The organism is Saccharopolyspora indica (assembly GCF_027853965.1).
GTDB classification, from domain to species: domain Bacteria; phylum Actinomycetota; class Actinomycetes; order Mycobacteriales; family Pseudonocardiaceae; genus Saccharopolyspora; species Saccharopolyspora indica.
This window is the reverse complement of the sequence record NZ_JAQGLB010000008.1, coordinates 170,191-227,200: the sequence shown is the minus strand read 5'-3', so window position 1 is coordinate 227,200 and position 57,010 is coordinate 170,191. Positions and strand designations below refer to the sequence as shown.

Genomic DNA, 57,010 nt, shown 5'->3' with positions numbered 1-57,010 from the left:
GCAGCGAGTAGCCGACCATGAGGCCACCGATGATCGGCCCGGAGACGTTGCCCAGCAGGAAGCTCGTCGCCCACACGCCGGAGGCCTGGCCGCGCAGGTGCGGCGGCGCCAGCCGGACCAGCAGCGCCACCGCCGAGACGGTGAACATGGTCGAGCCGGTGCCGCCCAAGGCTCGGAACACCAGCAGCTGCCAGTAGGAGCCGGCGAACGCGCAGGCCGCAGTGCTCAGCCCGACGATCGTGATGCCCCAGACGTAGATCGAGCGCTCGCCGAAGAAGGACACCAGGCGGCCGCTGACCGGCGCGAAGGCCAGCCGCATCAGGGCGAACGCGCTGATCACGAAGGAGGCCGCGGTGACGCCGACGTCGAAGCTGGTGGCGAAGGTCGGCAGCGCGGGCGCCACGATCCCCATGCCCACCGCGACGATGAAGCTGCCGATGACCAGGATCCAGATCTCCCGCGGCAGGGAGCCGATGCCGGTGCCCTCTGCGCTCTGCTCCGCCGTTGCCGAGCTGCTCGACACCGCTGCCCCTCTCAACATGTTTAGCCGAACTAACCGGAAGGGCCTGGTGCTTCCCGGGCCGATCCGCACAACCGGCTAACCGAACCTGCCCTGCGCTCGGTTTATTCCAGCCGCGGCCAGGATGTGACGAGCCCTGCCGTCTTGATCGCGCCAGAGACCCGTGCGCGGTTCGGGGCGCTATGGCACCCCAAAGCACTCACGGCACCATGGCGCCCCGAACCTCCGTGAAACCGGAGCAACCTCACAGCAGGTCGTCGATGCGGCGGCCGTACGCCGTCACGCCGTAGACCACGTCGAATCCGCAGGCCTCGGCGAAGCGCTCCGCCGTGCCGCCTTCCTCGCTGTAGGCCGCGACCATCAGCGCACCGCGGTCGCGCAGCTCTTCGACGACGTCGGCGACCACTTCGCCGCCGATGCCCCGGCGGCGCCTGCCGGGCCGCACGACCACCTGCTCCACCAGCCCGACGCGGCGCTCGACGAATCCCTGCGCGAAGCCCGCGATGCGGTCGGCGTCCTGGTCGTCGACGACGCGCAGGATGCTGCGCGGTTCGTCGAGGCGGTGCACCAGGTGGCGCAGCAGCCTGCGCTCGCCCTCCTCCGAGAGCCCGGTGTCGTCGCCGATCAGGTCGACGATCCCGGGCAGGTCGCGCTCCTCGGCGGGCCGCGCCCAGCCGCGGACGTCCTGCCTCGTGCGGTGCAGCAGCGCGACGAGCTCCTCCACCGCGCGCCACCCGGCGTCGTCGGCGATGCCCTCGATCTCGGCGACGGTGGTCGGGGAGGCGAACACGAGGGCTTCCGACCGCCCGGCCTCGGCGAAGACCTGCTCCAGATTCAGCAGCGTCCCCGCGACCTCGGCCAGCGTTCCCCACAGCGCGCAGGCGTGGTTCGCGGCGGGCAGCGGGTTGTCCTGGTTGAGCACGACCGTGGCCGCACCGACCCTGGTGCGCAGTCCGTAGCGCACGACGGCGGAGGCTAGTCGCGCGGTCTCGACCAGCCCGGCGAGATCGCGGGCCTGCCGCGGGTCGAGCAGGGCCTCGTCATCAGGGTCGTGCAGTGGGTCCACGCCCTCATTGTCCCCGGCCCGCCGCGGCCGCCCGCCGGGACGGCGATTTCGCGCGAAATCGGCGCGGCGCGATGTCGGCGGCCTGCGGCAGGATGGATCGATGTGAGCACTCCCGCAGAACTCGCCGACGAACTGCTGACCGTCATGTTCGAGTCGGACCCGGTCAGCGCCTCGCTGTACGGCGTCCACGACCGCGACGACGAGCTGCCCGACATCTCCGCGGCGGGCGAGCAGTCGTTCCGGGAGCGGGCCGACGACATCCGGGTGCGCGCGATGGCGGTGGACACCGCGCACGCCGATCTGGAGCAGCGGCTGACCATCGCGGTCGTGATCCAGCACGCGCAGGCGCTGATCGCCCAGTTCGACGCCCGCTCCCCCGAGTACACCGTGGTCGGGTCGCTGTTCGCGCCGGTCGCCGGGCTGCTGTTCCACCTCGGGCAGCTCTCGCCCGCCGATGCCGGGCAGGGCGCGGACTTCGTGCGGCGCCTGCGCCGGATCCCGGAGTTCGCGGCCGCCGCCGGGCAGCGGCACCGGGAGGGCGTCGCGACCGGCATGGTGCCGGTGCGGGTGCTGGTCGACGACGCGATCCGCCACCTCGACGACTACCTGGCCGCGCCGGACGGCGATCCGCTGCTGGCCCCGGAGCTGCACGATCCCGAGCTGGAGCAGGAGCGCAAGCGCCTGCTGGCCGAGTCGGTGCACCCGGCGCTGCGCGAGTACCGGAACGTCCTCGCCACCGAGATCGCCCCGCACGCGCGCCCGGTCCAGCAACCCGGGCTGTGCTGGATCCCCGGCGGCCACGAGATCTACCAGCGGCTGGTGCGCGCGCACACCAGCACCGACCGCACTCCGCAGCAGCTGCACGACATCGGCCTGGCCCGGATCGCGGCGCTGCGCGACGAGCTCACCGAGCTGGGCGCGAGGGTCTGGGGCGAGCACGATCCGGACGCGGTGCTGCACCGGCTGCGCACCGATCCCGCGCTGCGCTGGCGGGACGGCGAAGAGCTGCTGACGTCGGCGCGCGAAGCGGTCACCCGTGCCGAAGCAGCGGCGCCGCAGTGGTTCGAGACGCTGCCCGACCAGCCGTGCGAGGTGCGCCCGATCCCCGGCGCCACCACGGACAGCACGCCGATCGGCCTCTACAACGCACCTCCGCTGGACGGCTCGCGGCCGGGCGTCTACTTCGCCAACACCGACCGCGCCGAGCAGCGGCAGCGCTTCAACTCCGAGGTGATCGCGTTCCACGAGGTCGTGCCCGGCCACCACATGCAGATCAGCCTGGCGCAGCTGCGCACCGAGCTGCCGCTGCTGCGGCGGCTGATCCCGATCACCGCCTACGCCGAGGGCTGGGGTCTCTACACCGAGCGGCTGGCCGACGAGATGGGCCTGTACTCCGACGACGTGGCCCGGATGGGCATGGTCGCGCAGGACCTGCTGCGCGCCGCGCGGCTGGTGGTCGACACCGGGCTGCACGAGTTCGGCTGGAGCCGTCAGCGCGTGGTGGACTACCTGCTGGCGAACACCATCCTGCCGCGGCTGGAGGTCGATTCCGAGACCGACCGCTACATCTCCTTCCCGGCGCAGGCGCTGTCGTACCTGGTGGGAAAGCTGGAGATCGAGCGGGTCCGGCGCATCGCCGAGCAGCGCCTCGGCGGGGAGTTCGACATCCGCGGCTTCCACGACGCGATCCTCCGCCACGGCGCCGTCCCGGTGTCCACATTGGACCTGCTGGTCACCGAGGAGCTCCTCGGCTGAGCCAGCACCGCCGTTCAGGCACCGTGAGTGCTTTGTGGGGCTATAGCACCACAAAACACTCACGGGTTGCCACCTGTCAGCGCATCACTCCGGACGCCAGTCGAACGGGAAGTGCTTGCTGGACCCGCCGCTGTAGGGCTGCGAGAAGTCGAAACCGGTCGCGTGGTCGTCGCTCACCACGCCCCAGGTCGCGACCTGACCCGGCCCCACCTCCGCGCCCGGCGCGTTGACCAGCTGCACCCGCCGGTTCGGATCCGCCGTGGGGCCGGTGAGGGCCCGCGCGCCGACCTTCACCTTCCCGGGGATCTCGGCTCCCCAGTACGCCAGGTCAGCGGCCGCGTCGAACCGGATGGGCGCGTACTCGATCCCGCGCAGCTCACCGATGAGGGAACCGAACTGCCCCGGCCAGCCGCCCTCCTTCCCCGTGAAGAGCCGCTCCAGCGCGTGCCGCTGATCGGAGTCCGCCTTCGCGTCGATGTAGAACATCAGCGTCAACGCGACGTCGGGGTCCCCGACCCACATGTTCCCGGTGAACTCGCCGACGGCCACCACGCCGAGCCCGGACAGATCGGTATCGCCGTAGTACCCCTCGTGCACCTGCCAGACCAGGGTGAACAGGCAGGAGCCGTGGGTCGGCGCCTGCGCGAAGGTGCAGGGGCACGGAAGTCCGCAGCTGCACACGTCGAACCACTCACCGCGCAGGTGCCAGTCGTGCGTCGGCGCGGTGGTCCCGGCCGTCCGCTCCTGCGCGGCCTCGAGAACCGTCCGGACGACGCCGTGCTCGTCCGGTTCGACCGAGTGGTCGCATCCACGATCGCTGCCACACATCTTCACCACTCCTCAGTCCACAGTGCCGAGATCTCATACCCCCTCGGGGTATGAGATCGACCGTACATATACCCCCTAGGGGTAGTCAACACCCGAAACCCGCCGCGCACCAACGCCGAAGCGGCCCGCGCCCGGGGAAGAGCCCGCCTGACCAGCGCCTGCGACATACAGGTGATGCACCACGAGCGCGCTCGAAAGCGACACCCGACGCATTACTGTCGATACCGAGCGTGGTCGGCGCTCGGCCGCCGGCTTCCCAGCGGAGACAGGAGGCGCCGTGACCGGGACTTTCCACCACCGCCAGGAACGACTGCGCCGCGAAGCCGAAGCGGAGCTGCGCGACCGCCTGCTGCCGACCTGGCAGCACCGGGTCCTGCAGCGGTTCGCCGTCGAGCACGGCAGCGGCTGGTACCCGCTGCTCAACCAGTTCGCCCCGCACACCCCGGCGAACCGCCCGGACGCGGTGCTGGTGGGCCCGCAAGGCGTGCTGGTCGTCCTGCTCCGCGACGCCGAACCCGCGTGGGAGGACACCCGAGCGGCCTTCGTCTGGACCGCGGAACTGCTGGCCGGCGCGTCGAGCGACGCGGGCGCGGTGACCGAGGCGGTGGTCCGCGCGGTGGTGGTGCACCCGGCCGACCACCGCGGCCGCAAGGGCCACAGCGGTGAACACCTGGCCATCACCGAGGCCGAGCTGGACCGCGTCCTGCGGCACGGCGAACGGCTGCTGGAACCGGCCGAAGCGCTGAGCATCGCCCGCCACCTGGACAGCAGGACGTTCGACCTGTCCCCGATCATGTGGCACCCGCGGCGCATCCCGCAGCAGCGAACACCGGGCCGGACCACCGGATCCGGCCTGTTCGAGGTGCCCGACCTGCGCCGCGAGCGGGTCGAGAGGGCGCTGGAGCGGCCGTTCCGCGACTGGCGGATCTTCCTGGACGACGCGCAGCTCGGCGCGGTCCGCCGCCGCTACTCCGGCCCGGCGCGCATCACCGGCCCGGCGGGCACCGGGAAGTCGGTGCTGGCGCTGCACCGGCTGGCCTACCTCTCCCGCCGCACCACCGGGAAGCTGCTGTTCACCACGCACCTGCGCACGTTGCCGCGGATCGCCGCCGAGCAGTTCCGCTCGCTGGCCCCGCACCTGGTGCAGCGCATCGAGTTCACCCACCTGCACGCCTGGGCCCGGGACTTCCTGGACCAGCGCGGACGTGCCGCCGACGTGGACGAGCAGCAGGTCGAGCAGGCCTTCGAGGCGGTGTGGCAGCGCGCGGAGCTGACCGCCCCGCTGCGCGGGTTCCGCAATTCCCGCAGCTACTGGAAGGACGAGATCGACCGGGTGATCAAGGGGCGCGGGATCAGCGCGCTGGAGACCTACCAGCACGTCCCGCGCAAGGGCCGCGGCCGCCCGCTGCCCGCCGAACTGCGCGCCCGCGTCTGGCAGTTCTACTGCGAGTACGAGCGGGAGCTGTCCGAACGCGGCGCCTTCGACCACAACGACGTGCTGATGCGCGCGCTGTCCGAGCTGGACCGCAGGCCGCTGCCCCGCCAGTACGCGGCGGTGGTCGTCGACGAGGTCCAGGACCTGACGCTGATCGGCCTGCGCCTGGTGCACGCGATCAGCGGCGACGGCCCCGACCAGCTGCTGCTCGTCGGCGACGGCCAGCAGCAGGTGTACCCGGGCGGCTGGCGGCTGTCCGAGGCCGGGATCTCGTTGCAGGGCAGGGGCGAAGTCCTGCGCCGCAACTACCGCAACCGCGCGGCGATCCTCCAGCAGGCGGGCGAGCTCGACGCGATCAACCGCTTCGACGACCTCGACGGCGGCCCGACGGTGACGCTGCGCTCGGCGTTACCGGTCCTGCGCGGCGGGAACGTGGTGCACTGGCAGGGTGAAGATCAGGAGGAGGCCCTGATCGCCGCGCTCCGCGAACTCGACGAGGACACCGACACGGCGATCCTCACCCGCACCAACGGCGCGGCCCAGCACTGGGACCAGGTGCTCCGCGAAGCGGGCTTCACCGTCCGCGCCCTGGACCGCTGGAACGGCCGCACCTCCGGTCCGATCCACATCGGCACGGTCCACCGCGCCAAGGGCACCGAGTTCCGGGCGATCTTCCTCCCCGACGAGCGCACCCGGTCGCACGAGCACCGGGACGAGGTCGAGGCAGCGAACCGCCACCGCCTGGTGGCCCGGACCAGAGCCCGCGACCACCTCTGGATAGCCACCCTCACCCGGTGACGTCCGCGGCGAAGCCCGCGATCATCGCGTCGAGCGCGAAGTCGAAGCGCGACCGGGCACCGGCCCGGTCGCCGGCCGCGGCTGCCGCTTCGGACAGCAGCGGGAACCGCTCCCGGTCCACACCGGACAGGTGGCGGACCTGTTCGGACGGCTCCGCCCGGCCGTCGGCGCTGACCTCGGTCGCCACCTGCCCGACGACGAAACCGGCCAGCGAGAACAGCACGTCCAGCCCGACCTCCAGCGGGAACCCGGCGTCGCGCAGCGTTCTCAGCACGCCTTCCAGGATCTCCAGGTTGCGCGGGGTCACCGCGGGTCTGGACACCACCAGCGGGATGGCGTTCGGGTGCGCCAGCAGCGCGTCCCGCAGCGCGTGCGCGTAGTCGCGCAGGTCCGCCTGCCAGGTGCCGCTGCCGACCTGCGGCACGGCGGCCTCGGCGAGCAGCTGCTCGACCAGCCCGTCCAGCAGGGCGTCCTTGTTGGCCACGTAGTGGTAGAGGGTCATCGCCTCCACCCCGAGCTCGGCGCCCAGCCGGCGCATCGACAGCGCCTTCAGGCCATCGGCGTCGACGATTGCCAGCGCCGCTCCGAGCACGTCCTGCCTGGTCAGCCCGGCGCGCTGACCACGGGTGCGACTGGTGGGCATGACCGGTCCCGCCTCTCCGCGACTTTCAGCGGTGGTTGCGCGGTGCCATGGGCAGCTCCGCGCGATTGCACTTCTTACAACGTAAGTCTACGGTAGGCGCAGAAACTTACAACGTAAGAATGTTGGAGAGCCGATGTCCACCCCCGCACTCCCCGAAACCGGAAGAGCCGTCCGCGCCATGCACATCGGACTGGCGCTCACGGTGCTCGCCGCACTGGCCCCGCTGATCGACGTCGCGACCGTGGACAGCCTCGGCGACCACGTGCGCAGCGCCTACCCGGACTGGCCCGACGACCTGATCGCCACCGACCGCAACGCGATAGCCGGCTACCTGGCGGTGATCGGCGTGCTCGGCATCGCCGGCTGGCTGTGGTCGATCGTCGGCACCCGGAAGCACGCGCGCTGGGCGCGCGTGGTCAGCACGATCATGTTCGCCCTGGGGGCCTCCGTCGCGCTGCTCAACCTGTCGCTCTCCGGTGGCGCGTACACCAACGTCGTCCCACCGCTCCACAGCGCGCTCGGAACGCTCCCCGCCCTAGCCGGTCTGGCGGCGGTGGTCCTGCTCTGGAAGCGATGACCGCGGGGCCGCAAGCCGCGCGATGGCGCCGAGGTCGGCCGCGTCCAGCGAGCCCCACCGTTCGGCGACCGCTTCGGAGAACGCCGCGCGGACCTGCCCGCCCAGCGCCTCGCCCTCCGCGGTGAGCGAGAGGCGGGCGACCCGGCGGTCGTTGCGATCGGCCGCCCGGGTCAGCAGCTCGCGGCGTTCGAGGCGGTCGACCATGCCGGTCACGTTGGTCTTGTCGCAGCCGAGCATCACCGCGAGCTCGCCCGAGGACGGCGCGCGATCTCCGAGCAGGCACAGCAGCTCGATCTGCTGGGCGGTCAGCCCGAACCGGCGGGCGGTCGCGGCGTAGATCCCGCGCAGCTCCCGGTGCAGGGCCATCAGCGCGCTCGGAAAATCGTCCACCTCGGGAGACTACCTCGATGGTTGACATCATCGACAAATTCAGTTGATGATCTCGACTGACGAGCAACTCAACCACTGGAGTCAGCAGTGCAGCGATCAGCCCTGGTCACCGGGAGTTCGCGCGGCATCGGCCGCGCCATCGCCGAGCGCCTCGGCGCGGACGGCCTGAACGTGGTGGTCAACTACCGGTCGGACCGGGCCGCCGCCGAAGCGCTCGTCGCCACGATCGAAGCGGGCGGCGGCCGAGCCGTCGCGGCGCAGGCCGACGTCACCGACCCGGCGCAGCTGCGCGCCCTGTTCGACTTCGCGGAGGAGCGGTTCGGCGGCCTCGACGTGCTGGTCAACAACGTCGGAACGGCCCGCTTCGCGCCGATCGCCGAATCGACCGACGCGGACTACGACCTGCTGTTCGGCACCAACGCCCGAACCGCCTTCACCGCCCTCCGCGAAGCCGCCAACCGCCTGCGCGACGGCGGCCGCATCGTGGCGATCTCCAGCGGTGTCACCGCGAACCACCGCCCCGGCACGGGCCTGTACGGCGCGGCGAAGGCGGCCGTCGACCAGCTCGTCCGGGTCCTCGCCGGGGAACTCGGGCCGCGCGGCATCACGGTGAACAGCGTGCGCCCCGGCGCCACCCGGACCGACGCCCTGCTGGAACTGCAACCCGAGGAGACGTTGCGGCGGATGGCCGCCGAGACGCCGCTGGGCCGGATCGGCGAACCGGCCGACATCGCCGACCTCACCGCGTTCCTGGTCTCCGACGACGCCCGCTGGATCACCGGCCAGGTCATCAACGCGAGCGGCGGCAACTTCTGACCGGCCGGAGCGCGAACCGGCTCACCCGGTGGGCAGCCGGTTCGCGTAGATCGCGATGCTGCCGGCCAGCAGCAGCACGACCACGGACAGCAGCCCGATCACCGTGCTCCCCGTGGCGTCCTTGACGAAGCCGATGAGCGTCGGGCTCACGAACCCGCCGAGCAGGCCGATGCTGTTGATCAGCGCGATGCCGCCCGCCGCGGCGGTGCCCTTCAGATATGCCGACGGCATCGACCAGAACACCGCGTAGGAGCCCCACATGCACGCCGTCGCGACGACGATGGCGATCAGCGACACCGCGAAGTCGCTCGCGGTGAACGCCGCGACCGCGAGCGCCGCGGCGCTGATCAGCGCGGTCACCGAGCTGTGCAGGCGCCGCTCGCCGGTGCGGTCCGACCGCCGCCCCAGCACGATCATCAGCACGATGGCGAACGCGTACGGCAGCGCCGAGTACAGGCCGATGGTCACGGTGTCGGTGAGACCGTTCTCCTGCAAGATCGTCGGCAACCAGAAGCTCACCGCGTACAGGCCGCTGATCAGGCAGAAGTAGCCGACCGCCAGCAGGTACACGCGCGGGTCGCGCAGCACCTGCCGGAAGGTGTGCTGCCCCTTGTCCCGGTCCACCGCGAGATCCCGCCGCAGCCGCTCCCGCTCCCCCGCGCTGAGCCACTTCGCCTGCTCCGGCGTGTCCGCCAGCGTCTTCCAGACGACGATGCCGAGCACCACGCACGGCAGCCCCTCCAGCAGGAACATCCACTGCCAGCCGTGCAGCCCGGCGACGCCGTCGAAGTTCGTGATCAGCCAGGACGAGACCGGCCCGCCGAGCATCGAACCGATCGGCCCGGGCAGCATCAGCAGCCCCATCGCCGCCGCCATCCGCGCGGGCGGGAACCAGTAGGTGAGGTAGAAGATGATGCCGGGCGCGAAACCCGCCTCGAACACGCCGAGCAGGAAGCGCAGCACGTAGAAGGTCATCGCGTCGCTGACGAACATCATCGCGGCCGAGGTGAGGCCCCAGAGCACCATGATGCGGAAGAGGGTCTTGCGGGTGCCGATCTTGGCCAGCAGCAGGTTGCTGGGCACCTCGAAGATCACGTAGCCGAGGAAGAAGATCCCGGCGGCCAGCCCGTAGACGGCCTCGCTGATCCCGACGTCGGCCTGCATGTGCAGCTTGGCGAACCCGATGTTCACCCGGTCCAGGTACGCGAAGGTGTAGCAGAGGATGAGCAGCGGCAGGATCCGCCAGCTCACCCGCCGGTAGAGGGCATCGGCTGCCGCAGCGGTGTGGGTCATGTCTGGTCCGCCTCTCCGCGATTCTCAGTGGTGGTCGCGCCCGGGATCGATCTCGCGTTGCGCGGTTTCTCGCGGCTGGGTTGCATCACGGTCCCCTGAGGTGCGGTCGGGCAGGACTCGGGTTGACGCATGGGGGTCGTGTCTCCATCAGTCGCGATGGCGGCCGAAGACCGGTTCACCCGGCAGCCGGTCGAGTTGGATCTGCGCATCGCGGACCACGAAGGTTCCGCCCACCAGCACGTGATCGACGCCGGTGGAGGTCCGGATCCGGGTTCCGGTGGCGGGGCTGGCGATGGTGCCGGGGTCGAAGACCACGACGTCGGCGTCGGCACCGACCTGGATGCGGCCCTTGCGGCGCATCGCGGGCGCCGCCGGTTCCAGGATCTGCGCGGGCAACAGCGTGCACCGCCGCACCGCCTCCCCCAGCGACAGCACGCCGAGCTCCCGGACCAGCCAGCCGAACGTGCGGGCGTAGCAGCCGACGCTGCGCGGATGGGTGTGCACGCCGTCGGCGACCGGCCAGGTGTCCCCGTCCTGGCCGACCAGCGGCACCGCGTCCGAAGCGATCGCCGTGCCGGGGAACAGCAGGGACCGTTGCAGCGTCGAGAGATCCGCCGGGTCGGACTCGTCCAGCCAGTCGAAGAGGATCAGCGCGCCGGGGTCCTGCTCGCGCAGCTCGGCGAGCCGCGCGGCGTCGGCGATCCGCTCCCCGGTGGCGACGCGCAGGATGTTGCGCGGCCGCATCCCGAGCCGGTGCAGCTTCTCCGGCGCGAGGAACGCCGCACCGATCACGGTCGACGCCGAGCCGTACGGGTAGGCCTCCGTGGTGACCTGCACGCCGTAGCCCCTGGCCCGGTCCACCGCGGCGGCGACGTCGTCGATCATCCGGTTCGACGTGCTGTTGATGTGGCACATGTGCATGTGCGCGCCGGTCCCCGCGGCTGCCGCGATCACCTCCAGCGCGCCCTCCAGCGAGGTCCCCGGTTCCTCGGTGGAGATGAACCGGGTGTGCGTGAAGGTCGGCACGCCGAGCCGAGCGGCCAGCGACGCGACCGCGAAGTACTCGTCGCGACCGGAGTCCGGGGCGTACCCGACCAGCACCCCGATGCCCAGCGCACCGCCGCGCACCTGCTCCTCCAGCAGGTCCAGCACCCGCGCCCGGTCCCGCGCGCCGATCGGGCGACGCCAGTTCGGCGCGCCCTGGTACTTCGAGAACACCTCGAACGACGCACCCGGTTCGGCGCCGTCGAGCAGCTGCATCCGCGCCAGCGCCCAACCGGCCGAGAAGCCGAAGTTGATGGGCCGCCCTTCGGCAGCGGCCTCGGCGTAGGCGGTCCGCACCGGCAGAGCGCCCGCTTCCAGCTCGAGAGCGGTGGTGACGCCGTCCATGGCCTGCAACCGGAGCCCGGTCACCGTCTGCGCATGGCTGTGCAGGTCGATGAAGCCCGGCGCGAGCACGCGGCCCGAGACGTCGACGACGGTGTCCCCGGCCAGCCGGTCGGCGGTGACCGCACCGATGCGCCCGCCGTCGATGCCGACGTCGCGCACCCCGTCCAGCCCGGTCTCCGGGTCGACGACCCGCGCCCCGGCCAGCACCAGGTCGAAGTGTTGTGGCTCGCACATGCGAAGCAGCGTCGGAGAAACCTCACCACAGGACGGCCAGAACGATGGATTTCCCCGTTCCGGGCGGCTTTGATGTCGGATAACGACACCGGAGGACGCCGTGCTGGACGAAGTGGACCTCGCGCTCGTCGACGCGCTGCAGATCAACCCGCGGGCGAGCTGGACCGCGCTGGCCGAAGTCCTGGAGCTGGCCCCGATCACGCTCGCCCGCCGCTGGCAGCGGCTCACCGCCGCCGGTGCGGCGTGGACGACGGTGGCGCTGGGCAACAGCGCATCGCGCGGCGCGACCGTCGAACTCGCCTGCGCGCCGGGCACCGCGACGCAGGTCGCCGCCCAGCTGGCGGAGCTGCCGCACGTGATCACCGTCGGCATCACCACCGGCGAGTACCAGGTCCTCGCGCTGATCATGGCGCCGTCCCTGACCGCGATCTCCGACGTGCTGCTGCGGACGCTGCCGATGCCCCCGCAGGTCACCGAGGTCCGCAGCCACGTCTTCGGCAGCACCTTCGGCGGCGTCATCTGGCGCCTGGGCGTGATGAACCGCAGCCAGGCCGACCAGGTCCGCGAGCAGATCGGCCCACCACCGCGGGAGATCCGGCCGTTCGGCGCCGAGGACCGCGCCCTGTTCCTGGCCCTCGGCCACGACGGCCGCCGCAGCTACACCGACCTGGCCGCGGAGCTGAACTCCTCGCCGCAAGCCGTCAAGCGCCGCCTGGACCGCCTCCGCCGCCACGGCGACATCGCGTTCCGCTGCGACGTGGCCCGCCCGCTCGCGGGCTGGCACGCCATGGCCCTGCTCTGGCTGGCCGTCCCGGACACCGAGGTCCACCAGATCGGCCGAGCGGTCGGGGCGTGGCCGGAAACCCGCCACTGCGCAGCGGTGATCAGCCCGGCGAACCTGGGCCTGATCGTCGGTCTCCGCTCCCTGAACCACCTCGACGACCTGCTGCTCCGCCTGGCCGAGGAGCACCCGAGCGCGGCGGTCGTGGACCGGAAGCTGATCCTGCAGATGACGAAGGTCCACGGCCGGATCCTCGACGACCGCGGCAGGAGCACCCGGGTGATCCCGGTGGACCCCTGGGCCGCGACACCACCGGCCTGACCCGTCACGCCTTCCGGAAGGCGGCGGCCATGCTCCTGGCGTGCTCCCGCACCTCCGCGTCGCCGTCCTCGACGGACACCGCGTCTAGGAGCTCGACGAACATCGGCCACTCGGCGTACCCCATGGCGGTGATCCCGCTCATCCGCACCTGCGTCGACGGACTCCGCATCGCCTCGAAGAAGGCGTGCACGTACGGTTTCGTCGGATTCTCCGGAGCGCCGAGACCGGCCCGCACGAGAGCCAGCCCCTCGTCCTTCGGCTTCGCCGCACCACCGACCGCGCTCACCAGCTCCTCGGGGTCGAGGAAGTCGATCCCCGCCTCGGATATCCGCGCCGAGTACGGCAACAAGTCCGCCGTCGTCTCGCTCGTCACGACCAGGTAAGCGGTCCGGGCCCGCCGGTCGCTCAGGTAGCTGAGCCGAACACCCGGGGCCATCTCCCAAGCAACGTGCAAAGCCTTCTTCCGGAAACCCTTCCGCACGGTCTCACCGATCTTCGGCCACCCCATGCGGTCGGCGATGTCGAATACGCGGCGGGAGTCGTGCTCGCGCAGCACGAAGCGCCGAGACCGGTGCGCCGGGCCTTGCTCCATCGCCCCTCCTGCCTGAAACGCTGTCGACCGGATGTTGCCGATCACCGGCCGCCTTCGAGCCTCTCCCGCGCGAATGTGACTGAGCGCACAATGTGGAGCGGCTGTTCCAGATCGATCGCTCCACTACGGTCCCGGCTGCGGCTCGGCCTCGACTCCACTTGCTCGGCAACGGTTTCAAGAGCCTGCGGACACCGCGACGCGGCCACTGACCGGAAGGGGAAACGCATGCACACCCTCACCGCCACCCGGACCGTTCCGGCGCCCATCGGCGTCGTCTTCGACGCCTGCGCCGACCACGAGAAGCTCGCCCAAGTGCCCCTCATCCGGTCCTGCGAGCTGACTCGGCACGGCGACGCCGAGAAGAACGGGCTCGGCGCGGTCCGCGAGGTCGACTGCGGCCTACTCCGGTTCCGCGAGGAGATCACCGGCTTCGACCGCCCGCACCGCATGGAGTACCGCATCCGCGAGTCCCGCCCGGCCCTCGATCACACCTTCGGCCGCATCGAGCTCGCCGAGGTCCCCGACGGCACCTTGATCGTCTGGACCACCGTCTTCGGAGTCCGGGTCCCGGTGGTCGGCAAACTCGTCGACGCGGCCTTCGGAATCGCCCTGGAGATCGCCTTCGGGCTGATCCTGCGCAACGTGGCGAAACGAGCGGTGGCTCAAGCGAGGCGCTGAACGACACCGTTCCTCTCCGAATCAACGACGATCTGTCACCGGCACGTGAGAGGCTGGCGGTCGTGAAGCAGGCTGATCTCGGTATTGGCAGCGACTACGCATTCCTGACCTACCAGCCGTACGACGGTGCGCCACTAGCGGCGCGTGTCCGCATTGTTTCCATCGACGGGCAAGGCAAAGTGACCGTGCGAGTCATGGACCCGGGCCCGAAGCTCCCGAAGAACGCATGGGGAGCTCGACCGGTCAAGCAGAACGAACAGCAACAGATCACTACGCGCAAAATCGTCTGCCCGTGGGACGAGTGGGCGGATCGGTCTGCGGCCATCGGCGCCGAGAACGAGCGGAAAATCGCCGAGCGACGAACTCGGTACGACGACTTCGAACGACGTTTGGCCGACCGCTTGGTCCTCGATCCCGAACGCGTGCTGCCGACGGAGTACGACGAAGACTACTTCAGCCCCGACACAGACGCGGAGGAGCGCACGGCGCTGAGCCAGCAGTACATCCCAGCGCGAGGTCTCGGCCCGTACGCGACCTTGGAAGAAATACGCCCGCTGCTGGTGGATCTACCCGTCCCTGTTCTGCGGGACGTCCTCGCTACTGATGCGCGCCGACGCCCAGGAAGAGCCGGCACCGTCGCGGCCACGTTTCTACGCGCGGCCGAGCTGCTAGAAGTCTCGCGCATCGCCTCGATGCGTCATGCCGGGCGCACGAGCCAGGAAATTCCCAGGCCGGAAAGACTGCTTGACGACCGGGACATCGCATTCGTCAACGCCGTCCGCGATCAAATCGCGGCCGCTGGTGGTGAGCTCCTGCTGCCGCCGGTCCCGGTCCTTCCGGATTGGGTCGACGAAGACGACAGAACTACGGCTCCGGTTTTCGGCTGGCTCCGCTTGGCTGTGGCGGACACCAGTGGCCGGTTGCTCCACTCCCCTGGCTGCCGCTCGGTCCGTTCCTACCCAGTGCAGTTGGCGGATCACGTGCCCTGGTGGCTCGTCATGCTGGAGCACCCACGACAGCTGTGCGCCATTTGCGGTGGACCGGCTGTGCGCGACCTCGTCGCAATGGCGGGCTTCGTAGCTGCGGTGGACGTGTGGCACGCCCGTGGTTGCGACAAGATCGAGCGGTGGCAGCAGACAGCACTTCAGCGCTTGCTCTCAGCCACCGCCCTAGCTCGCGCGGAGGCACAAGAGCCGGATATCACTCTTGCCTGGCGGATCGTCGCAGCTCTACGCGAGAACAGCCCCGGCGAACGGGGTTGGGCTGCGTACACTTTGGTAGCTGCGAACGGATGGAATCGCCTGGAGCAGGAGATCGAGAAGCTGCCTCAGGCTCAGCGGGAGGAAGCACGAGTCGTCGCCCGGGATCGCTTGAACGTGCTGGGGGCAGCACTACCGACGTCACACCACACGCCGCCGCTCCCGGAGACCGCAGACGTGCACATGATCCGCCAGCGGTACCAGCACCTCAAGGACCTCCTCCAAGACACCGCACCGCAGCTGGACCGACTCTTGTTCACTTTGCCGGGGGCGCGCTGAGCGCGGGCGAGGCCAGGTCATGAGAAGACGCTCACGTAAAGCTCCGCGAGCTGGTTCAGCGCGTAGAGGACCAGCGCCAGAAGCAGGCAATCGCAAGCGCGATCAGTACGGGCCTTCCTGGTGTGTTGCGCAGGTATCTGCGGTGCAGGGAGCCAGACAACATTCGACGCCGAGGCGCAGGCGCCTTGTTCCCATACCGGGAGCACTGCTCGGACTGGCTGAAGGGGATGAGTTCGTCATGCCGTCCTGGCTCTCCGCAATCCTCGCCGCCGCGCGTAGGCGGCGTGCTGTTGGCCTTTGGCATGCTGTCATCCGAATCCCAACGGTGGATTCTCACTTTGACACTGTCGTCCACATCCCTGGCCCGAATCCGCTCAGGGTTCCAGGCGGAGATCGTCGCCTTCGGTCGACATCGGTCGGTAGGTGGCGATGATGACGCCGGTGGCTGTCGGCGTCACCTCGGCGACGTCGAACGCGGTCGGGACGAAGCCCTCCGGGAACAGCCGACGCCCCGAACCCAGGACGAGCGGGTGGGTGCAGAGCAGGTACTCGTCGATCAGGCCGAGCGGAGCGAGCGAACGGATCAGCGCGCCGCTGCCCATGATGTGCAGGTCGTCGCCCGGCGTCTTCTTGAGCTCGGCGACCGCTGCGGGGATGTCGCCGCTGAGCAGCGTGGAATTGGGCCACGGCAGGGGCTCGGTCAGCGTGTTGGACGCGACGTACTTGGGGGTGTTGTTGAGGGCGTCGCGGAACGGGCCGCCCTGGTCGTTCCAGTGGGCCAGGACGTCCTGGTAAGTGCGGCGTCCCAGGAGGTATCCGCTGCTGGCGCCCAGCCGTTGGCCCCACGCCCGCGTGACGGCGTCGTCGCCGCCCCGTTCAGCCGCCCAGCCGCCGCGGGTGAACCCGTCGCGGGTGTCCTCGTCAGCGCGGCCGGGCCCCTGCACGACGCCGTCCAGGGTGACGTGGTTGATGACGACGATCCTCATGGCACTCCTGTCCGGCGATGAATCACGACTGCGCTGCCGCGATCGGGCTGAACGACCCGTCCCGGCGGCCGCTTCCACGGTGGGCCCGCGTCCGCAGCGCACGTGAGTACGACCGCGGACCGCCCGGAAACTCATCGGCCGCCGGCCTGAGATGACTCTCCGGGCGCGGATCGAATTGCTACCGTCCGGGCAACAGGACGAATGGAGTGGGCGTGTTCGACACCTCCGACGACGTCGGCGCACGACTGTCCGCAGTGGACTACCTGGCCGGGGCGGCCACCGCAACGACGGTGTTCCTGGCCGACCGGCTCGGCAAACCGCTGCTGGTCGAGGGGCCCGCCGGGGTGGGCAAGACCGGGCTGGCGCAGGCGGTCGCCGCGACCACCGGCGCGGAGCTGATCCGGCTGCAGTGCTACGAGGGCCTGGACGAGAGCCGCGCCCTGTACGAGTGGAACTACGCCACGCAGCTGTTGCGGATCCAGGCCGGGCAGGACGCGGACTGGCAGCACACCCGCGCCGACATCTTCACCCCCGAGTTCCTGCTGGAGCGGCCGCTGCTGGCGGCGATCCGCCGCGAGGGGCCGACGGTGCTGCTCATCGACGAGGTGGACAAGGCGGATCTGGAGTTCGAGGCGCTGCTGCTGGAGGTGCTGTCGGACTTCCAGGTCACCGTGCCCGAGCTGGGCACCGTGCGGGCCCGGCACCGACCGTTCGTGGTGCTGACCTCCAACGCCGCCCGCGAGCTCTCCGAAGCGCTCAAGCGGCGCTGCCTGTACCTGCACATGGACTACCCCACCCCGGAGCGGGAGCGCGACATCGTGCTCACCCACGTCCCCGCGCTGGGCGAGCGGCTGGCGGGCAAGCTCACCGAGGTCGTGGCCGCGCTGCGGAACCTGGAGCTGACCAAGGCGCCGTCGATCGCCGAGACCGTCGACTGGGCCCGCTCGCTGCTGGCCCTGGGCATCGACGACCTCAACGACCCGGCGTTGGAGGCGACGCTCGGGGTGGTGCTCAAACACCCCGGCGACCACGAGCGCGCCCTCGCCGCCCTGGAACTGCGCGGCCCGGAAGCGCCGCGACGATGAGCCTGCTGGACCGGCACACCGACTTCCTCGCCGCGCTGCGCGAGCACGGCATCGCGGCGTCCACCGCCGAGGGCATCGACGCCGCCCGCGCTCTGAGCGCCGTCGACCTCCTCGACCGCGAGGCGGTGCGGGTCGCCTACGCGGCCACGCTGGTCAAGCGCCACAACGACATCGCGGTCTTCAACGCCCTGTTCGACCTGTGGTTCCCGCCCGCCGTCGGCGACGGCCGCACGACCGGCACCGACGGCACCGCGGTCGGCCCCGAAGTCGAGGTCACCGGCGCCCACGGCACCTCACCCGAGCTCCACGCCATGCGCACCGAACTCGCCCAAGCGCTGTTCGACGGCGACAACACCGCACTCGTCCAGATCGCCCGCCGCGCCCTCGCCCGCTACGGCACTTCCGCGAACCCCGGCTCGTGGTCACCGCGCGCCACCCTGGAACAGCTGGATCCGACCACGCTGCTGGCCGGTCTGATCCGCACCGCGGAGGGGCGTTCGCGGCCCCGCAACACCACCGGCGCCGCGGCCCGCTCCCGCTTCACCCGCCGCATCGGCCAGTTCGAGCAGCTCGTCACCGCCGAGGCCCACCGGCGCATCGCCGAGCAGAAGGGCGAGCGGTACGTCGCCGACAACCTGACCGGGCCCACGCCGGACCAGGTGCCGTTCCTGGGCGCCTCGCAGGCCGAGCTGGCGGCGATCCGCCGGGCGATCCGCCCGCTGGCCCGGCAGCTCGCCACCCGCATCCACCGCGAGCGCCGCCACGGCGCCCGCAGCGGGACGCTGGACTTCCGCCGCACCCTGCGGGCCGCGCTGAGCACCGGCGGCGTTCCGATCGCGCCCCGCCACCGGCCGCGCCGACCGCGCAAACCGGAACTCGTCGTCCTGTGCGACGTCTCGTCCTCGGTGGCGAACTTCGCGCACTTCGCCCTGCTGCTGGTGCACGCGCTGCACGAGGTCTTCTCCCGAACCCGGGTGTTCGCCTTCGTCCGCGACGTCCACGAGGTGACCGAGCACCTGCGCCGCGGTCGCGACGCCGCCGAGGCCCTGGCCGAAGTCCGCCGCGCCACCCTCCAGTTCCCGGGCACCGGCACCGATCACGGCCGCGTGTTCGCGGACTTCGCCGCCGACCACGCCCACGTGCTCACCTCCCGCACGGTCCTGCTCGTCCTCGGCGACGCCCGCAACAACGACCACGACCCGGCGCTCGACGTCCTGGCCGGTTTGACCGGCCGGTGCCGGCGAACCCTGTGGCTGAACCCGGAGCCCCGCGCGAACTGGGGCACCGGCGACTCCGCCGCGCTCGACTACGCGGACCTGGTCGAGATGGCCGAGTGCCGGAACCTCGCCCAGCTCACCCGCCTCGTGCGCTCCCTGGACCAGCGCTGATTCCACAGAGGACGGTCAGCTCCTCGGCGGGACCTGGCGCTTCTGCCGGAGCAGTCCGACGGTCACGGCGACCGCGGCGACGGAGAGGGTGAGGAGCAGGGAGTGGCGGGTGGTCGGGTCGACGACCATCAGCACGAGGAACGCCACCAGCGCTACGACCACCGCCCAGGACACGTACGGGTAGCCCCACATCCGCACCGGCAGGTGCTGGCCCTCCCGCTCGGCTCGGGCCCGGCTGTGCAGCTGGGTGACCGCGATGGTCAGGTAGAGCAGGACGATCACCGAGCCGCTGGAGTCCACCAGGAAGTCGAAGATCGCCGTGGTGCTGACGAAGTAGTTCGCCGCCACCGTCGTCAGCCCGGCCAGGGCCACCACCAGCACCGCCGGGACCGGCACCCCGGCGGCGTTCGACCGGGCCAGCACCCGCGGGCCCTCGCCGTTGCCCGCGAGCGCGTAGAGCATCCGGGATGCGGTGTAGATCCCGGAGTTCAGGCAGGACAGCACCGCGACGAGGACGACCACGTCCATGATCAGGCCCGCGTTCGGGATGCCCAGGCGGTCGAGGACCGCCGAGTACGGGCTCTCGGTGATCCCGGCGGCGTCGTGGGGCAGCAGCGTGGCGATCACCGCGATGGAACCGATGTAGAAGACCAGGATGCGCACCATCGTGGTGCGGACGGCTCGGCGCACCGCCTCCGCCGGGCGCATCGCCTCGCCGGCCGCGATCGTGACCACCTCGGCGCCGCTGAACGCGAAGGAGACCACGAGCAGCGCGGGCAGCACCGCGTACCAGCCGTTGGGCGCGAAACCGCCGTGCTCGAACAGGTTCGCCCCACCGGGCGCGGGCACTCCGGGCAGCAGGCCGCAGATCGCCAGCAGGCCGAGCCCGATGAACGCGACGATCGCCACCACCTTGATCAGCGCGAACCAGAACTCCACCTCGCCGAAGGCGCGCACCGCGATCAGGTTGGAGCCGGCCAGCACCAGCATGAACACCAGCGCGGCGGCCCAGTCCGGCACCGCCGGCAGCATCCCGTGCAGCAGCGCACCGCCGATGACGGCCTCCACGCCGACGGTGACGCTCCACGAGTACGCGTAGAGCCAGCCGATCGCCAGTCCGGCCCAGCTGCCGAGCTCCCGCGACGCGTAGCTGGCGAAGGAGCCCGTTCTCGGTGCGGCGACGGACAGTTCGGCGAGCATCCGCATGACCAGGACGACCAGCAGCCCGGCGATCGCGTACGCCACCAGCGCCGCGGGACCGGCCTTGTTGATGACCGCGCCGCTGCCGACGAACAGCCCGGCGCCGATCACCCCGCCGATCGCGATCATGCTCATCTGCCGGTCCCGGAGCGCTGGTCGCAGACCGCGCGCACCGGTCGTCCGGGTCTGCTCAACGGATGGCGATTGATCGTTCATCTTGCCTCCAAGATGCCTCAACCGATCGATCGATCGAGAGATCCATGCACGATAGGTGCCGGAAATCGGGAGGTCAATAGGGCTTTGCCCGCCCGAGGTCGATGCAGCCACCTCGTCGCCGGTACGGTTGCGGTCACTCAGATCGATCAGTCGACCGGCATTCCAGGGGAGCGCGAGGCGATGAGCGGGCGAGGACGCTCAGGGGACGACACGCAGCAGCAGGTGTGGGAAGCGGCCGTCCGGCTGTTCGCCGCGCAGGGCTTCCACGGCACCGGCATCCGCGAGCTCGCCGACGCCGCGCAGCTCTCCACCGCGACCCTCTACCACTACATGGGCACCAAGCAGGACCTGCTGTTCTCCATCATGCGGACCTGCCTGGACCGGCTGGTGATGGCGGCCGAACGGGTCTCCGCCGACGCCGCCCAGCCGCAGGCGATCATCGCCAGCCTGGTCCACGTCCACGTGCTCACGCACGCGCTGCACCGCGACGAGACGACCGTGGTGGACAACGAGCTCGGGGTGCTCGACGCCGAGCACCGGAGCACGGTCGTGCAGATCCGCGACCGCTACGAGGAGTTCTGGCGCCGCGCGGTCGCGGACGGCTGCGAGCGCGGCGTCTTCGCGGTTCCGGACCAGCGCTTCGCGCGCATGGCGGTGCTGGAGATGTGCTCCGGCGTGGCCAAGTGGTACTCGCCCGAGGGCGAGGAGGACCTGGACGCGATCGCCACGGCGCACGCGCAGCTGGCGCTCCAGCTGCTCGGCGTCCCGGCCACCCGCCTCGCCTCGACCGCGCTGCCCGAGGCCGCCGACGTCCACGGCCTGGTCGAGGAGATCTGGCACATCCAGCTGCCGTCCATGCGCGCCCGCGCGGCACGCGGCTGACCTGCCTGGTGCGATTTCAATGGAAATCGCACCGGGTCAAGGTGTGCCGGGGTCCCGACGCACGGCGTGGGGCGCAAGTTCCATTGAAATCGGACGTCTGATTTCAATGGAAGTTGCAGGTGGTCCGGTCAGCCGGTCAAGCCGAGCCGGTCGTGCTTGATCTCGCCGCCGACGACGGTGGCCAGCACCTCGACGTCCTTGATCGCGCGGCGGTCGACGCGGGTGAGGTCTTCGGAGAGCACCGTGAAGTCGGCGAGCATGCCGCGCGCGAGCCGGCCCTTCCGGTGCTCTTGGTGGTCGGCGTACGCCGAGCCGCGGGTGTAGGCGCGCAGCGCCTGCAACGGGGTCAGCCGTTCCTCGGCGCCCAGCACCTGCCCGGCCGCGGTTTCCCGGTTCACCAGCGCGTGGATTCCCAGCAGCGGCGCGCCTTCCACCACCGGGCAGTCCGAGCTGCCCGGGACTTCGACGCCCGCGCGCAGGAAGCTGAGCTGCCGGTAGGCGAGCTGCGCGCGTTCCGCACCGAGCGCGGCGATGATCCCGTCCCCGAGCTCGTCCACGAACCGGCCCTGCGGCACCGGGACCACGCCCAGCCGCGCGATCTCGGCGATCTGGGCATCGCTGGTGACGCCGCAGTGCTCGATGCGGTGCCGGGCATCGGCGCGGGGCGTCTGCCGCTGGGCGCGGGCGTAGGCGTCCAGGACCAGCTGCACGGCCGCGTCGCCGATGGCGTGCGCGGCGATCTGCCAGCCCGCCCGGTGCGCCCGGGAGATCTGCTCGCGAAGCCGCTCCGGATCGTCCTGGGTGAACCCGCGATTGCCAGCCGCGTCGGCATAATCGCAGCACATCGAGGCTGTTCGGCCGATCAGCGAACCGTCGGAGAACAGCTTGACGGCGCCGACGCGCAGGGTGTCGTCGCCCAGTCCGGTGCGCAGGCCGAGGTCGAGCCCGAAGCCCGGTTCGGCCCCGTCGACGTCGTGCAGCGCGGACATCTCCGGCATCACGGTGGCGCGCACCCCGAGCGCACCTCGCTCCCGGGCGATCTGGAAGGCGTGCAGGTCGGCCGGGCCGTTGCCGGTGAGACGGCCCGCGATGCCGGGCTCGGTGATGCTGGTCAGCCCTTCGGACAGGGCGGCCTCCGAGCCCAGCTCGATGGCTCGCACGAAGTCCTCGAGCGGTTGCGGCCGGAGCACGCGGTACACCAGGGACTGGGCCTGCTCGGTGAGCAGCCCGGTGGGCGCGCCCGTGACGTCGCGTTCGACCGTGCCGCCGGGAACGTCGGGCAGGGCGCGGGGATCGGCGAAGCCCATCGCCCGGATCGCCGCCGTGTTGACCACGCCCATGTGCGCGGAGTTGTGCGCGAGCCAGGCGGGTCGGCCGCCGGTCAGCGCGTCCAGCTCCGCGCGGGTCGGGTGGGCACCGCCGAGGCGGTTCTGGTCGTAGCCGTGCCCGCGCACCCAGGCACCTTCCGGCAGCCGCTCGGCGTGCTCGCGCACGGCGGTGCGCAACGCGTCCATGCTGGTGACGGCGCTGGGCCGCAGGTCGAGCTGGAGGCTGCGCTGCCCCCGCATGCTCAGGTGGTGGTGCGCGTCGTGGAAGCCCGGGACGACCGGTGCGCCGCCGAGGTCGACGACGGCGGCGGCGGTGCAGCCGTCGAGGTCGTCGTCCAGGCCGACCAGCACGCCGCCGAGCACGCCCATCCGGCGCGCGGCGGGGCGATCGGGATCCAGGGTGGTGATGTCGCCGTTGGTGAACAGGACGTCCAGCTGCATGAATGATCCTTCGACTGCCGGTTCAGGCGCGCACGTCTTGCGCCCTGGACGACGCCGACCCTACTCTGTCGATCGATCGATCGACTAGTTCGGAGGCGGCGTGGCAGAACCGAGCAGCGGACCGCACGTGATCGACTTCTGGTCGCCGGTCCACTTCGACGAGCTGGACCCCAACGGCCACCTGCACAACGCGCGCTTCGCGCTGCACGTCGAACGAGCCCAGACCGCGGCCTTCGCCGCAGCCGGCTTCGACACCGCGACCGTGCTGAACCGGCACCCCGACCTGCGCTACGTCGTGCGCCGGTTCGACGTCCTGTTCCACTCACCCGTCGGCAGCGCCGGAAACCTGCTGGTGGCGCTGCACTTCACGAAGCTCGGCCGGACCAGCGCGACCTGGACGTTCCGCTGCGGCCCGCCCGAAGCCCCCAACGCCACCGGCACCCGCACGATCGTGAAGGTCGACGCCGACGGCCGGCCACTGCCCTGGTCGCCGCGGATGCCGGAGTGGCGGACGACCCTGCTGGCCGGTTGAGACCACGAGGAGACGACAATGCCCGCACCACGCACCGGACCGCTGGTCGAGACCGAGCTCGACGGCGACATCGGCGTGATCCGGCTGAACCGACCGGAATCCCTGAACGCGGTGAACACCGCGCTGGTGGAACAACTGGTCGCCGCGTTCGACTCCGTGCGCACGGCGCGGGCAGTCCTGCTCACCGGCCGCGGCCGCGCCTTCTGCGCCGGTCACGACCTGAAAGCACCACCCGAAGACCCCGCGACCGTGCGAGCCCGGCTGGACCGCATCCAGGACGTCACCCGCCGGATCCGCAGCAACCCGGCCCCGGTGATCGCGGTGGTGCAGGGGCACGCCGTGGGCGCGGGCGCGGAGTTCGCCCTGGGCTGCGACCTGGTGCTGGCCGCTGAGAGCGCGCAGTTCCGCTTCCCCGAGGTCGGTCTGGGGCTCAGCGCCACCGGTGGGCTCTCCGCCCTGCTGCCGATGCTGGTAGGCCCGATCAGGGCAAAGGAACTGGTGATGTTCGGCGAACCGCTCGACGCCGCCACCGCGCACCGCCTCGGCCTGGTCAACGCGGTAACCCCGGACGACGAGCTGCTGCCGACCGCGATGAGCTGGGCGCGACGCCTGGCCGAACTGCCCGCGGCACCGCTGGCGATGGCCAAAGAAGCCATCGACGCAGGCACCGACAGCGCGGTGGAATCGGCCCTGGCACTGGAAATCCAGCACGCAATCCGCACCGACGAGCTGAGGGCCGACCGATGAACAATCCGATGTCAACGTCAGCCCTGCCCAACCGCACCTCAGGGGACCGTGACGCAACCCAGCCACAAGAAACCCCGAAAACGCGAGATCAACCCCGAAACGCAACCACCACTGTGAATCCCGGAGAGGCGGAGCTGTGAGCAACCATTCCCTGGCTGATCTCGTCCGCCGCGCGGCCGAGCGCTGGCCGGAACGGGTGGCGTGGACGTTCGACGCGCTCGGCGAGGAGCTGACCTTCGCCGAGGTCGACCGGCGCAGCGACGCCTTCGCCGCGCTGCTCGCCGAGCACGGTGTCACCGCGTCCGATCGCGTGGCGGTCATGCTGGACAACCGGCCGGAGTTCCCGCTCGCCTGGCTGGGCGCGGCCAAGCTGGGCGCGGCGGTGGTCCCGGTGAACATCCGCTACCAGGACTACGACGCCGCCCACGTGCTCGCGCACTCCGGCGCGCAGGTCGTGCTGACCACGGCGCAGCACGCGGAACTCCTCGCGCGGATCAGGAGTTCCACGTCCCTGCAGCACGTGCTCGACGTCGACGCGATCCCGATCCCCGACGCGGCGGCGCCGAACAGCGCCGCACCGGTGCCCGAGACGGTCGCCAACATCCAGTACACGTCGGGCACCACCGGGGCGCCGAAGGGCTGCGTGCTGCCGCACCGCTACTGGACCTCGCTGGCCGCCGGCCTGGTCGAGGACTTCCCGCGGATCAGCGCGCAGGACACCATCCTGACCGCACAACCCTTCCACTACGTCGATCCGCAGTGGAACACCGCGCTCGGCCTGACCTCCGGAGCCCGGCTCGTGGTGCTGGACCGCTTCCACCCCACGACGTTCTGGTCCAAGGTCCGCGAGCACGAGGTCACCTGGCTCTACTGCCTCGGCCTGATGCCGAAGCTGCTGCTGGACATGCCGCCGTCACCGCACGACCGGGACCACCGGGTGCGCGCGATCAGCGCATCGGCGATTCCGGCCGACCTGCACGCGGCGCTCGAAGAGCGCTGGGGCGTCCCGTGGTTCGAGGCCTTCGGCATGACCGAGACGGGCAGCGACATCCGGATGACGCCCGAGGAGCACGACGACGCGGTGGGAACCGGTTGTCTCGGGCGGGCCATCGCCGGGCGGGAGATCGCGATCCTCGGCGACTCCGGCGAACCGGTGCCGCGAGGCACCACCGGCGAGCTGGCGATCCGCGGCGTCGGCCTGATGCACGGCTACTTCCGCGACCCGGAGGCCACCGACCAGGCGTTCCGCGCGGGCTGGTTCCACACCGGCGATCTGGCCAGGATGGACGACCGGGGCCGCGTCTACTACGCGGGCCGGACCAAGGACATGATCCGCCGCAGCGGCGAGAACATCACCGCGGGCGAGGTGGAGCGCGTGCTCCAGCTGCACCCGGCGGTGGACATCGCCGCCGTCCTGCCGGAACCGGACGAACTGCGGGGCGAGGAGGTCCACGCGGTCCTGGTCCTCCGCGACGAGACCTGCACTCCGGAAGACCTGGCGGCCTTCTGCGGCGAACAACTCGCCTACTTCAAGGTGCCCCGCTACTGGACCTTCCGAGCCGCACTGCCCCTGACGCCCTCGGAACGGGTCTCCAAGGCAGCCCTGCGAACCGAGCTGGCGCAGGACCGATCGCCCAGGTACGACCGGAAGACCCAGCAGTGGGCCTAGGGAATACTCCAAGCGATCACGGCGGTTGATCACGCCATGGCACAAGGACCTGCACCTCGCACGCTCTCCGACGAAGCTCTTTCCAAGCTGCTCGGCGAGCAGCAGTTCGGCACGCTCGCCACCGTCAAGCGCAGCGGACACCCCCACCTGACCACCATGGTGTACAGCTGGGATCCCGAAACCCGAGTGGTGCGGTTCTCGACGACGGCCGACCGCGTCAAGGTCGCGCACCTGCGCCGCAACCCGCGTGCGTCGCTCCACGTGCAGGGCGGCGACGTGTGGTCGTTCGCCGTCGCCGAAGGCGAGGCCGAGACCTCCGAGATCACGACCGTCCCCGGCGACGCGGTCGGGCGGGAACTGCTCTCGATGATCCCGGCGGCGGCGAAGCCGGAGGACGAAGGTGCGTTCCTGGAACAGCTGGTCGCCGAGCGCCGGTTGGTCATCCGGCTGAAGGTGGATCGCCTGTACGGCACGGCTCTCGACGTCTAGGAGCGGACGGGCTCCCATTCCGCCCGGGTGGTGCGCGCTGACAGGGCGGAGTGCTAGGAACCACTCGCTGAGTCGTTTCCCGGACGGAGTGCGCATTCCCATGGTGACCGGACCGAGAACCGCTGACCTGTCAGAGGCTCTGCGCGAGATGTGCGCCCAGATCACCCGGGCCGCCCCGGAGGGCTGGGTGCGGGCGGCGGTGAACGGATTCGTCGACAAGCAAGGTGTCGGCCGCTCCGCCGTGTCCTACCAGCTGGCCACCGGTGCGGAAGAGACCGCGGAAGTGGATCTGCGACGCGCCCTGCGCCAGGCGTACCGCGCGACGGGTGCCTCGGAACAGGGCCTGAGCATCGGGCTGACCGCCGAGGCCTCCGGACGGTTCGACGCCGTCACCGGGCTCGACGTGAGCAGGGTGGAGCACCCCGAGCGCGGCTTCCTGCACGTGATCGCCCCGGACGCACCGCCACCCGACCCCGGCGACGAGCAGGACGGACCGGCAGATCCCGCACCGGCAGGCGATCCGGACGAGGCCGTCCAGCTGCTCCGGGAATACCTCCGCCGCAGAGCCGAGATCCTCGGCGTGGTGCCGGAGAGCCCGTTCGGCGTGCTGCCCTCCCCGCTTCCACCCGAGCAGCTGGAAGCCGTGGAGAACGCGCTGAACGTCGCGCTTCCAGCGGATCTGCGGGCGTTGTACGGCGTGGCCGACGGCGACGGTCAGCTCGGGATCTTCGGGCGGTTGTCGTGGTGGATGGATGCGGCCGGGATGGCCGAGGTGCACCGAGGTGACCGCCACTGGGCACCGCGCACCGGGCGAAACCGCCCGTTCCTGCCCTTCATCCACGACGCCGACCCGCCCGGAACGGTCCGCCGGTCGGTGGACCGACCCGGCTGGATCCCGTTCGTCATCGGCACCGATGGCAACTACCTCGCGGTGGACGCGGACCCGGCGAGCGGAGGACGTCCCGGGCAGGTCATCCGGATCGGCCCCAGCCACCACCAGGGACCCACCTACGTCGCCGACTCGGTGACGAGCCTCCTCCGCCGCTACGTCGACGCGCTGATCCGCGGCGACCACAGCCGCGATGGAGACGGCGGCCTGCGGATCGCCGTGCCGGATCCGCACGTGGGCGCGGGTCCGCACCTCCAGAGGCTGCGGGTCACCGACGGCAACCTCGAACCAGCTCGCCGAGCCCCGTTCCTGCGCGCAGTGGAACTGTCCCGCGCTTCCGCCGACCTGACGGCGCTGCACGACGCCCCGGTGGAAGCACTCGACATCGACTTGAGGGACATCGATCTGACTCCGCTGACCGCCCACCCGACGCTCCGAGCGATCACCCTGACCACTCCCCACCCGGTCGACCTGAGCCCGCTCACCACTCTTCCCCGACTGGAAGTCCTGGATCTGGCCCGAGGCCGCTCCCACGATCTCCGACCGATCGCCGAGCTGAACCTGCGCCACCTGGCGCTGCGCCACGAGCAGTGGCGGGAGCTCTGGGTGCACACCGATCGAATGCCGTCGCTCGAATCAGCGCTGCTGGCGGGAAAGCCGTCCTACGACGAAGTGGCCAGCTGGATCCAGCAGGTGAACACCCGGACCACCGCCCAGCAGCCGACTGCGGACGTCTAGGCCCGAGCTCGGGAATCGCCCTGCGCGCAGGGCGATTCCCGAGTCCTCAGCTCCCGGCCGTCCACAGCTCCTGCAGCACCAGTTCGGCCGCGCTCGGGATGGGTTCCACGATCTCGCAGGTGCGGGCGGCGGCGATCCGGCGGGCCGTCTCGCTGAGCGGCCCACCGGCGATGATCACCGCCTCAGCGCGGTCCGCCCCGGTGCACTGGTCGACCGCCGCGGCCAGCTCGGCGAACTGCTGCTCGGGGTCGGCAGCCAGCGCCAGCGGTTCCGATTCGGTCAACCGGACACCGGTGAAACCCTCGGACATCCCGTGCTCGGCGACCAGCGCGGTGAGGGAATCGACCAGCAGCGGCGTGCTGGTGGCCATGCCGAACCGCCGCCCCTCCCTCCCCGCGGCACCGATGGCCGCCTGCCCGATGCCGACGACCGGCAGGTCGAGCTCCGCGTCCAGCCGACTGCGGCCCGGATCCCCGATCGCGGCGACGATCACGGCGAGGTACTCCCGCTCCGCGGCGTCCAGCGCGCGCAGCACGGCATCGCGGACGTGCTCCTCGGATTCCTTCAGCGCCACCGGGTCGAGGATCATCGACGGGCCGGCTCCCGCCGTGACAGCGTCCACCTCGAGCCCGCTGCCGAGCAGCGATCTCGCGGCGAGCGCGCGCATCATCTCGGTGGTCGCCCGGTTGGTGTTCGGGTTGACCAGGAGCACCGCTGCGGTCTCAGGCGTGGGCACTCTGCTCGTCCTCCTCCATCGGCTTGCCGAAGGTCTCCGGCGGGAACTGGACCGCGATGCCGAGGACCACGAACAGCACGGCCAGCATGGCGAACATGCCGGTCAGCCCGCTGAGGTCGAAGACCAGGCCGGCCACCAGCGGGAACAGCCCGCCGGACAGCGACCCCATCGCCAGGATGATCGAGGTCCCCATGCCGCGGACGCGGGTCGGGTAGAGCTCCGGCGCGAACAGCCAGATCGTGGTGTTCACGATGATCACCGCGAAGTTGAACAGGAAGCCGAAGGCGAGCACCAGGGCCAGCGAATCGGAGAACACGGCGATCGACAGCCCGGCCGCGCAGCCGAGGACGGCGCCGCCGGTGAGCACCTTCTTGCGGGGCAGTCGGCTGGCGCCGAAGGCCGCGGCGATCGCGCCGACCAGCGAACCGGTCTGCATCAGCAGGGTGAAGCTCAGGCTGGAGGTGAGGTCGTGGCCGCTGGCCACCAGGATCGTGGGCATCAGGGTCAGCATCGAGATCTGCGCGGCGTAGGACATGCACACCGCCACGGTGAGCAGCACCGTGCGACGCAGCAGCCGGCCCCGCAGAACACCGCGCCAGTCCGAACGCGGTGGCTTGCCCGGCTCCTGCGCACCGGTGGCGGTCAGGTACTGCTCGGGGTTCTCGATCGGACCGCTCAGCTGACCCTTGGCCAGCCGGTTGATCACCAGGTTGGCTTCGTCGATCCGCCCGCTGGCGGCCAGGAACCGCGGGGTCTCCGGCACGTAGCGGCGGAAGAACATGATCAGGATGCAGGGCAGGAACAGCAGCCCGAACAGCCAGCGCCACTTGTCCGGACCGTCGAAGACCGAGAACACCAGGATGCCGAACAACGGCGCCAGCATGTTCCCGAGACCGGCCGAGGTCACGTTGATCAGGCCGACCGCGGTGCCGCGGTGCTTGGCGGCGAAGAACTCCGCCATCATGATGACCGCGACCGAGATCTCGCCGCCGAGCCCGAACCCGACGATGAAGCGCCCCGCCGCGAGCACGGCGTAGTTCGGCGCCAGGGCGCAGAGCAGCGAACCACCGGCGAAGATGATCAGGTTGATCATCAGCATCTTCCGCCGGCCGAATCGGTCGATGATCACGCCCGTGAGCAGCCGCCCCAGGGCGGTCGCGGTGAAGGTCATCGTGTTGAGGAAGCCGATCTCGGCCCCGCCGAGCCCCCAGGACTCCTGCAGCACGGGGCCGGTGAGCCCGACCGCGTTCTGCTCCAGGGCGTCGAACCAGATGCCGATCAGGACCATGATCAAGATGTGCTTGTGCGCACTGGTGACGCCGATTCGACCGTAGGCGTTCTCGATCTGGTCGGCTAAGGCGACCTTTCCGTCGGACGATCTCCCGGACCGACCGGATGCCGTTTCCACAGCCCTACCTCCGATGCCACGCTGCATGGATAGAGATTCCGCGATGTGAAATATACTTCTCACTTTGCAGAATGATGCGGAAGTGTAGCCCGCAAACCGCCCATCCACCAGACCGAACGGAGCACCTCAAGCCGCGAAGCCGATTGCAACGCAGGACGGTTCGCCACCAGGACGTCCACTCCGGACGATCCACCTGTGCGCGGCAGCGAGCGAGAACTCGGCCCAGCCCTCAAACAGCCCGGAACGGGAAAGCGATGCGCACGACCCAGGCCGTGCCGAAGAAGTTCAGCCGCCGACGATCCGGGCAGCAGTCGCGGTGAAGCGCTCCTGCTCCGCGACCGGCACACCGGCCGCGGTCGCCTCCAGGACCTCGCAGACCGCCTGATGGGTCTGGACAGCGAGCCGCGAACCCTCGCCGGTCAGCTCGATCGAGCAGGCCCGCCGGTCGCGCGAGTCGCGCGCCCGGACGACCAGGCCGCGCCGCTCGGCGCGATCGACCAGGCCGGTCAGGCTCGACTTCTCCAGGTGCAGCCGACGCCCCAGGTCGGCCATGCCGACCGGCCCGTCGATCAACTGGCACAGCAACTGGGCCTGCTGCGGCGTCAACCCGTGCGCGCGGGAGACCTCCCCGAAGTGGTGCTGCACGAGGTGCGCCAACCGCACCATCGCAACGGCCAGCCCCTGCTCCTCGATCGTCTCGGTCACCACCGCACCTCCGGGGGCGAAGTCTAGTTGACATCGGTTCGGAGCACGAACTACTTTGGTTCGTGTTACGAACTGTTCGTATTACCAACTAGGAGAGTCATGTCCGCAACCGTGGTGGTGGTCGGTGGTGGCTACGCCGGAATCGCCGTGGCCCGAGAACTCGACGCGGTGGCCGACGTCGTCCTCGTCGAGCCCCGGGAGTCCTTCTTCCACAACGTCGCCGCCCTGCGCGGCCTGGTCGACCCGGCCTGGACCGATCGCCTGTTCTACCCGTACGACCACCTGCTGACCCGCGGCCGAGTGGTCCGCGACCGCGCCGTGGAGGTGGATCCGACCGGAGTCGCGCTCGCGTCCGGCGACCGGATCGCGGCCGACTACGTCGTCCTGGCGACGGGTTCGACCTACCCGTTCCCGGCGAAATCCGCCGAAACCGGAACAACAGCGGCCAAGGCCCGCATCCGCGCCACCCGCGAAGCGCTGACCGGAGCCGAGCACGTGCTCCTGCTCGGCGCGGGCCCGGTCGGCCTGGAACTGGCAGGCGAGCTGAAAGCGGCCTGGCCGGACAAGCGCGTCACCATCCTGGACCCGGCCGAAGACCTGCTCCCCGACTTCCCACCGGAATTCCGCGCAGAACTCCGAAACCAGCTCGCCGACCTCGAAGTGGACCTGCTCCTCGGCTCCCCGCTGCGGGAGAAGCCGCCGACGACCCCCGGCGAACGCGCGGAGTTCACGGCCATCGCCCACGACGACCGGAAGATCACCGCGGACATCTGGTTCCGCTGCTTCGGAGTGCAGCCGAACAGCGACTACCTCTCCCCCGAACTCGCGAAGCACCGCAACCCCGACGGCGCCATCCAAGTCCAGCCGGACCTGCGCCTACCAGGAGTCGAGAACGTCTTCGCCATCGGCGACGTCACGGCCATCCCAGAACCCAAGATGGCCAGAGCAGCGGGCGACCACGCCACAACAGCGGCCGAGAACATCAAGTCCCTGCTCCAGAACCAACGAACCCAGAACACCTACGCCGCAGCCCCACCAGCCATAGCCCTCCCCCTGGGCCCAACAGGAGGAGCCTCCTACACAGCAGAAACAGGAGTCCTGGACGCAACGACAACATCCCAGATCAAAGGCCAAACCCTGACCACAGAAACCTACGACGCCCTCCTGCTGCACCAGGAAAGCCCGAACTCGTAGAACCAATCACCAACACCCGGCAAGACCAAGGTGAATCGGACACGCAACAAAGCTGGTCCGCCGCGGGGGCTCGGCCCCCGCGAAAAAACCCGGAACGAGAAAAAGCGAAGCGCCCCTGCGCGAGCAGAGGCACCCATCTCGCGAAGCTCGGGGAGCTCACAACTCCACCGGAAGGCTGGTCCGAGAGCAGGCCGGGAACGCCACCCTGCGCAAGGAGCCGACGAGACGCAACCCCCGCACCGTGGGGGCCCGCGGGGGCTCGGCCCCCGCGATGAACACCCGGAAACGAGAAAGGCGAGTGCTCTTCGCGAGCACTCGCCTTTCACTCGGTGGAGGTGCCGGGAATCGAACCCGGGTCCTCCGTCGCTTCACCAAGACTTCTCCGTGCGCAGTCCGCTATGCCTCTGCTTGGCTCCACCGGTCTCGCGAACTAGCCGATGTGACGAGCCCAGTCGCTGTTGGATGTCCCACCAGGTCCCGCGACCGGACCTGGCGGTAAGAGCCTCCTAGCTGATGCCGGATCCCGGGTCGGAGGCAATCCCGGTCCGACAGAGTCGCTCCTCGCTCAGGCGGCGAGGGCGAACTCGCGCTGACTCTTGTCGGCGCTTATAACGTTGCAGCGACGCTCACGGTGGTCTCCTGCCTGCACCGGCACGCTTCCCTTGGATCAACGTACGGAGTCGAAACCGTTCACCCCCTCGCTACCGGCTCGGCTTTCGAACCGGTGTACCCCAGCATAACGCCTCGCGTCCCGGCGATCATTCCCATATCCCTGAAACGATCACGAAGACGCGCCGAGCAGCTTCGCCGGGGTGTCGTGCAGCACCGCGCGCAGGAACTCCGGCCCCAGCCGGTCGTCGGCCTCCGCCCAGCCCGCGATCGCCGCCAGCTGCTCGGCGTACGGGTACGGGATGTTCGGGTAGTCGGTGCCGAGCACGATCCGGTCCGCGTGATCGGCCAGACGCGCCGACCAGTCCGCGGGCAGCGACGCGAACTGCTCGCTGAACGCGACCCCGACCATGGTGGTGTCGAGGTGCACGCCCGGGTACTCGCCCACCAGGTCCAACGCGACGTCGTGATCCGGCATTCCGGCGTGCGCCAGCACCGCGACCAGCGCGGGGTGGCGGCGCAGCACCTGCTCGAACACGTCGAGCCCGGTGTGGGCGCCCGGGCGCGGGCCGTGACCGCAGTGCACGACCACCGGGATCCCGGCCTCCGCGAGCAGCCCCCACGCGGGCTGGAGCAGCTCGTCGCGCGGGTCGAAGGCGCCGACCTGGACGTGCATCTTCACGCACCTCGCGCCGGCGTCGAGCGCCTCGGCGAGGTAGGTGGTGACCTCGGGCTCCGGGAAGATCGTCGCCGTCGGCACCGCGCCGGGCGTGCGGTGCCCGAAGTCCACCGCCCAGCCCGTCAGCCACTCCGCCATGCCCGGCTTGTGCGCGTAGACCAGCGGCGCGAACGTCGTCACGCCGAGTTCGCGCAGGACCCGCAGGCGGGTCTGCTCGGAGTACCGGTAGTGGATCGGCCACTCGACGCCGTAGTGCTCACCGGCCTGGTCGAAGTACGCCCACACCTTGTCCAGCACGCGCTCGGGCAGGAAGTGGGTGTGGATGTCGACCAAGCCGGGCAGCCCCAGCTCGGTCAGCCAGGCCGGGATCTCGGCGTCGCTGCGCGGCGCCGTCAATGCATGCCCTTGCGGGCGCGGCCGATGGCCTTCTGCATCTCCCGCTGGGCGTCGCGCTTGGCCAGGTCCTGCCGCTTGTCGTGCGCCTTCTTGCCGCGCGCGAGCGCGAGCTCGACCTTCGCCTTGCCGTCGCTGAAGTACAGCGACATCGGGATCAGGCTCAGCCCGCTCTCCTTGATCTTGCCGACCAGCCGGAGGATCTCGTGCTTGTGCAGCAGGAGCTTGCGGGAGCGGCGCGGCTCGTGGTTGGTCCACGTCCCCTCGGTGTACTCGGGGATGTGCACGTTGCGCAGCCAGACCTCGCCGTGGTCGACGGTGGCGAAGCCGTCCACCAGCTGGGCCTTGCCCTGCCGGAGGCTCTTCACCTCGGTGCCGGTCAGCGCGATGCCGGCCTCGTAGGTGTCCAGCACCGCCCAGTCGTGCCGCGCCTTGCGGTTCTGCGCGATGACCTTGCGGCCGCGTTCCTTCACCATGCCGACAACTCTAACCGCCGTGTCACCCGAGTTTCGGAGCCGACCGGGAACGCCGGAGGCCCGCGGCTCCGGCTGGAACCGCGGGCCTCCGGCACGTCTCAGAGGCGGACGTAGAGGCGGAGGGTGACGTAGCCCGTGCCCGCCGAGATGATCGCCGCCACCAGCAGCAGGATCGGCGAGATCACCGCGACGTCGCCCCACTCGACGCTGGGGACGATGCCGCCGAACGACGACATGACCCGGTCCAGGAACAGCGCCTTGAAGCCCGACAGGCCGAGGATGCCCAGGATCGCACCGATCAGACCGGAGACCACCGCCTCCAGCAGGAACGGCAGCTGCGTGTACCAGCGGGTGGCACCGACCAGGCGCATGATGCCGGTCTCGGTGCGGCGGGTGAACGCCGAGAGCTGGATGGTGTTGGAGATCAGCAGCAGCGCCGCGAGCGCCTGCACCAGCGCGATGAAGAAGGCGATGTTGCGGATCAGGTTCAGCATGCCGAACACCTGGTCCAGGTAGTCGGCCTGGTTGACCACGTTGTCCACGCCCGGGCGGCCGTTGAACTCCTGCTTGACGGCGCCGAAGCGCTCCGGGTCGCTCAGCTTGACGCGCAGCGAGGCCGGCATCGCCTCGGCGCGGGCGACGTCGCGCAGCTCGGGCTGGGACTCGAAGACCTTGTTGAAGCTCTCGAACGCCTGCTGGCGGTTCTCGTACCGCACCGACTCCACGCCGGACACGCGCTTGAGGTCGGCCATGATGTTCGCGCAGGGCTGCTGGGAGCAGTCGTTGTCGTTGGCGCTCACGTCGTCGGTCATGAACACCACGACCTCGACGCGGTCCTGGTAGGTCTCCTGCATCTTGTCGATCATCCGGACCACGAGGAGACCGCCGCCGAGCAGACCGACCGAAACGGCGGTCGTCAGGATCATCGCGATGGTCATCGTCACGTTGCGCCGAAGGCCGTTGACGACCTCGCTGAATACGAAGCTCGCGCGCATCTTGTGTCAGCTTTCCTAGCCGGTCGGGGGTGGTGTGCTCAGGGCCGCGGGGGCGCGGCTAGCGGCCGACGCCGTACACGCCTCGTGCGTCATCGCGGATGACGCGCCCGAGGCTCAGCTCGACCACGCGGCGTCGCATCGAGTCGACGATCGAGTGATCGTGGGTGGCCATCACGACGGTGGTGCCGGTGCGGTTGATCCGCTCCAGCAGCAGCATGATGTCCTGGCTGGTGTCCGGGTCGAGGTTTCCGGTCGGCTCGTCGCAGAGCAGCACCAGCGGGCGGTTGACGAAGGCCCGGGCGATCGCGACGCGCTGCTGCTCACCACCGGAGAGCTCGTGCGGCATCCGGTCGGCCTTGCCGTCCAGCCCGACCAGCTGCAGCACCTGGGGCACCACGCGGCGGATGTCGTTGCGCGGCTTGCCGATCACTTCCAGCGCGAATGCCACGTTCTCCGCGACGGTCTTCTGGTTCAGCAGCCGGAAGTCCTGGAAGACGCAGCCGATGCGCTGGCGGAGGCGCGGGACGCGGCGGCGCGGCAGCTTGGCGACGTTCCAGTCGGCGACGAAGACCCGACCGCGGCTGGGCACGTCCTCGCGCAGCAGCAAGCGCATGAACGTCGACTTGCCGGACCCCGAGGGCCCGATGAGGAAGACGAACTCGCCCTTCTCGATGCCCACCGAGACATCGTCGAGAGCGGGCCTGGTCGACGTCTTGTACGTCTTGGACACGTGCTCAAGGCGGATCACGGGGCGTGAGTTTACCTGCGTCCATCAGGGGGACATCGACTCACCCGGACCGGCGGTACTACCGGAGATCACCTCGGTGAGGATTCGTTCTTTGAAGCGGCGCAGCCGCTTAGCCCACCCTCGCAGCTCGCACCGCCGCGGGTTCTCAGCGTTCGCCTGGCGAGGACGGCCCGGCCGCCGTGTATTGGTCATACATAAGGCCGGGCACCCGCAGTCCAGGCGGGCGCTGAGGTTCCGCTACCCGCACCGCCACGCAAAACGAGCCTGGAAACCCTCTGTGTCGATCAGGCTGCGCTCTGCTGCTGGCGGCGCCAGCGGATGCCCGCTTCGAGGAAGCCGTCGATGTCACCGTCGAGGACCGCGTCCGGGTTGCCGACCTCGTGGTCGGTGCGGAGGTCCTTGACCATCTGGTACGGGTGCAGGACGTAGGAGCGCATCTGGTTGCCCCAGCTGGAGCCGCTGTCCTTGAGGGCGTCCAGCTCGGCGCGCTCCTCCTCCTTCTTGCGGGCCAGCAGCTTGGCCTGGAGCACGCGCATCGCGGCGGCCTTGTTCTGCAGCTGCGACTTCTCGTTCTGGCAGGAGACCACGATGCCGGTCGGGATGTGCGTGATGCGCACCGCCGAGTCGGTGGTGTTCACGCTCTGCCCACCGGGCCCGGAGGACCGGAAGACGTCGACCCGGATGTCCTTCTCCGCGATCTCGACGTGGTCGGTCTCCTCCACCACCGGCAGCACCTCGACCCCGACGAAGGAGGTCTGGCGGCGCCCCTGGTTGTCGAACGGCGAGATGCGCACCAGCCGGTGCGTGCCCTGCTCGACCGAGAGGTTGCCGTAGGCGTAGGGCGCGTCGATCCGGAAGGTGGCGGACTTCAGGCCCGCCTCTTCGGCGTAGGAGGTGTCGTAGACCTCGGCCGGGTAGGAGTGCCGCTCCGCCCAGCGCAGGTACATCCGCATCAGCATCTCGGCGAAGTCGGCGGCGTCGACGCCACCGGCCTCGGCGCGGATGGTGACCATCGCTCCGCGCGGGTCGTACTCACCGGAGAGCAGGGTGCGCACCTCGAGCGTCTCGAGATCCTTCTTCAGGGACTCGCGCTCGCCGTCGGCCTCGGCCAGCCCGGAGGCGTCGTCCTCGTCCTCGCTGAGCTCGTAGAGGACTTCCAGGTCCTCGAGGCGCTGCCGCAGCTCGGTGACCTTGCGCAGCTCGGCCTGCCGGTGCACCAGCTGGCTGCTGACCCGCTGCGCGTGCTCGACGTCGTCCCAGAGGTCCGGCTTGGCGGCCTCCGCCTCCAGCTCCGCGATATTCGCGCGCAGAGCATCCAGATCCATCACGCTCTCGATGCCCTCGAGGGTGTTGGACAGTTCCTTGAGCGAGGCTGCGACGTCGGGATTCACAGTGCTCAGCGTACTTCACCGGGCACGGGCCGCCCACGAGGACGGCCCGTTGTCCCGTTCTCCCCGGCCACTCGCACCGCAAGGCGGTGCGAGCACCGGCTGCCCCTCAGTCCGGGATGGCGTCGAGGAGCTTGATGATCGCCCGGTTGTAGGCCACCGTGAAGTCCGCGGCCGCCTTCTCGTACGGGTCGCCCGCGGTCTTGGCCGCGTTCTTCGCCTCGTCCATCTTCACCGCGTACTGGCCGCGGGCCGACTCGACCAGGCTGGCGCGCTGCTTGGGCGTCAGCGAGCCGGAGTAGACCAGCCGCAGGATCAGCGGGCTGCGGACGTTGTCCGGCCCGGGCTCGGTGTTCAGCCACGACTTGAAGGCGCGCTTGCCCGCCGCGGTGATCGCGTACTGCTGGCTGGAGCGCGGCCCCTGCTTGCCGAGGCGGAGCAGGCCGGCGTCGGTCAGCGCGGGCAGCTCGCGGTAAACCTGGCTGCGGGTCACGCTGAAGAACCCTCCGAAGCGCTCGGTGGCAGCAGCAACCAGCTGGCCACCGGTCTTCGGACCTTCGTGCAGTAGTCCCAACAGGGCAGCGGATGTCGCATTCAGCTCGGTCACACTGCCACGGTGCCATGCCCGCGCGAAGCTGTCCACAATGGTCGCCAGTTCTGTCCACTGTGGTTGCAGTGGACTGGTCCAAGTGGACGAACGATTGCGCCATCGGCGCAGCGGCCGGACGACTGCCATCCGAGCGGACCGGACACAGTGCGCAGCCGGTTCCGGGCCGCGGCCTGCACGCATTGCGACGGACATGACCGCGATTCGCCTGGATGGGGGTTATTGGCGGCGCAATGAGGTGCTATCGAGCCCTGGAGCTGCCCAACCGCGGCCGACCACCAGCACTGTGGCTCTTGGGCCGACCGGTCGGCGGCCGCCAGCGACCGAGCAGGAGGTGCGGGGAAGTGCATCGCAGTTGGTTGCGAACCAAGGCCAGCGAGAGCAAGACGAGGGTGACCAACAAGGTCGCGGAACGGGCCAAGGCGCTGGTGCCCATGCAGCGCGACGGCGAAGCCGACTCCTGCATGGTCTGCGGCAGGTCGATGCGCCCGACCGGCGCGGTCCAGGGCGATGGCAGGGTCTGCTCCCCCGCCTGCGCCCGCCAGTGGGCCCAAGGCCTCTGACGGAGGAATCGACAACGAGAAAAGCCCCCGACGTCGTCGGGGGCTTTTCTCTGCGGAATAGTAGCGGGGACAGGATTCGAACCTGCGACCTCTGGGTTATGAGCCCAGCGAGCTACCGAGCTGCTCCACCCCGCGCCAGCAGCCTCTAGAACCGGCTGCGTTCTTCTGTTGTGCCGCTAACTCTACACCCCCGAAAAACCCCCGGAACAGGGGGGTCCCCAAACCCCCAAAAACCACCCCCCACCAGCAAAAACACCCCAACCCAAGAACAACCAGAACCCCAACCACCAACCAACCCCAAACCCAACCCAAGCCAGAGCCAGAGCAATCGATCAGCAGCGACCAACCCGCGAACATCCCGGGAAACGATCCACAACAAAACGAAGGGCTGGTCACGAACCCAGGCCGGGAACGAACCCCACCGCAAGGAGCCGACGAAAAGCGACCACCGCACCGCGGGGGTTTACGGGGGCTCGGCCCCCGTATGGAAATAAGGACAACGGGAAAAGGGCCCCAGACGAAGTCTGGGGCCCTTGAACATCCGAATGGTAGCGGGGACAGGATTCGAACCTGCGACCTCTGGGTTATGAGCCCAGCGAGCTACCGAACTGCTCCACCCCGCGTCGTGTGTCCCTAACCTTACGGGCCGCCGAAGCTTAGTGCAAATCGTAAGGGCGGAAAAGTGACGCAGCCCATCTTCCACCCGATCGGAGGCCCGGAAAAGCCGCGGGGCGGGGACCGTTCCCGGTCCCCGCCCCGCGGTGCTCAACGCCTGGTCAGCCGCCGTTGCCCTGCGCCTGCTCGAAGCGCCGGATCGCGTCGTCGAGCTCCTGGTAGGCCGTGCCCAGGTCACCGAAGTTCCCGGACTGCTGGGCCTTGCGGACGTGCTCCAGCGCGGCCCGGATGTCGCCGACCGCCTTGCTCATCTCCGGGCTGGAGGTGTCCTGCCCGGGCGGCGTGGGCTGCTGGCCCGGCGGGCGCTGCGGGTCCTCGGTCTGGGTGGCATCGCCGGCACCCGAGCCGAACACCTGGTCCAGCGCGCCCTGCAGGGTCTCGGAGAAGCCGACCTTGCCGCCGAAGGACACCAGGACCCTGGCGAGCTGCGGGTAGGACTCCTGCTCGTTGCGCTGGATGTAGATCGGCTCGACGTAGAGCAGTCCACCCGCCACCGGCAGCGTCAGCAGGTTGCCGAAGATCGCGTTGACGTTCGGGTTGTTGAACAGGGTGCGGTTCTCGGTGACCTCCGGAGTGGACTCCATCTGGTTCTGCACCTGGTTCGGGCCCGGTGTGAGGGTGTTGGTCGGCAGCCTCAGCACGCTGAGCTTGCCGTAGTCGTCCGGGTCCGAGGACGCCGACACCCACGCCGACATGTTCTGCCGTCGCAGCGCCGTGAGCGCGCTGGTCAGCTGGAACGTCGGTTCCTTCTGCTCACCGATCTGCGCCAGCACGTAGTACGGCGGCTGCTGCCCCTCGCTGCCCGCGACGTTGCCGCGGCTGGTCGGGTCGGACGGCACCTCCCAGAAGGTCTGGGTGGAGAAGAAGTCGCCGGGGTTGTCCACGTGGTACTCGGTGAGCAGCTTGCGCTGCACCTTGAAGATGTCCTCCGGGTACCGGAAGTGGTCGCGCAGCTCGGGGCTGATCTCGCTGGCGGGCTTGACCACGCCGGGGAACACGCCCTCCCAGGCCTTGAGCACCGGGTCCTGCTCGTCGACCGCGTAGAGCTCGACGTTGCCGTCGTAGGCGTCGACGGTGGCCTTGACGGAGTTGCGGATGTAGTTGATCTGCTGGTTCGGCAGCCGCTCGACGCCGGTGAGGGTGTCGTTGGTGGCCTCGCCCAGCTCGGTCAGCTGCGAGTACGGGTAGTTGTTCAGCGTGGTGTAGCCGTCGACGATCCACTTGATGCGACCGTTGATCACTGCCGGGTAGGGGTCGCCGTCCAGCTTCAGCCAGGGCGCCACCTTCTGCACGCGGTCCCGCGGGTTGCGCTCGTAGATGATCTTCGACTCATCGCCGATCGCGCCGCTGAACAGGAAGTTCCGCTCACCGTAGTAAGCACCGAAGACCAGCCGCTGGAACAGGTTGCCGACCGGGACACCGCCCTTGCCGGTGTAGGTGTACTGCTGCTGGTCGGTGTCGTACTCGCGCGGCGCCTCGCCCGCGTTGCCGCCGACGATCACGTAGTCGTTGCGGCCCACCAGCTCGCCGTAGTAGACGCGCGGCTGCTCGACCGGGATGGCGCCCTGGCCGTTGTTGGCCACGTCGCTGATCTGGAAGACCGGGTAACCGCCCTGGGTCTTGCCTTCCTCGAAGGTCGAGTCGACCCGGTCGGCAGGCGCCGCGACGAAACCGTTGCCGTGCGTGTAGACGGTGTGCCGGTTGATCCAGTTCTGCTGGTTGACCGCCAGGCCGTCGGTGTTGAGCTCGCGCAGCGCCACCAGGTAGTCCCGGAGGTTGCCGTCGGCGTCGCGGTACCGGTCGACGTCCAGCTTGTCGGTGAAGCCGTAGAAGTTGTACTGCTGGGTCAGCTGGGTGAACGTCGGGGCCAGCACGTTCGGGTCCAGCAACCGGATGTTGGGGATGGTGCCCTTGTCCGCGGCCACCTCGCTGGGCTGCAGCTGGGTGCGCCCCGGGTAGTCGGTGATCTCCACCTTGTCCGGGCCGATGCCGAACGCCGCCTTGGTGGCCTCCAGGTTGCGCTCGATGGACTGCGCCTCGCGCTGGTTGGCGTTCGGGCGCACCGAGAACTGCTCCAGCAGGGCCGGCCACACCGCGCCGACGACCACGCTGGACAGCACGAGCAGCACCGCCGCCAGCGCCGGGATCTGCACGTTCTTCAGGAAGATCACCGCGAAGAACGCGAGGGCGCAGAACACCGCGATGCACATCAGGATCAGCTTGGCGGGCATCACCGCGTTCAGGTCGGTGTAGCTGGCACCGGTGAACAGCGAGTTGCGCTGGGACAGCAGCAGGTCGTAGCGGTCCAGGAAGTAGTCGACCGCCTTGAACAGCACGAACAGCCCGGCCAGGATCGCCAGCTGGACCCGGGCGGGCATGGACAGCTGCCCGGAGCGGCCGGCCAGCCGGATGCCGCCGAAGATGTAGTGGGTGATCAGCGCCCCGATGAACGACACGGTGACCGCGATGAACGCCCACGACAGCAGGAGCCGCCAGAACGGCAGCTCGAAGGTGTAGAAGCCGATGTCCTTGCCGAACTCCGGGTCGACCTGGCCGAACGGGACGCTGTGCAGGAACAGCTGGAGCGTCTGCCAGTCGGCCTGCGCGGCCAGCCCGCCGATCACGCCGACCACGATCGGGATGCCCAGCCCGAACAGCCGGGACCGCTCGGTGGCCACCGTGCGGTATCGCGCCAGCGGGTCGTCCGGGCCGCTGACCGGCACGAACACCGGCCGGTTGCGGTAGGCGATCCACAGGTTCAGGCCCAGCACGAGACCGAGGAAGACCGCGGCGGCCACCCCGAGCCCGGCGCGGGAGAACAGCTGGGTGGTGAAGACGCCCCGGTAGCCGACCTCCCCGTACCAGAGCCAGTCGACGTAGGTGCCCAGCATTCGCGATCCGGCGATCAGGGCGACCAGCACGATGCCGCCCAGGATCAGCAGTATCCGGCTTCGCCGGGACAGTTTCGGCATTCCGACCGGGGGCCGCATGGCCACAGCGCACGCTCCTGGTGACGATCAGCAGGCAGGTGGGACGGCGCCGGTGTCCACGCCACCGACCGCCCTCGTGATGTTCAACTCTACGACCCCGGTGTGAAGTTCCTGGAAGGGGCTTCGCGAAGTGGATTAATCCGACATCTCGCCGCACCGGGGTGCGCCGTCCGGACCACCTCGGCGGTGCGACCATGGTCGGCATGCCGCAAACCCCCGAGCAGGACCTGACCGCAGCGCTGCCCTCGGCCGCCCGCGAGATCGAGGAGTTCGTCGCCGCCGCCGGGTGGGACCAGCCCACCCAGGTCTTCGCCCTGGTGCCCACCCGTCTCCTGCTGACCGCCGAACCGGGGCTGGCCGATCAGCTCGACCCCGATTCGGCGCTCACCCCGATCGCCCAGGAGTCGCTGCCCGCGGAAGACCTCGCCGAGGCCCTCGCCCGCATCGAGTGGCCCGAGCAGGTCGCCGGGTGCGCACTGGTGCAGGAGATCGTGGTGCTGCCGCCGGAGGCGGAGGCCGAGCTGCCGGACGACGCGGAAGCGGCGCGGCAGGCCGCGGCCGAGCACCCGGAGCGCCACGAGGCGCGACTGGTCGCGGCGGTGCTGCGCGACGGCGGCGAGGCCTGCGTGATGCGCCTTCGCACCGAAGGCGACGAGCAGGGCGAGCGCATCGAGGACCGCTCCCTGGCCCCCAACCTGATCACCGCGCTGCACGCCACCTTCGCGGACTGATCCCCTCAGCAGACGATCAGCGGCCACGTTCGAGTGAACCTTCGCGGCGCTCGAAGTGGCCTGCTGAGCGCAGTTCCTCAGCTGATCAGCGCTGGCTCCGGCTCAGTCAGCAGCTGAGCGGGGCCTTGCCCGCGCGGAGGTCGTCGAGCGCCTTGGTGGCCTCCTGGAGGGTGCCGACCTTGGCCAGCTGCAGGCCGTCCGGGGCCTGGGCCTTCGCCTCCGCGCAGTTGTCGGCGGGCACCAGGAAGGTGGTGGCGCCGGCTTCGCGGGCCTTGACCATCTTGAACGGGATGCCGCCGATCGGGTTGACCTCGCCGTCCGGGGTGATCTCCCCGGTGCCCGCCACGAACTGACCGCCGTTGAGCTCGCCCGGCGTGAGCTTGTCGATGATCGCCAGGGTGAACATCAACCCCGCCGACGGGCCGCCCACGTCGGCCAGGCTGATCTCGATGTCGAAGCCGACGTCCGGCCGCTCGGTCGCCGCCACCCCGAGGAAGCCCTGCTGCTGGCCGTCGGGCCCCTGCGCGAGCTGCACGCTGGCCACCCGCTCCGGCTGGTCGGCGTGCTGGAACCGGATCTCCACCCGATCACCGGGCTTGGTGCCGGTCAGCGCCGCCCGGAGCGACTGCGGATCGGTGACCGGCCGGCCGTTGGCCGCCAGCAGCCGGTCGCCCGGCGCCAGGATGCCGTCCGCCGGGCTGCCCTTGACGATCTGCCCGGCGATCACCTTCATCGGGTAGCCGAGGTAGCGCAGGGCCGCGGTCTCCGCGGTGGTCTGCGAGTCGTTGAACGCCTCGGTGTTCTCCTGCTCGATCTGCTGCTCGCTCTTGTCCGGCGGGAAGTAGAGGTCGCGCGGCGCCAGCGCGTAGCGCCCGCTGGCCCACAGGCTGAGCGCGCCGAACATGGACAGCTGGTCGGTCACCGACACCGTGGTCATGTTCAGGTGACCACCGGTGGGGAAGGTCTGCTGGCCCTCGATGCTGATGACGGGCCGATCGCCGTCGACGCCGAGGGTGTCGTAGGTCGGCCCGGGACCGAGCGCCACGTACGGCACCCGGACGAACGCACCGAGCAAGCCGAAGGCGACAACCAGCACGACGCTCGTCAGCAGCGTCCAGGTACGGCGGTTCACGAGGCGACAGCGTACGTGTTCGCTGTTGGCGATGTGTGCGGTGTTCGCACCCCTCCGAGCCCCGGACGGCTTCTGCCCGGTGGCGCAAGCCGCGTACCGTGGAACTATGACCAACTTGCCGTTCGGGTTCGGTTCGCAGGACCCCGACGACCCTGACAAGGGCGACTCGTCGAAAGGCCGCTCTGAGGGTGGCGCCGGAAACTTCGGGGACACGCCCTTCGGTTTCGCCGGCATGCCCGGTCCGGGCGGCATGCCCAACTTCGACATCGGCCAGCTCGGCCAGATGCTGACCCAGCTCGGGCAGGCGCTCAGCCACTCCGGCGGCAGCGGCGGCAGCGGGCCGGTCAACTACGACCTGGCCAAGCAGCTCGCCGTGCAGCAGCTGCACAACAACCAGCGCACCGAACGCCCCAGCCAGGAGCAGGTCAAGGCGATCGAGGACGCGGTGCGGCTGGCCGAGCTCTGGCTCGACGCCGCCACCTCGCTGCCCGCCGGGGTTCGCTCGGTGCAGACCTGGTCCTCCGTCGACTGGGTGGAGAAGACGCTGCCCACCTGGCAGCGGCTGTGCGACCCGGTGGCGCAGCGGATGTCCAGCGCCTGGCTGGAGGCGATGCCGGAGGAGGCCAAGCAGGCCGCGGGCCCGCTGCTGTCCATGCTCGGCCAGATGGGCGGCATGACCTTCGGTTCGCAGCTCGGCAACGGCCTGGCGCAGCTCGGTGGCGAGGTGCTGACCTCCACCGACGTCGGCCTCCCGCTCGCCCCGGCGGGCACCGCCGCGCTGCTGCCCGCCAACATCCAGCGCTTCGTGGAAGGCCTGGACCGGCCGATCAGCGAGGCCACCGTGTTCCTCGCCGCCCGCGAGGCCGCGCACCACCGGCTGTTCAGCCACGTGCCGTGGCTCGCGCAGCGGCTGCTGGCCACCGTCGAGGAGTACGCGCGCGGGATCAGCATCGACACCTCGGCGCTGGAGGACCTCGCCGGGAAGATCGACCCGTCCAACCCGAGCTCGATGCAGGAGCTGATGGGCTCCGGGATGCTCGAGCCGAAGACCACCCCGGAGCAGGAGGCCGCGCTGAAGCGGCTGGAGACGCTGCTCGCGCTGGTCGAGGGCTGGGTCGACGTGGTCGTCGCGGAGGCGGTCGGCGAACGGCTGCCGGGTGCCGACGCGCTGGGCGAGATGGTCCGGCGGCGCCGCGCCACCGGTGGTCCCGCCGAGCAGACCTTCGCCACGCTGATCGGTCTGGAGCTGCGGCCGCGCCGGATGCGCGACGCGGCGAACCTGTGGCGGTTGATGACCGAGCGGCACGGCACCGAGAGCCGGGACCGGGTGTGGGACCACCCCGACCTGCTGCCGGACAGCTCGGACCTGGACGAGCCGCTGGACTTCGCCGACCGCTGGGGAGCCGCCCCGGCCGAGCTGGACGACCCGATCGCCGCGATCCGCCGCGCCGAGGCCGACGAGGCCGCGAAGTCCGGCGAGGAGGACGGCGGCGAGGAGCCGAAGCGGGACGACCAGTCCTGACCGGCGTTCTCCGGGTTCGTTCCGCCTGGCCGTGCCGAGCGCCGAAGGTGGGCACTGCGCTTCGGGCGGTTCGCGCGGCCGCCTGCGCGCCGACACGTCGGTCGTCTCGTGGTTTCGGCCACCGGAGAACACTCGCTTGAGCTGAGCGGGCGTCCTGGCTCGTGCGCGTGCCTGTGCACGACGTCAGGGCTGCCCGCCTCCGGTGGCTCGCCGCGGCAGACCGCTCCGCGGCACCCGACGCCGCTGCCCGGCGGTGGCTCCCGTCAGTCGCCTGCGGCGTCTTGCGGCTCGGTGTCGCCGTCCATGCCGATGCCCAGCTGCGCGGCCGCCGACAGGCCTTCCAGGAAGCCGATGGCCCGCTCGGTCTTCGGGTAGCGGCGCACCCACTTCCAGAAGTCGGGGCCGTGGCCGGGCACCAGCAGGTGCGCCAGCTCGTGCACGAGCACGTAATCGAGCACCCATCCGGGTACATCTCGGAGGCGTCGACTCACCCGAATGGTGGCCTCGCTCGGCGTGCAGGAGGCCCATCGGGTGCGCATCGGCGGCACCCATCGAACACTGCTCGGTTCGGCCCGGCCGTCGAGGTACCGCGCGGACAGCTCGCGACAGCGCTCGATCAGCGCCTCGTCGGACTCGCGCGCCGGCGAGCGGCGGCGCGTCTCGCTCCGCTGCAGGCGGCTGAGCATGTCCGCCACCCAGCGCTTTTCCTCCGCGCGAGTCATCCGCGCCGGAAGCAGCACCACGATCTTGTCACCGTCGCGATAGGCGCTCACCGTTTGCCGGCGGCGCTTGCTGCGGCGCACCTCGACCTGGGGTTCAGCCACGAATCTGGACCCTAGCGAGAAGAGCCGACAATCGGTTCCCCCGGTGAGCCGCACCACAGCGCCTACGCACTGTGACCCACTGAGGGATTACTCAATTTAGCCGAACATGCCATGCTCTTAATGCATGCATGTCGAATGGCCCACATGTACCGTTCCCCCAGCCGCCCGGAGCAGGGCCGCAGACGATCCAGCCGGCTGGCTGGGTCATGACACGAAGGAGGGGAGCCGTGGCCGAGACGTACAACGGCTACTGCGTCAAGTGCCGGGAGAAGCGGGACTTCTCCGGCGAGGTCTCGGAGACCAACGGTCGCCGGATGGCCAAGGGCACATGCCCGGTCTGCGGCACCAAGATGACCCGCATCCTCGGCAAGGCGTGACCGGGCCCGGGTGGGCCGCCACAGGGCCCACCCGCCTGTCCGCCCGCCGGACACCGCAGCGGTCGCGCGCCGGTGCGCCAGGGGGACACACGTGTCCCGCAGTGGTCCGCACCAGGCGAAATGGGCGGACCACACCGGATGTTCCGCACCGCGCTCGACCGCTTTCCGACTTCTTTCCCCGGCTGCTCCCGGAAAGCCGATTCTCCCCGCTTTCACCGGTTCGGCGGAGCGCTGGAATCCGCCTGCCGACGCAATGTCCGCGCCAAGATGGCTAACGCGTCCCAAGGCGCGCCCGGAAACCTCTAGCATGTGCCTGGGTTCCTCGATTTCGAATGCGTCTTCGGACGCTTCGGACACCGAGAGGGTTTTCCTGCGCGTACCAAGGAGAATTCGTGGCCGACATCCCGCGCCGGGCAGCGCACCGCACCGCCAAGCTCGCCAGCCTCCCGCTCGGCGTCGCCGGTCGGGTGGCCGCCGGCTGGGGCAAGCGGCTCGTCGGTCAGGACGCGGCCCAGATCAACGCCGAGGTGTCGGCCAAGACCGCGGAGCAGCTGTTCTCCGTGCTCGGCCAGCTCAAGGGCGGCGCGATGAAGTTCGGCCAGGCGCTGAGCGTCTTCGAGGCCGCCGTCCCGGACGAGATGGCCGGCCCGTACCGCGAAGCGCTCACCAAGCTGCAGGCCGCAGCCCCGCCGATGGCCGCGAGCAGCGTGCACCGGGTGCTGGACGAGCAGCTCGGCCGCGCGTGGCGCAAGCGGTTCAGCGAGTTCGACGACACTCCCGCCGCCTCGGCCAGCATCGGCCAGGTGCACCGGGCGATCTGGCACGACGGCCGCGAGGTCGCGGTCAAGGTGCAGTACCCCGGCGCGGACGAGGCCCTGCGCTCCGACCTGCGCCAGCTGACGCGGTTCTCCCGGCTGTTCCAGTCGCTGGCGCCCGGCGCCGAGGTCAAACCCCTGCTGGCCGAGCTGCAGGAGCGGATGGTCGAGGAGCTCGACTACCGCACCGAGGCCGACAACCAGCGCGCTTTCGCCAAGGTGTACCGGGACGACGAGGCCGTCCGGGTGCCCGCGGTCGTGGCCAGCGCCCCCAAGGTCGTCGTGACGGAGTGGGTGACCGGCACCCCGTACTCGCGGATCATCGCCGACGGCGACCGCGAGCAGCGCAACACCGCGGGCAGGCTGCTCGCGGAGTTCCACTACTCCGCGCCCTCGCGAGTCGGCATGCTGCACGCCGACCCGCACCCCGGCAACTTCATGCTGCTGCCGGACGGACGTCTCGCCGTGATCGACTTCGGCGCGGTGTCCCGGCTGCCCGACGGCCTGCCCACCACCTTCGGCCGGATGATCCGGCTGGCGCTGGAGGACAAGTCCGCCGAGCTGCTCGACCTGCTGCGCGCCGAGCGGTTCGTGCAGTCCGACCGCGAGCTCCGCGGCGAGGACGTGCTGGCCTACCTGGCACCGTTCGTCGACCCGGTCCGCACCCCGACGTTCCACTTCACCCGGCGCTGGTTGCAGCGGCAGGCCGAGCGGGTCGGCGACCTGCGCAGCCCCGACTTCCGCACCGGCCGGTCGCTGAACCTGCCGCCGGACTACCTGCTGATCCACCGCGTGACGCTGGGCGCGACCGGGATCCTGTGCCAGCTCGACGCGGAGGTCGACGCACTCGACGTCATCGCCAGGTGGCAGCCCGGCTTCACCGACTGATCCCGCACCGCTACGCGGAGCTCCCCCGGGTTTCCTTCGCTCCCACGTGGACCGTGTTGGCGGTGAGGTAGAAGACGTCGTCGCGGTCGCCGACGTAGTGCTCGCCCGTCTCGTCCAGCAGCTGGTCGAGCGCGTCGAGATCGGCCGGGTCCAGGAACTCCTCCGCGTGCCTGCGCAGCAGGTGCAGGCGCCGCAGCACCGCGCTGCGGCCGATCTCGCCCAGCGGTGCCGGGCGGTCGACGAGGTAGCTCCACGAGCGCACGTCGGTCAGCCCCGCCGCCGCCAGCGCCCGGCCCCAGCCCACCGGAAGCCGGGCCGAACCGGTCATCTCGCCGCGCATCTGCCGGAACCACTGCTCGCGCGCCGCGATCAACCGTCCTTCCAGGCCCGGCCCGCCCGGCCCGACGTCGTCGGGCAGCACCTTGGTCTGCAGCCCGAACTCGACGATCGCCAGCCTGCCACCCGGGCGCACCAGCTCCGCGAGCCGGCGCAGCCCGGCCAGCTGGTCCGGCAGGTGGTGCACGACGAACGCGGCGAAGACCAGGTCGGCCTGCGCCGGTGCGCCGGAACGCACCACCGCCTCGACCAGTTCGTCCGAGGCGGCGTCCGCCCGCACCGGGTGCACTGCCACCCGGTCGGCCACCGCCCCGGCGTGGGCGGACGCCGCCGAGAGCAGCTCCGGCGCGGTGTCCACCACGATCACGTCGCCACCGGAACCGGCCAGCGCGGCGGCGAAGGCCGCCGCCGTGCCACCGGCTCCGGAGCCGATCTCCAGCACCGTGCGATCGTTCGGTCGCAGCAGCGCGGCGACCAGCTCCGCGGTCTCCGGCGCGGTCAGCTCGTCGGCCTCCCGCAACCGGTGCAGGTGCGCGTCCCAGTCGATGTTGTCGTGCGAGTGCATAGCCACGAACGACCAGCTTACGGCGCATCGCGCGTTCTGCTCTGCAGTTGTCAAGGTGCGCGGTCCCCGGCCGTGGCCGCCCCTCCCACGACCTCGGCCGGAAACTTGGTGCTGCAAAACCCCTTTCAGCCTGTCGGGCGGCAATACGACCCGCCGTGCCGGGAGCGTCGCGGGTCCACGGACGCCGCCTGGCGAGAACAGCCCATGTTCCGGGCCCGCGGCCAGGCGACGTCCGAGGTTCCGCTGCTCGCGACACCACGCAGCACGAACCTGGAAGCTCGCTCGGTGCAACGTGGTTCAGCGGTGTTCGCTCAGCAACATCGCGAGGTGGCCGCGGCCCGCCGCGTCGCGTAGGCGGCCAACCACCGCCACCAGCGACCGGCGGACAGTTCGTGGGCCACCCGTTGTCGATGCGCTTCCTCGCGCAGTTCGTTGATCCGCAGCAAGGTCATCTCTTCGTACGTCATGTCTCCTACCTCGTTCGTCTGGTGCGTGCCGGAGCACGGGATCGGTGGTGCGCGTTCGGCGTTACGCCGCCTGCTCCTGCCGGCGGCTCGGGGTCGCCGACGGCTGGTCCGCCGGCAGCGGGTGCTTGCGCGGGCGGCCACGCGGCCGCTTGCGGGCGACCACCTCACCGCGCTCGAAGATCTCGCCGCCCCAGACGCCCCACGGCTCGGCGCGGGACAGCGCCCCGGCCAGGCACTCGGCCCGGATCGGGCACTCGGCGCACAAGGTCTTGGCCTGGTCCAGCTCCCGGGGGCTCTCGGCGAACCAGAGGTCCGGGTCCTGGCGGCAGGGCAGCTTGTCGTCCAGGCTGGTCGAGCTGTCGAGCAGCCCGGCGACGGTGTCAGCAGCTGGCTGCAAGTCGGTGCCCGAATTGGTTATCGGCACACTCGCCGTCAACATGCGACGTCCTCCTGTAGTCGATCGGTAACAGGTTGTGGATGTGGGATTTCGGCGACGCCAAAAAGGCCGCGGACCCATTCGCTGGTCCGCGGCCTGTGGCAAGCCTGAGAGGCGCCCCTAGATCAGTTGATCAGGGATTCGCCGACAAACGGACCGACGTGGGGTCTCCGCGCCCACTGGGAGCGCACGGAACCAACGCGGCTGGAACTTTCGGCCATAACCGGCGTGCACGACAGCCGGCGAAGACGCAAAAGTGGTACGGAACAGCGCGATGGCCCAAGCCATGAGGGGGCTCGGGGTGCGGAAGATCAGATTCGTCGACACCAATGCCACCCCCTTCTCCGGGCTCCAGATCGTGATCCTGCCGACCACGACTCGCGCTCTTGCAGGTTATTGGCACCGCCGTGCCGGTCGCAACTTATTTTTCAAAGATTCCGCCCGGAACCTTGAAAACCTTCGCTACCTGGGGTTTTACCGCGAGCCGGGACGCTCGCCCTGGATCAGCGCGAGCACGTCCGAACCGAACTTCTGCACCTTGGACGCGCCGATCCCGGAGATGCCCACCAGGGCTCCCTCGTCCAGCGGTCGCTGCTCGGCGATCGCGGTCAGCGTCGCATCGGTGAACACCACGTAGGCGGGCACCTTCAGCTGGCGGGCCCGCTCGCTGCGCCACGCCTTCAGCTGGGACAGCAGGTCCTCGTCCACATCGGAGGGGCAGTCCGCGCAGCGGCCCAGCTTGATGTCCATCGTGCCCGCCAGCGGGGCGTTGCAGATGCGGCAGCGCGGCTTGGCCGGTTTCGCCAGCCGGGAGAGCTGCTCGCGCTGCTTCCCGCGGCCGGGCAGCGCGGCCGGGTGCTCGTCCGGGACCAGGCTGTACAGGAAGCGGCTGCGCCTGCGGAAGCGCCGCCCACCAGCGCGCGCCAACGCCCACGACAGGCTCAGGTGCTCGCGGGCCCGGGTGACCCCGACGTAGAGCAGGCGGCGTTCCTCCTCTACGGCCGCGTCGGTGTCGGCGTGCTGGATCGGCAGCGTTCCCTCGACCAGCCCGACCAGGAACACCGCGTCCCACTCCAAGCCCTTCGCCGCGTGCAGCGAGGCCAGGGTCACCCCCTCGACCGTCGGCGGGTGCTGGGACTCGGCGCGCGCGTCCAGCTCCGCGACGTAGCGGGCCAGGTCCGCGTCGGGCACGGTGGCCGCGAGCTCCTCGGCGAGCTCCACCAGCGCGATCAGCGACTCCCAGCGCTCGCGGGCCGAGCCACCGGCCGGCGGCTCATCGGTCAGGCCGACCTCGCGCAGCACATCGCGGACGGTGCCCGGCAGGTCCTGCGCGCCGTCGTCGCGGGCGACGGCCGTCCGCAGCGTGACCATCGCCTGCCGCACCTCGGCCCGCGCGAAGAAGCGCTCCCCGCCGCGCACCTGGTACGGGATCTCGGCGTCGGCCAGCGCCTTCTCGTAGACCTCCGACTGGGCGTTGACCCGGAACAGCACCGCGATCTCCGAGAGCGCCACGCCGCGCTTGGCCAGCTGGGCGATCTTGCGCGCGACGGCTTCCGCCTCGTCGGTCTCGTCGTCGTACTCGGCGAAGTCCGGGCGCGGGCCGTCCGGGCGCTGGCCGACCAGCTTCAACCGGGTTCCGGCCGGGCGCTCCCGAGCGGCGCTGATGACCTGGTTCGCCAGCGACACCACCTGCGGGGTGCTGCGGTAGTCGCGCTCCAGCCGGACCACGGTGGCCTCCGGGAAGCGCCGCGGGAACGCGATCAGCCACTTCGGCGAGGCGCCCGCGAAGGAGTAGATCGTCTGGTTCGCATCGCCCACCACGGTGAGGTCGTCGCGGTTGCCCACCCAGGCGTCGAGCACGCGCTGCTGCAGCGGGTTCACGTCCTGGTACTCGTCCACCACGAACGACCGGTAGCGGCTGCGGAACTCCTCGGCGATCTCGGGGCTGTCCTCCAGGATCGCCGCGATGTGCAGCAGCAGGTCGTCGAAGTCGAGGGCCTGCGCGCGGTTCTTGATCTGCTCGTAGGCCGCGAAGGCCTTGCTCAGCTGCTCGGGCAGCACCGGGACGTCGCGACCGGCAGCGGCGGCCGCGGCCGGGTACTGCTCCGGGCCGATCAGCGAGGACTTGGCCCACTCGATCTCGCCGGCCACATCGCGGACGTCCTCCTTCTCGGTGGACAGCCCGACCTTGTTCGCGGCCTGCATCACCAGCCGGAACTTGTTGTCCGTCAGCTGCCACATGTGCGTCTCGTGCACCCGCGGCCAGAAGTAGCGCAGCTGCCGGAACGCCGCGGCGTGGAAGGTCTGGGCCTGCACACCGGCCGCGTCCAGCCCGCGCAACCGGGTGCGCATCTCCCCCGCCGCGCGGGCGGTGAAGGTGACCGCGAGGACCTGCTGCGGTGCGACGAGCCCGCGCTGCACGAGGTAGGCGATGCGGTGGGTGATGGTCCGGGTCTTGCCGGTGCCCGCACCGGCGAGGACGCACACGGGCCCGCGTGGTGCGATGACCGCCTGCCGCTGCTCCGGATCGAGACCTTCCAGGAGTCGCGGTTGTTCGGCCATGCCCGGCATCCTCGCAGACCCGCTCCCCCGATCGGGCCCACACCCCGGACACGGCCCCGCGTGTCGGCCACCCCGCAGGGATGACCAGAACGCACGTTCGAGGCGAGAAGGCCGCCTGACGGGGCCGGCCGGGTGGGTCCGACCGGCCCCTCAGGTCAGCTCTGCCAGGTCGCCCAGCCGCGGATCATGCGGTAGGCGATGGAGACGCCTGGGGGCAGGCGGACGCCGTCGACGGCTCCGTCCGACTCCAGCGCGGCCCGCACCGTGTCCCGGTGCACCCAGCGGGCGTCCTCGATCTCGCCGTCGGCCGGGACCAGCGGCGCCGAGGGGTCCGCGGTCGCCGCGAAGCCCAGCATCAGCGAGCGCGGGAACGGCCACGGCTGGCTGCCCAGGTAGCGGACGTCGGCGACGTCCACCCCCACTTCCTCCGCGATCTCGCGCGCGACGCAGGCCTCCAGCGACTCGCCGACCTCGACGAACCCGGCCAGCACCGAGTACCGCTCCGGCGGCCAGTTCGGCTGGCGGGCCAGCAGCACCTGGTCCCCGCCGTCGTGCACGAGGCAGATCACGGCGGGGTCGGTCCGCGGGTACTCCTCGCGGTCGCACCCCGTGCAGCGCCGCGCCCACCCGGCGCGCACGCGCGTCGTGGCCGCGCCGCACACCGCGCAGTAGCGGGCGTTGTCGTGCCAGCTGAGCAGGCCGACCGCGGTGGTGAACAGCCCCGCGTCGGTGTCGTTGAGCAGCCCACCGCCGTTGCGGAGGTCGAGCCAGCCCTCCTGCGCACCGTCGTGATCGCTGCGCAGCGCCCAGTAGCTGATCTCGTCCTCGAGGCCGAGCAGCACCGCTCCGGGCGCGGGGCGCTCGCCGAAATCGCTGGCCGGGTGGGCCACCAGACCCGAACCGGTGTCGATCCGGGTGCGGCCCTTGGCGTCGACCAGCAACACCTTCCCGGTCGCCCACAGGGCCGCCCCGCCGTCGGCGGCGTCCCGCAGCTGCTCCCGCCGGTCCACGGTCGACCGGGACAGCAGCGGCGCGGAATCCAGCTGGAAACCCGTTCCAGCGAACACATCGGAGGTCATTCGCCCGCCTCACCGAGTAACCGAATCACGGCAGCACCACACCACCGAGCAGCCGCAACTGGTCGGCCAGCACGTCCGCGTCACCGACGACCACACCGGTGAAGGCGGTCGGGGCCAGCCGCTTCGCCGCCTCGGCCACCTGCTCGACGGTCACCTCGCGCAGCCGCTCCGGGTGCTCCACCAGCCATTCCTGCGCCAGCCCTGCCACCGCCAGCGCGACGAGCGTGGAGGCCATCCCGGACTGCGAGGCGGTGGAGGTGAGCAGGCCGCCGATGGCGTACTGGCGGGCGGACTCGACCTCGGACTCGGTCGGCGGCACCAGCGCCAGCCTGGCCAGCTCGTAGCGGGTCTCCAGCAGCGCGGCCGCGGTCACCTCGCTGGCCGTGTCGGCGTCCACCAGCAGCGTGCCGTTGCCCGGGGTGAACTCGAACGAGGAGTGCGCGCCGTAGGTGTAGCCCTTGTCCTCGCGGATGTTCTCCACCAGCCGCGAGGAGAAGTAGCCGCCGAAGGTGAGGTTCGCGATCTGCAGCGCCGGGTACTGCGGGTCGGTGCGCGGCAGCGCCTGCGCGGAGAGCCGCAGCTGCGACTGGACCGCGCCCGGCCGGTGCACCAGCTTCACGTCGCCGCCCTGCACCACCGGCAAGGACGGCAGCGCGGTGGCGCTGCGCTCGGACTGCCAGCCGCCCAGGATCCGCTCGACCGTCGCGACCGTCTGCTCCGGATCGATGTCGCCCACGAGCACCAGCACCGAACCGCGCGGCAGCACCGCCTCGGGGTGCAGGGCGCGGACCTCCTCCGCGGTGACGGCGGCGACGTCCTCGGCCGCCGGCACCTCGCGGACGAACGGGTGGTCGCCGTAGCGGTGGCGCTGCAGCTCCTCCCGGGCGATCACCCGCGGCTGCGAACGCGCGACGGCGATCCGCTCGACCAGGCGACCGCGTTCCCCGGTGATCTCCTCGTCCAGGTAGGCAGCCCCGGTCAGCGCGTCGGCGAGCACGTCGAGCAGCGTGTCGAGGCCGGTGGCCAGCGCGTTGCCGTAGACGCTGAGCCGCTCCGGGTCGACGACCGCGTTCAGGTCGCCGCCGACGGCGGCCAGGTCGGTGTCCATCTGCACGCGGCTGCGGCGCTCGGTGCCGGTCAGCAGCGTCTCGGCCAGCACCTCGGCGCGCGCCGGGTGCTTGGGGTCGTCGCCGGCGAACGGGATCCGCAGGCGCAGCTCGACCATCGGCACCACGCCGTGGCGGGCGGCGATCACGCGCAGCCCGTTGCTCAGCACGGTGTCCGCGGTGGCGGGGAGCCGGCCGGTGCGGGGCTCGCCGAGCGGCGGCAGCGGCCGCGGGCCCAGCTCGGTGCGGCCGATCTCCTCGGCGCTGCGGTGCGTTGCGCGGGTCATGCCCTGTACCGCCTCTCCGCGATTTTCAGTGGTGGTTGCGTTCGGGAGTGATCTTGCGGTGTGGCGGTTTCTCGTGGCTGGGTTGCGTCGCAGTCCCCTGAGGTGCGGTTGAGCAGGGCTGGAGTTGACACAGGGGGTGTCATGCCGCGCCTCCGTGCTCGTCGCCAGCGGGTTCGATCTCCAGGACCGCGCGGGCATCGGACCGCAGCGCCTTCGCCGCCGCGGCGACGTCCTCGGCGCTGACCTCGCCGATCCGCTTCGGCAGCTCGGAGATCAGCTCCGCCCGGCCGTGCAGCAGCTCGGCGCTGCCCAGGTCGAGGGTCCGGGAGATCACCCGGTCGTGCTCCCGGTAGAGGCTGGCGGCCCAGCGGGCGGTGACCCGGGACAGCTCGTCGGCGCTCGGGCCGTCGGTGGCCAGCTTCTCCAGCTCGTCGTCGATCGCGCCGACCACCCGGTCCAGCCCGACCTCCGGGGTGTGGATCGCGGTGATGGTGAAGGTGTCGGGGTCGCGGGCGTCCAGCGGCGCGCCCATCAGACCGCAACCGGCGTGCACGTCGACGACCAGCGAGTCCTGGTGCAGCAGGCGCTGCTGCAGCCGGGAGGCGTCGCCGTCGCTCAGGATCGCGGCCAGCACCACGTCGGCCAGGTAGGCGTCCAGCTCGCCGACCGGGTCGGGCAGCCGGTAGCCGAGGGCCACCGCGGGCAGCGGCGCGTGCGGGTCGACCTGCTTGCCGCGCAGCTCACCGGCCGGGAACGGCTCGCCGAACGACGGCCGCGGCGCGACCTCGCGGGCCGGGACGTCGCCGAAGTGCTTGTGCACCAGCTCGGTGGTGCGCTCGACGTCGATGTCCCCGGCCACGGTGAGCACCGCGTTGCCGGGCGCGTAGTAGGTGTCGAAGAAGGCGGCGCAGTCGTCGACCGTCGCCTGCTCCAGGTCGGTGAAGTCGCCGTAGCCGTTGTGCGCGTTGGCGAAGGTCGAGTACAGCACCGGGGGCAGCAGGATCCACGGGAACCCGCCGTAGGGCCGGTTGAGGACGTTGAGCCGGATCTCCTCCTTGACCACGTCCACCTGGTTGCGCAGGTTCTCCTCGGTGATCTTCGGCGCCCGCATCCGGTCCGCTTCGAGGAACAGCGCCCGCTCCAGCGCGGCCGAGGGCAGCACCTGGTAGTAGTCGGTGTAGTCCTGGTGCGTCGAACCGTTGAAGGTGCCGCCGGAACCCTGCACGTGGCGGAAGTGCGCGAGCTTCTCCAGGCTCTCGCTGCCCTGGAACATCAGGTGCTCGAAGAGGTGCGCGAAACCGGTGCGCCCCTCCGGTTCGGAACGGAAGCCCACGTCGTAGTGCACGCTGACACCGACCACAGGAGCCTGCCCTGACGCTTGGCCCGCTGCCGAGTCCGGTGCCAGCACCACGCGCAGCCCGTTGGGCAACGTAACGCGATGCAGCTGGGGTTCGACCATGCCATGCAGCCTAC

51 protein-coding genes, 2 tRNA genes and 1 other RNA gene (1 of these 54 cut by a window edge) are annotated in these 57,010 nt (G+C 70.4%); 21 read left to right on the top strand and 33 right to left on the bottom strand.

What is annotated here, in order from left to right:
• Together OU416_RS19690 and OU416_RS19685 are read right to left on the bottom strand one after the other, a co-directional pair.
• A protein-coding gene (locus tag OU416_RS19690) for an MFS transporter (RefSeq protein WP_270928450.1) crosses the window boundary here: on the bottom strand, positions 1-523 show its beginning. Its footprint begins 707 nt before the window's first position; the window shows 523 of its 1,230 coding nt (coding positions 1-523); it begins with the start codon at positions 521-523; its stop codon lies off the left edge, out of view.
• Positions 524-764: 241 nt separating this feature from the next.
• Entirely contained in the window at positions 765-1,586 is an 822-nt protein-coding gene (locus tag OU416_RS19685) for a GNAT family N-acetyltransferase (protein ID WP_270928449.1), read from the bottom strand.
• Positions 1,587-1,688: 102 nt separating this feature from the next.
• Between OU416_RS19685 and OU416_RS19680 the strand changes: the two genes are divergently transcribed.
• Positions 1,689-3,341 carry a DUF885 domain-containing protein gene (locus OU416_RS19680; protein ID WP_270928448.1) on the top strand — a complete coding sequence of 551 codons (1,653 nt, stop codon included), beginning with the start codon at positions 1,689-1,691 and terminating at the stop codon, positions 3,339-3,341.
• Positions 3,342-3,425: 84 nt separating this feature from the next.
• Here the strand turns inward: OU416_RS19680 and OU416_RS19675 are convergent, their stop codons facing one another.
• Positions 3,426-4,169, bottom strand: a complete 744-nt coding sequence (locus OU416_RS19675; protein ID WP_270928447.1) for a DUF1326 domain-containing protein — start codon at positions 4,167-4,169, stop codon at positions 3,426-3,428.
• Between the two features lie 277 nt (positions 4,170-4,446).
• On the opposite strand from OU416_RS19675, the gene OU416_RS19670 reads away from it, so the two are divergent.
• Positions 4,447-6,402, top strand: a complete 1,956-nt coding sequence (locus OU416_RS19670) for a UvrD-helicase domain-containing protein (RefSeq protein ID WP_270928446.1) — start codon at positions 4,447-4,449, stop codon at positions 6,400-6,402.
• Here OU416_RS19670 and OU416_RS19665 read toward each other — a convergent pair.
• Entirely contained in the window at positions 6,392-7,045 is a 654-nt protein-coding gene (locus OU416_RS19665; RefSeq protein WP_270928445.1) for a TetR/AcrR family transcriptional regulator C-terminal domain-containing protein, read from the bottom strand. The genes OU416_RS19670 and OU416_RS19665 overlap by 11 nt on opposite strands.
• 133 nt (positions 7,046-7,178) lie before the next feature.
• On the opposite strand from OU416_RS19665, the gene OU416_RS19660 reads away from it, so the two are divergent.
• Positions 7,179-7,622 (top strand): hypothetical protein, encoded by a 444-nt coding sequence (locus OU416_RS19660; RefSeq protein WP_270928444.1) that lies wholly within the window; start codon positions 7,179-7,181, stop codon positions 7,620-7,622.
• On the opposite strand, the gene OU416_RS19655 is transcribed toward OU416_RS19660, so the two are convergent.
• Positions 7,581-8,012: a MarR family winged helix-turn-helix transcriptional regulator gene (locus OU416_RS19655; RefSeq protein ID WP_270928443.1), complete on the bottom strand. Its 432-nt coding sequence runs from the start codon at positions 8,010-8,012 to the stop codon at positions 7,581-7,583. The two genes, OU416_RS19660 and OU416_RS19655, sit on opposite strands and share 42 nt — an antisense overlap.
• A gap of 87 nt (positions 8,013-8,099) precedes the next feature.
• On the opposite strand from OU416_RS19655, the gene OU416_RS19650 reads away from it, so the two are divergent.
• On the top strand, positions 8,100-8,828 hold the full coding sequence (locus OU416_RS19650) for an SDR family oxidoreductase (RefSeq protein ID WP_270928442.1): 729 nt from the start codon (positions 8,100-8,102) through the stop codon (positions 8,826-8,828).
• Positions 8,829-8,849: 21 nt separating this feature from the next.
• Here OU416_RS19650 and OU416_RS19645 read toward each other — a convergent pair whose 3' ends face one another.
• Positions 8,850-10,121: an MFS transporter gene (locus OU416_RS19645; protein ID WP_270928441.1), complete on the bottom strand. Its 1,272-nt coding sequence runs from the start codon at positions 10,119-10,121 to the stop codon at positions 8,850-8,852.
• Between the two features lie 147 nt (positions 10,122-10,268).
• Complete coding sequence (locus OU416_RS19640) at positions 10,269-11,744, bottom strand: amidohydrolase family protein (protein ID WP_270928440.1); 1,476 nt, start codon at positions 11,742-11,744, stop codon at positions 10,269-10,271.
• Between the two features lie 100 nt (positions 11,745-11,844).
• Here OU416_RS19640 and OU416_RS19635 point away from each other — a divergent pair, with 100 nt between their 5' ends.
• The gene (locus tag OU416_RS19635; RefSeq protein WP_270928439.1) at positions 11,845-12,846 is read left to right on the top strand and encodes an Lrp/AsnC family transcriptional regulator; all 1,002 of its coding nucleotides are present in this window, start codon (positions 11,845-11,847) and stop codon (positions 12,844-12,846) included.
• A gap of 4 nt (positions 12,847-12,850) precedes the next feature.
• On the opposite strand, the gene OU416_RS19630 is transcribed toward OU416_RS19635, so the two are convergent.
• The gene (locus OU416_RS19630) at positions 12,851-13,438 is read right to left on the bottom strand and encodes a hypothetical protein (RefSeq protein ID WP_270928438.1); all 588 of its coding nucleotides are present in this window, start codon (positions 13,436-13,438) and stop codon (positions 12,851-12,853) included.
• Positions 13,439-13,663: 225 nt separating this feature from the next.
• Here OU416_RS19630 and OU416_RS19625 point away from each other — a divergent pair, with 225 nt between their 5' ends.
• Positions 13,664-14,116: an SRPBCC family protein gene (locus OU416_RS19625; protein WP_270928437.1), complete on the top strand. Its 453-nt coding sequence runs from the start codon at positions 13,664-13,666 to the stop codon at positions 14,114-14,116.
• A gap of 62 nt (positions 14,117-14,178) precedes the next feature.
• Positions 14,179-15,654 carry a hypothetical protein gene (locus OU416_RS19620; RefSeq protein ID WP_270928436.1) on the top strand — a complete coding sequence of 492 codons (1,476 nt, stop codon included), beginning with the start codon at positions 14,179-14,181 and terminating at the stop codon, positions 15,652-15,654.
• A gap of 374 nt (positions 15,655-16,028) precedes the next feature.
• On the opposite strand, the gene OU416_RS19615 is transcribed toward OU416_RS19620, so the two are convergent.
• The gene (locus tag OU416_RS19615; RefSeq protein ID WP_270928435.1) at positions 16,029-16,640 is read right to left on the bottom strand and encodes a dihydrofolate reductase family protein; all 612 of its coding nucleotides are present in this window, start codon (positions 16,638-16,640) and stop codon (positions 16,029-16,031) included.
• A 212-nt stretch (positions 16,641-16,852) separates the two neighbouring features.
• On the opposite strand from OU416_RS19615, the gene OU416_RS19610 reads away from it, so the two are divergent.
• Positions 16,853-17,725 (top strand): AAA family ATPase, encoded by an 873-nt coding sequence (locus OU416_RS19610; RefSeq protein WP_270928434.1) that lies wholly within the window; start codon positions 16,853-16,855, stop codon positions 17,723-17,725.
• Positions 17,722-19,113, top strand: coding sequence for a vWA domain-containing protein (locus OU416_RS19605; protein ID WP_270928433.1), 1,392 nt, complete (start codon positions 17,722-17,724; stop codon positions 19,111-19,113). The genes OU416_RS19610 and OU416_RS19605 overlap by 4 nt, the downstream gene beginning before the upstream one ends.
• Before the next feature lie 15 nt (positions 19,114-19,128).
• Here OU416_RS19605 and OU416_RS19600 read toward each other — a convergent pair whose 3' ends face one another.
• A complete protein-coding gene (locus tag OU416_RS19600; protein ID WP_270928432.1) occupies positions 19,129-20,529 on the bottom strand; it encodes an amino acid permease in 1,401 nt (466 codons plus the stop codon).
• A 180-nt stretch (positions 20,530-20,709) separates the two neighbouring features.
• On the opposite strand from OU416_RS19600, the gene OU416_RS19595 reads away from it, so the two are divergent.
• Positions 20,710-21,411: a TetR/AcrR family transcriptional regulator gene (locus tag OU416_RS19595; protein WP_270928431.1), complete on the top strand. Its 702-nt coding sequence runs from the start codon at positions 20,710-20,712 to the stop codon at positions 21,409-21,411.
• A gap of 128 nt (positions 21,412-21,539) precedes the next feature.
• Here the strand turns inward: OU416_RS19595 and OU416_RS19590 are convergent, their stop codons facing one another.
• Positions 21,540-23,180 carry an amidohydrolase gene (locus OU416_RS19590; RefSeq protein WP_270928430.1) on the bottom strand — a complete coding sequence of 547 codons (1,641 nt, stop codon included), beginning with the start codon at positions 23,178-23,180 and terminating at the stop codon, positions 21,540-21,542.
• Positions 23,181-23,280: 100 nt separating this feature from the next.
• Between OU416_RS19590 and OU416_RS19585 the strand changes: the two genes are divergently transcribed.
• From OU416_RS19585 to OU416_RS19565, 5 genes are all read left to right on the top strand, one after another.
• Entirely contained in the window at positions 23,281-23,712 is a 432-nt protein-coding gene (locus OU416_RS19585; protein ID WP_270928429.1) for an acyl-CoA thioesterase, read from the top strand.
• A gap of 18 nt (positions 23,713-23,730) precedes the next feature.
• Positions 23,731-24,459: an enoyl-CoA hydratase/isomerase family protein gene (locus OU416_RS19580; protein ID WP_270928428.1), complete on the top strand. Its 729-nt coding sequence runs from the start codon at positions 23,731-23,733 to the stop codon at positions 24,457-24,459.
• 136 nt (positions 24,460-24,595) lie between these two features.
• A complete protein-coding gene (locus tag OU416_RS19575) occupies positions 24,596-26,128 on the top strand; it encodes an AMP-binding protein (RefSeq protein WP_270928427.1) in 1,533 nt (510 codons plus the stop codon).
• Between the two features lie 36 nt (positions 26,129-26,164).
• Positions 26,165-26,617, top strand: coding sequence for a TIGR03618 family F420-dependent PPOX class oxidoreductase (locus tag OU416_RS19570; RefSeq protein WP_270928426.1), 453 nt, complete (start codon positions 26,165-26,167; stop codon positions 26,615-26,617).
• Between the two features lie 100 nt (positions 26,618-26,717).
• Positions 26,718-28,244 (top strand): SMI1/KNR4 family protein, encoded by a 1,527-nt coding sequence (locus tag OU416_RS19565; protein ID WP_270928425.1) that lies wholly within the window; start codon positions 26,718-26,720, stop codon positions 28,242-28,244.
• 46 nt (positions 28,245-28,290) lie between these two features.
• On the opposite strand, the gene OU416_RS19560 is transcribed toward OU416_RS19565, so the two are convergent.
• From OU416_RS19560 to OU416_RS19550, 3 genes are all read right to left on the bottom strand, one after another.
• Positions 28,291-28,980, bottom strand: coding sequence for an aspartate/glutamate racemase family protein (locus tag OU416_RS19560; RefSeq protein ID WP_270928424.1), 690 nt, complete (start codon positions 28,978-28,980; stop codon positions 28,291-28,293).
• Complete coding sequence (locus OU416_RS19555; protein ID WP_270928423.1) at positions 28,967-30,268, bottom strand: MFS transporter; 1,302 nt, start codon at positions 30,266-30,268, stop codon at positions 28,967-28,969. The genes OU416_RS19560 and OU416_RS19555 overlap by 14 nt, the downstream gene beginning before the upstream one ends.
• Before the next feature lie 405 nt (positions 30,269-30,673).
• Positions 30,674-31,093, bottom strand: coding sequence for a MarR family winged helix-turn-helix transcriptional regulator (locus OU416_RS19550; RefSeq protein ID WP_270928422.1), 420 nt, complete (start codon positions 31,091-31,093; stop codon positions 30,674-30,676).
• A 99-nt stretch (positions 31,094-31,192) separates the two neighbouring features.
• Between OU416_RS19550 and OU416_RS19545 the strand changes: the two genes are divergently transcribed.
• Positions 31,193-32,287, top strand: coding sequence for an NAD(P)/FAD-dependent oxidoreductase (locus OU416_RS19545; RefSeq protein ID WP_270928421.1), 1,095 nt, complete (start codon positions 31,193-31,195; stop codon positions 32,285-32,287).
• Positions 32,288-32,614: 327 nt separating this feature from the next.
• On the opposite strand, the gene ssrA is transcribed toward OU416_RS19545, so the two are convergent.
• The 7 genes from ssrA to OU416_RS19510 form a co-directional block, all read right to left on the bottom strand.
• Positions 32,615-32,985, bottom strand: a transfer-messenger RNA (tmRNA) gene (gene ssrA / locus OU416_RS19540).
• 83 nt (positions 32,986-33,068) lie between these two features.
• On the bottom strand, positions 33,069-33,971 hold the full coding sequence (locus OU416_RS19535; protein WP_270928420.1) for an amidohydrolase family protein: 903 nt from the start codon (positions 33,969-33,971) through the stop codon (positions 33,069-33,071).
• The gene (gene smpB, locus OU416_RS19530) at positions 33,968-34,444 is read right to left on the bottom strand and encodes an SsrA-binding protein SmpB (protein WP_270928419.1); all 477 of its coding nucleotides are present in this window, start codon (positions 34,442-34,444) and stop codon (positions 33,968-33,970) included. The genes OU416_RS19535 and smpB overlap by 4 nt, the downstream gene beginning before the upstream one ends.
• Positions 34,445-34,542: 98 nt before the next feature.
• The gene (gene ftsX, locus OU416_RS19525) at positions 34,543-35,439 is read right to left on the bottom strand and encodes a permease-like cell division protein FtsX (protein ID WP_270928418.1); all 897 of its coding nucleotides are present in this window, start codon (positions 35,437-35,439) and stop codon (positions 34,543-34,545) included.
• Between the two features lie 58 nt (positions 35,440-35,497).
• A complete protein-coding gene (gene ftsE / locus OU416_RS19520; RefSeq protein ID WP_093153212.1) occupies positions 35,498-36,187 on the bottom strand; it encodes a cell division ATP-binding protein FtsE in 690 nt (229 codons plus the stop codon).
• A gap of 284 nt (positions 36,188-36,471) precedes the next feature.
• Positions 36,472-37,578 carry a peptide chain release factor 2 gene (gene prfB, locus OU416_RS19515; RefSeq protein ID WP_270928417.1) on the bottom strand — a complete coding sequence of 369 codons (1,107 nt, stop codon included), beginning with the start codon at positions 37,576-37,578 and terminating at the stop codon, positions 36,472-36,474.
• A gap of 106 nt (positions 37,579-37,684) precedes the next feature.
• Positions 37,685-38,182, bottom strand: a complete 498-nt coding sequence (locus OU416_RS19510) for a PadR family transcriptional regulator (RefSeq protein WP_170210191.1) — start codon at positions 38,180-38,182, stop codon at positions 37,685-37,687.
• A gap of 344 nt (positions 38,183-38,526) precedes the next feature.
• Here OU416_RS19510 and OU416_RS19505 point away from each other — a divergent pair, with 344 nt between their 5' ends.
• Positions 38,527-38,745 carry a hypothetical protein gene (locus OU416_RS19505; protein ID WP_270928416.1) on the top strand — a complete coding sequence of 73 codons (219 nt, stop codon included), beginning with the start codon at positions 38,527-38,529 and terminating at the stop codon, positions 38,743-38,745.
• A gap of 61 nt (positions 38,746-38,806) precedes the next feature.
• Here OU416_RS19505 and OU416_RS19500 read toward each other — a convergent pair.
• The 3 genes from OU416_RS19500 to OU416_RS19490 form a co-directional block, all read right to left on the bottom strand.
• Positions 38,807-38,880, bottom strand: a tRNA-Met gene (locus OU416_RS19500).
• A gap of 411 nt (positions 38,881-39,291) precedes the next feature.
• A tRNA-Met gene (locus OU416_RS19495) sits at positions 39,292-39,368 on the bottom strand.
• 153 nt (positions 39,369-39,521) lie between these two features.
• Positions 39,522-42,410, bottom strand: coding sequence for a UPF0182 family protein (locus tag OU416_RS19490; RefSeq protein WP_270928553.1), 2,889 nt, complete (start codon positions 42,408-42,410; stop codon positions 39,522-39,524).
• Positions 42,411-42,613: 203 nt separating this feature from the next.
• Between OU416_RS19490 and OU416_RS19485 the strand changes: the two genes are divergently transcribed.
• Positions 42,614-43,141 (top strand): PPA1309 family protein, encoded by a 528-nt coding sequence (locus tag OU416_RS19485; protein ID WP_270928415.1) that lies wholly within the window; start codon positions 42,614-42,616, stop codon positions 43,139-43,141.
• A gap of 106 nt (positions 43,142-43,247) precedes the next feature.
• Here the strand turns inward: OU416_RS19485 and OU416_RS19480 are convergent, their stop codons facing one another.
• Complete coding sequence (locus tag OU416_RS19480) at positions 43,248-44,273, bottom strand: YlbL family protein (RefSeq protein ID WP_270928414.1); 1,026 nt, start codon at positions 44,271-44,273, stop codon at positions 43,248-43,250.
• 106 nt (positions 44,274-44,379) lie between these two features.
• Here OU416_RS19480 and OU416_RS19475 point away from each other — a divergent pair, with 106 nt between their 5' ends.
• The gene (locus OU416_RS19475; protein WP_270928413.1) at positions 44,380-45,795 is read left to right on the top strand and encodes a zinc-dependent metalloprotease; all 1,416 of its coding nucleotides are present in this window, start codon (positions 44,380-44,382) and stop codon (positions 45,793-45,795) included.
• Positions 45,796-46,058: 263 nt separating this feature from the next.
• Here the strand turns inward: OU416_RS19475 and OU416_RS19470 are convergent, their stop codons facing one another.
• Positions 46,059-46,619, bottom strand: a complete 561-nt coding sequence (locus OU416_RS19470) for a M48 metallopeptidase family protein (protein WP_270928412.1) — start codon at positions 46,617-46,619, stop codon at positions 46,059-46,061.
• A 227-nt stretch (positions 46,620-46,846) separates the two neighbouring features.
• Here OU416_RS19470 and OU416_RS19465 point away from each other — a divergent pair, with 227 nt between their 5' ends.
• Both OU416_RS19465 and OU416_RS19460 read left to right on the top strand, forming a co-directional pair.
• Positions 46,847-46,996, top strand: a complete 150-nt coding sequence (locus tag OU416_RS19465; protein ID WP_010693945.1) for a DUF5679 domain-containing protein — start codon at positions 46,847-46,849, stop codon at positions 46,994-46,996.
• 392 nt (positions 46,997-47,388) lie between these two features.
• Complete coding sequence (locus OU416_RS19460; protein WP_270928411.1) at positions 47,389-48,699, top strand: ABC1 kinase family protein; 1,311 nt, start codon at positions 47,389-47,391, stop codon at positions 48,697-48,699.
• Positions 48,700-48,709: 10 nt separating this feature from the next.
• Here OU416_RS19460 and OU416_RS19455 read toward each other — a convergent pair whose 3' ends face one another.
• The 7 genes from OU416_RS19455 to OU416_RS19425 all read right to left on the bottom strand — a co-directional run bounded on the left by OU416_RS19455 (position 48,710) and on the right by OU416_RS19425 (position 56,996).
• Complete coding sequence (locus OU416_RS19455) at positions 48,710-49,600, bottom strand: class I SAM-dependent methyltransferase (RefSeq protein ID WP_270928552.1); 891 nt, start codon at positions 49,598-49,600, stop codon at positions 48,710-48,712.
• Positions 49,601-49,911: 311 nt separating this feature from the next.
• Positions 49,912-50,067 carry a hypothetical protein gene (locus OU416_RS19450; protein WP_270928410.1) on the bottom strand — a complete coding sequence of 52 codons (156 nt, stop codon included), beginning with the start codon at positions 50,065-50,067 and terminating at the stop codon, positions 49,912-49,914.
• Between the two features lie 61 nt (positions 50,068-50,128).
• Positions 50,129-50,506, bottom strand: coding sequence for a WhiB family transcriptional regulator (locus OU416_RS19445; protein WP_270928409.1), 378 nt, complete (start codon positions 50,504-50,506; stop codon positions 50,129-50,131).
• A gap of 471 nt (positions 50,507-50,977) precedes the next feature.
• Complete coding sequence (locus tag OU416_RS19440) at positions 50,978-53,065, bottom strand: ATP-dependent DNA helicase UvrD2 (RefSeq protein ID WP_270928408.1); 2,088 nt, start codon at positions 53,063-53,065, stop codon at positions 50,978-50,980.
• A gap of 155 nt (positions 53,066-53,220) precedes the next feature.
• On the bottom strand, positions 53,221-54,144 hold the full coding sequence (nudC, locus tag OU416_RS19435; protein WP_270928407.1) for an NAD(+) diphosphatase: 924 nt from the start codon (positions 54,142-54,144) through the stop codon (positions 53,221-53,223).
• A 25-nt stretch (positions 54,145-54,169) separates the two neighbouring features.
• Positions 54,170-55,537, bottom strand: coding sequence for a M16 family metallopeptidase (locus OU416_RS19430; RefSeq protein ID WP_270928406.1), 1,368 nt, complete (start codon positions 55,535-55,537; stop codon positions 54,170-54,172).
• A 139-nt stretch (positions 55,538-55,676) separates the two neighbouring features.
• Positions 55,677-56,996, bottom strand: a complete 1,320-nt coding sequence (locus OU416_RS19425) for a M16 family metallopeptidase (protein WP_270928405.1) — start codon at positions 56,994-56,996, stop codon at positions 55,677-55,679.
• Positions 56,997-57,010: the final 14 nt, after the last annotated feature.

Excerpts from the sequence above, each read along its gene's own strand:
- OU416_RS19630 (WP_270928438.1), bottom strand. The coding sequence starts at position 13,438 with ATGGAGCAAGGCCCGGCGCACCGGTCTCGGCGCTTCGTGCTGCGCGAG.
- OU416_RS19640 (WP_270928440.1), bottom strand. The coding sequence starts at position 11,744 with ATGTGCGAGCCACAACACTTCGACCTGGTGCTGGCCGGGGCGCGGGTC.
- OU416_RS19600 (WP_270928432.1), bottom strand. The coding sequence starts at position 20,529 with ATGAACGATCAATCGCCATCCGTTGAGCAGACCCGGACGACCGGTGCG.
- OU416_RS19440 (WP_270928408.1), bottom strand. The coding sequence starts at position 53,065 with ATGGCCGAACAACCGCGACTCCTGGAAGGTCTCGATCCGGAGCAGCGG.
- OU416_RS19570 (WP_270928426.1), top strand. The coding sequence starts at position 26,165 with ATGGCACAAGGACCTGCACCTCGCACGCTCTCCGACGAAGCTCTTTCC.
- OU416_RS19605 (WP_270928433.1), top strand. The coding sequence starts at position 17,722 with ATGAGCCTGCTGGACCGGCACACCGACTTCCTCGCCGCGCTGCGCGAG.
- OU416_RS19455 (WP_270928552.1), bottom strand. The coding sequence starts at position 49,600 with ATGCACTCGCACGACAACATCGACTGGGACGCGCACCTGCACCGGTTG.
- OU416_RS19580 (WP_270928428.1), top strand. The coding sequence starts at position 23,731 with ATGCCCGCACCACGCACCGGACCGCTGGTCGAGACCGAGCTCGACGGC.
- smpB (WP_270928419.1), bottom strand. The coding sequence starts at position 34,444 with ATGGTGAAGGAACGCGGCCGCAAGGTCATCGCGCAGAACCGCAAGGCG.
- OU416_RS19615 (WP_270928435.1), bottom strand. The coding sequence starts at position 16,640 with ATGAGGATCGTCGTCATCAACCACGTCACCCTGGACGGCGTCGTGCAG.
- OU416_RS19625 (WP_270928437.1), top strand. The coding sequence starts at position 13,664 with ATGCACACCCTCACCGCCACCCGGACCGTTCCGGCGCCCATCGGCGTC.
- OU416_RS19430 (WP_270928406.1), bottom strand. The coding sequence starts at position 55,537 with ATGACCCGCGCAACGCACCGCAGCGCCGAGGAGATCGGCCGCACCGAG.
- OU416_RS19565 (WP_270928425.1), top strand. The coding sequence starts at position 26,718 with ATGGTGACCGGACCGAGAACCGCTGACCTGTCAGAGGCTCTGCGCGAG.
- OU416_RS19595 (WP_270928431.1), top strand. The coding sequence starts at position 20,710 with ATGAGCGGGCGAGGACGCTCAGGGGACGACACGCAGCAGCAGGTGTGG.
- OU416_RS19660 (WP_270928444.1), top strand. The coding sequence starts at position 7,179 with ATGTCCACCCCCGCACTCCCCGAAACCGGAAGAGCCGTCCGCGCCATG.
- nudC (WP_270928407.1), bottom strand. The coding sequence starts at position 54,144 with ATGACCTCCGATGTGTTCGCTGGAACGGGTTTCCAGCTGGATTCCGCG.
- OU416_RS19450 (WP_270928410.1), bottom strand. The coding sequence starts at position 50,067 with ATGACGTACGAAGAGATGACCTTGCTGCGGATCAACGAACTGCGCGAG.
- OU416_RS19425 (WP_270928405.1), bottom strand. The coding sequence starts at position 56,996 with ATGGTCGAACCCCAGCTGCATCGCGTTACGTTGCCCAACGGGCTGCGC.
- OU416_RS19665 (WP_270928445.1), bottom strand. The coding sequence starts at position 7,045 with ATGCCCACCAGTCGCACCCGTGGTCAGCGCGCCGGGCTGACCAGGCAG.
- OU416_RS19545 (WP_270928421.1), top strand. The coding sequence starts at position 31,193 with ATGTCCGCAACCGTGGTGGTGGTCGGTGGTGGCTACGCCGGAATCGCC.
- OU416_RS19645 (WP_270928441.1), bottom strand. The coding sequence starts at position 10,121 with ATGACCCACACCGCTGCGGCAGCCGATGCCCTCTACCGGCGGGTGAGC.
- OU416_RS19675 (WP_270928447.1), bottom strand. The coding sequence starts at position 4,169 with ATGTGTGGCAGCGATCGTGGATGCGACCACTCGGTCGAACCGGACGAG.
- OU416_RS19475 (WP_270928413.1), top strand. The coding sequence starts at position 44,380 with ATGACCAACTTGCCGTTCGGGTTCGGTTCGCAGGACCCCGACGACCCT.
- OU416_RS19445 (WP_270928409.1), bottom strand. The coding sequence starts at position 50,506 with ATGTTGACGGCGAGTGTGCCGATAACCAATTCGGGCACCGACTTGCAG.
- ftsX (WP_270928418.1), bottom strand. The coding sequence starts at position 35,439 with ATGCGCGCGAGCTTCGTATTCAGCGAGGTCGTCAACGGCCTTCGGCGC.
- OU416_RS19485 (WP_270928415.1), top strand. The coding sequence starts at position 42,614 with ATGCCGCAAACCCCCGAGCAGGACCTGACCGCAGCGCTGCCCTCGGCC.
- OU416_RS19555 (WP_270928423.1), bottom strand. The coding sequence starts at position 30,268 with ATGGTCCTGATCGGCATCTGGTTCGACGCCCTGGAGCAGAACGCGGTC.
- OU416_RS19490 (WP_270928553.1), bottom strand. The coding sequence starts at position 42,410 with ATGCGGCCCCCGGTCGGAATGCCGAAACTGTCCCGGCGAAGCCGGATA.
- OU416_RS19590 (WP_270928430.1), bottom strand. The coding sequence starts at position 23,180 with ATGCAGCTGGACGTCCTGTTCACCAACGGCGACATCACCACCCTGGAT.